This is a genomic window from Bacillus sp. AFS088145 (assembly GCF_002564465.1).
Taxonomy (GTDB): Bacteria; Bacillota; Bacilli; order Bacillales; family Bacillaceae_G; genus Gottfriedia.
On the sequence record NZ_NUUX01000009.1, the window covers coordinates 79,286 to 136,956 of the forward strand.

General features: G+C 32.6%; 42 protein-coding genes and 3 riboswitches. Of the genes, 27 read left to right on the forward strand and 15 right to left on the reverse strand.

What is annotated here, in order from left to right; genetic code table 11:
- Positions 1-585: 585 nt before the first annotated feature.
- The 4 genes from COI44_RS06470 (at position 586) to COI44_RS06485 (ending at position 4,540) form a co-directional block, all read left to right on the forward strand.
- Positions 586-1,263, forward strand: a complete 678-nt coding sequence (locus COI44_RS06470; RefSeq protein WP_098427184.1) for a response regulator transcription factor — start codon at positions 586-588, stop codon at positions 1,261-1,263.
- Positions 1,260-2,648 (forward strand): sensor histidine kinase, encoded by a 1,389-nt coding sequence (locus COI44_RS06475; RefSeq protein ID WP_098427185.1) that lies wholly within the window; start codon positions 1,260-1,262, stop codon positions 2,646-2,648. Before COI44_RS06470 ends, COI44_RS06475 begins: the two co-directional genes overlap by 4 nt.
- A gap of 123 nt (positions 2,649-2,771) precedes the next feature.
- A complete protein-coding gene (locus COI44_RS06480; protein ID WP_098427186.1) occupies positions 2,772-3,857 on the forward strand; it encodes an ABC transporter permease in 1,086 nt (361 codons plus the stop codon).
- Positions 3,857-4,540: an ABC transporter ATP-binding protein gene (locus tag COI44_RS06485; RefSeq protein ID WP_098427187.1), complete on the forward strand. Its 684-nt coding sequence runs from the start codon at positions 3,857-3,859 to the stop codon at positions 4,538-4,540. Before COI44_RS06480 ends, COI44_RS06485 begins: the two co-directional genes overlap by 1 nt.
- Before the next feature lie 155 nt (positions 4,541-4,695).
- On the opposite strand, the gene poxB is transcribed toward COI44_RS06485, so the two are convergent.
- Positions 4,696-6,432 carry a ubiquinone-dependent pyruvate dehydrogenase gene (poxB, locus tag COI44_RS06490; protein ID WP_098427188.1) on the reverse strand — a complete coding sequence of 579 codons (1,737 nt, stop codon included), beginning with the start codon at positions 6,430-6,432 and terminating at the stop codon, positions 4,696-4,698.
- 249 nt (positions 6,433-6,681) lie between these two features.
- Here poxB and COI44_RS06495 point away from each other — a divergent pair, with 249 nt between their 5' ends.
- The 3 genes from COI44_RS06495 to COI44_RS06505 all read left to right on the forward strand — a co-directional run bounded on the left by COI44_RS06495 (position 6,682) and on the right by COI44_RS06505 (position 9,385).
- Positions 6,682-7,056 carry a MerR family transcriptional regulator gene (locus COI44_RS06495; protein WP_286133973.1) on the forward strand — a complete coding sequence of 125 codons (375 nt, stop codon included), beginning with the start codon at positions 6,682-6,684 and terminating at the stop codon, positions 7,054-7,056.
- 24 nt (positions 7,057-7,080) lie between these two features.
- Positions 7,081-8,745 (forward strand): acyl-CoA dehydrogenase family protein, encoded by a 1,665-nt coding sequence (locus tag COI44_RS06500; RefSeq protein ID WP_098427189.1) that lies wholly within the window; start codon positions 7,081-7,083, stop codon positions 8,743-8,745.
- Positions 8,746-8,944: 199 nt separating this feature from the next.
- Positions 8,945-9,385, forward strand: coding sequence for a YybH family protein (locus COI44_RS06505; protein ID WP_098427190.1), 441 nt, complete (start codon positions 8,945-8,947; stop codon positions 9,383-9,385).
- A gap of 309 nt (positions 9,386-9,694) precedes the next feature.
- Here COI44_RS06505 and COI44_RS06510 read toward each other — a convergent pair whose 3' ends face one another.
- Positions 9,695-10,246: a hypothetical protein gene (locus COI44_RS06510; RefSeq protein ID WP_098427191.1), complete on the reverse strand. Its 552-nt coding sequence runs from the start codon at positions 10,244-10,246 to the stop codon at positions 9,695-9,697.
- A 116-nt stretch (positions 10,247-10,362) separates the two neighbouring features.
- Here COI44_RS06510 and COI44_RS06515 point away from each other — a divergent pair, with 116 nt between their 5' ends.
- From COI44_RS06515 to COI44_RS06530, 4 genes are all read left to right on the forward strand, one after another.
- Positions 10,363-10,662 carry a metal-sensitive transcriptional regulator gene (locus COI44_RS06515; RefSeq protein WP_098427192.1) on the forward strand — a complete coding sequence of 100 codons (300 nt, stop codon included), beginning with the start codon at positions 10,363-10,365 and terminating at the stop codon, positions 10,660-10,662.
- 14 nt (positions 10,663-10,676) lie between these two features.
- Positions 10,677-13,070 (forward strand): heavy metal translocating P-type ATPase, encoded by a 2,394-nt coding sequence (locus tag COI44_RS06520; protein ID WP_098427193.1) that lies wholly within the window; start codon positions 10,677-10,679, stop codon positions 13,068-13,070.
- 12 nt (positions 13,071-13,082) lie between these two features.
- Positions 13,083-13,283 carry a cation transporter gene (locus COI44_RS06525; protein ID WP_088014159.1) on the forward strand — a complete coding sequence of 67 codons (201 nt, stop codon included), beginning with the start codon at positions 13,083-13,085 and terminating at the stop codon, positions 13,281-13,283.
- A 267-nt stretch (positions 13,284-13,550) separates the two neighbouring features.
- Positions 13,551-14,357 carry a hypothetical protein gene (locus COI44_RS06530; protein ID WP_098427194.1) on the forward strand — a complete coding sequence of 269 codons (807 nt, stop codon included), beginning with the start codon at positions 13,551-13,553 and terminating at the stop codon, positions 14,355-14,357.
- A gap of 129 nt (positions 14,358-14,486) precedes the next feature.
- Here the strand turns inward: COI44_RS06530 and COI44_RS06535 are convergent, their stop codons facing one another.
- From COI44_RS06535 to COI44_RS06555, 5 genes are read right to left on the reverse strand one after another with little or no spacing between them, the layout of a single operon-like run.
- On the reverse strand, positions 14,487-15,494 hold the full coding sequence (locus COI44_RS06535) for a ThiF family adenylyltransferase (RefSeq protein WP_098427195.1): 1,008 nt from the start codon (positions 15,492-15,494) through the stop codon (positions 14,487-14,489).
- Complete coding sequence (locus tag COI44_RS06540) at positions 15,491-16,258, reverse strand: thiazole synthase (protein ID WP_098427196.1); 768 nt, start codon at positions 16,256-16,258, stop codon at positions 15,491-15,493. Before COI44_RS06540 ends, COI44_RS06535 begins: the two co-directional genes overlap by 4 nt.
- 2 nt (positions 16,259-16,260) lie before the next feature.
- Entirely contained in the window at positions 16,261-16,464 is a 204-nt protein-coding gene (thiS, locus tag COI44_RS06545) for a sulfur carrier protein ThiS (RefSeq protein ID WP_098427197.1), read from the reverse strand.
- A 20-nt stretch (positions 16,465-16,484) separates the two neighbouring features.
- Complete coding sequence (thiO, locus tag COI44_RS06550) at positions 16,485-17,582, reverse strand: glycine oxidase ThiO (RefSeq protein WP_098427198.1); 1,098 nt, start codon at positions 17,580-17,582, stop codon at positions 16,485-16,487.
- On the reverse strand, positions 17,566-18,180 hold the full coding sequence (locus tag COI44_RS06555; RefSeq protein WP_098427199.1) for a thiamine phosphate synthase: 615 nt from the start codon (positions 18,178-18,180) through the stop codon (positions 17,566-17,568). Before COI44_RS06555 ends, thiO begins: the two co-directional genes overlap by 17 nt.
- A gap of 88 nt (positions 18,181-18,268) precedes the next feature.
- Positions 18,269-18,378: riboswitch (TPP riboswitch) on the reverse strand.
- A gap of 236 nt (positions 18,379-18,614) precedes the next feature.
- Positions 18,615-18,729: riboswitch (TPP riboswitch) on the forward strand.
- Positions 18,730-18,866: 137 nt separating this feature from the next.
- On the opposite strand from COI44_RS06555, the gene thiC reads away from it, so the two are divergent.
- Entirely contained in the window at positions 18,867-20,645 is a 1,779-nt protein-coding gene (gene thiC, locus COI44_RS06560; RefSeq protein WP_098427200.1) for a phosphomethylpyrimidine synthase ThiC, read from the forward strand.
- A gap of 245 nt (positions 20,646-20,890) precedes the next feature.
- Here the strand turns inward: thiC and COI44_RS06565 are convergent, their stop codons facing one another.
- The 5 genes from COI44_RS06565 to COI44_RS06585 form a co-directional block, all read right to left on the reverse strand.
- Positions 20,891-21,070 carry a small acid-soluble spore protein H gene (locus COI44_RS06565; protein ID WP_098427201.1) on the reverse strand — a complete coding sequence of 60 codons (180 nt, stop codon included), beginning with the start codon at positions 21,068-21,070 and terminating at the stop codon, positions 20,891-20,893.
- A gap of 142 nt (positions 21,071-21,212) precedes the next feature.
- Positions 21,213-21,344, reverse strand: coding sequence for a YjcZ family sporulation protein (locus COI44_RS06570; protein WP_097976661.1), 132 nt, complete (start codon positions 21,342-21,344; stop codon positions 21,213-21,215).
- Positions 21,345-21,517: 173 nt separating this feature from the next.
- Complete coding sequence (locus COI44_RS06575; RefSeq protein ID WP_056467548.1) at positions 21,518-21,778, reverse strand: hypothetical protein; 261 nt, start codon at positions 21,776-21,778, stop codon at positions 21,518-21,520.
- A 165-nt stretch (positions 21,779-21,943) separates the two neighbouring features.
- Positions 21,944-23,350, reverse strand: coding sequence for a branched-chain amino acid transporter BcaP (gene bcaP, locus COI44_RS06580; RefSeq protein WP_098427202.1), 1,407 nt, complete (start codon positions 23,348-23,350; stop codon positions 21,944-21,946).
- A gap of 424 nt (positions 23,351-23,774) precedes the next feature.
- Positions 23,775-23,954, reverse strand: a complete 180-nt coding sequence (locus COI44_RS06585) for an H-type small acid-soluble spore protein (protein ID WP_056471502.1) — start codon at positions 23,952-23,954, stop codon at positions 23,775-23,777.
- A 337-nt stretch (positions 23,955-24,291) separates the two neighbouring features.
- Here COI44_RS06585 and COI44_RS06590 point away from each other — a divergent pair, with 337 nt between their 5' ends.
- Positions 24,292-25,251 (forward strand): LacI family DNA-binding transcriptional regulator, encoded by a 960-nt coding sequence (locus COI44_RS06590; RefSeq protein ID WP_098427203.1) that lies wholly within the window; start codon positions 24,292-24,294, stop codon positions 25,249-25,251.
- Between the two features lie 370 nt (positions 25,252-25,621).
- Here the strand turns inward: COI44_RS06590 and COI44_RS06595 are convergent, their stop codons facing one another.
- Positions 25,622-26,521, reverse strand: a complete 900-nt coding sequence (locus COI44_RS06595) for a LysR family transcriptional regulator (RefSeq protein ID WP_098427204.1) — start codon at positions 26,519-26,521, stop codon at positions 25,622-25,624.
- Between the two features lie 132 nt (positions 26,522-26,653).
- Here COI44_RS06595 and COI44_RS06600 point away from each other — a divergent pair, with 132 nt between their 5' ends.
- The 10 genes from COI44_RS06600 to COI44_RS06645 all read left to right on the forward strand — a co-directional run bounded on the left by COI44_RS06600 (position 26,654) and on the right by COI44_RS06645 (position 42,848).
- Positions 26,654-27,919 carry an APC family permease gene (locus COI44_RS06600; RefSeq protein WP_098427205.1) on the forward strand — a complete coding sequence of 422 codons (1,266 nt, stop codon included), beginning with the start codon at positions 26,654-26,656 and terminating at the stop codon, positions 27,917-27,919.
- 735 nt (positions 27,920-28,654) lie between these two features.
- Positions 28,655-28,802, forward strand: a riboswitch (FMN riboswitch).
- A gap of 330 nt (positions 28,803-29,132) precedes the next feature.
- Positions 29,133-29,780: a riboflavin synthase gene (gene ribE / locus COI44_RS06605; protein WP_098427206.1), complete on the forward strand. Its 648-nt coding sequence runs from the start codon at positions 29,133-29,135 to the stop codon at positions 29,778-29,780.
- Between the two features lie 12 nt (positions 29,781-29,792).
- Positions 29,793-30,986: a bifunctional 3,4-dihydroxy-2-butanone-4-phosphate synthase/GTP cyclohydrolase II gene (locus COI44_RS06610; protein ID WP_098427207.1), complete on the forward strand. Its 1,194-nt coding sequence runs from the start codon at positions 29,793-29,795 to the stop codon at positions 30,984-30,986.
- An 18-nt stretch (positions 30,987-31,004) separates the two neighbouring features.
- Positions 31,005-31,466 (forward strand): 6,7-dimethyl-8-ribityllumazine synthase, encoded by a 462-nt coding sequence (gene ribH / locus COI44_RS06615; RefSeq protein WP_097976649.1) that lies wholly within the window; start codon positions 31,005-31,007, stop codon positions 31,464-31,466.
- Positions 31,467-31,611: 145 nt separating this feature from the next.
- Positions 31,612-32,898 (forward strand): class I SAM-dependent methyltransferase, encoded by a 1,287-nt coding sequence (locus COI44_RS06620; protein ID WP_098427208.1) that lies wholly within the window; start codon positions 31,612-31,614, stop codon positions 32,896-32,898.
- Positions 32,895-35,480: a metallophosphoesterase gene (locus tag COI44_RS06625; RefSeq protein WP_098427209.1), complete on the forward strand. Its 2,586-nt coding sequence runs from the start codon at positions 32,895-32,897 to the stop codon at positions 35,478-35,480. Before COI44_RS06620 ends, COI44_RS06625 begins: the two co-directional genes overlap by 4 nt.
- A gap of 227 nt (positions 35,481-35,707) precedes the next feature.
- Positions 35,708-36,706 (forward strand): MBL fold metallo-hydrolase, encoded by a 999-nt coding sequence (locus tag COI44_RS06630; RefSeq protein WP_483295469.1) that lies wholly within the window; start codon positions 35,708-35,710, stop codon positions 36,704-36,706.
- An 81-nt stretch (positions 36,707-36,787) separates the two neighbouring features.
- Positions 36,788-37,264 carry a YbaK/EbsC family protein gene (locus tag COI44_RS06635; protein WP_098427211.1) on the forward strand — a complete coding sequence of 159 codons (477 nt, stop codon included), beginning with the start codon at positions 36,788-36,790 and terminating at the stop codon, positions 37,262-37,264.
- Between the two features lie 153 nt (positions 37,265-37,417).
- Positions 37,418-38,239, forward strand: a complete 822-nt coding sequence (locus tag COI44_RS06640; RefSeq protein WP_098427212.1) for an MBL fold metallo-hydrolase — start codon at positions 37,418-37,420, stop codon at positions 38,237-38,239.
- A 436-nt stretch (positions 38,240-38,675) separates the two neighbouring features.
- Positions 38,676-42,848, forward strand: a complete 4,173-nt coding sequence (locus COI44_RS06645; RefSeq protein ID WP_098427213.1) for a S8 family serine peptidase — start codon at positions 38,676-38,678, stop codon at positions 42,846-42,848.
- Positions 42,849-42,900: 52 nt separating this feature from the next.
- Here the strand turns inward: COI44_RS06645 and COI44_RS06650 are convergent, their stop codons facing one another.
- Positions 42,901-44,091 (reverse strand): YhgE/Pip domain-containing protein, encoded by a 1,191-nt coding sequence (locus COI44_RS06650; protein ID WP_098427214.1) that lies wholly within the window; start codon positions 44,089-44,091, stop codon positions 42,901-42,903.
- 182 nt (positions 44,092-44,273) lie between these two features.
- On the opposite strand from COI44_RS06650, the gene COI44_RS06655 reads away from it, so the two are divergent.
- Positions 44,274-44,882 (forward strand): TetR/AcrR family transcriptional regulator, encoded by a 609-nt coding sequence (locus COI44_RS06655; RefSeq protein ID WP_098427215.1) that lies wholly within the window; start codon positions 44,274-44,276, stop codon positions 44,880-44,882.
- 60 nt (positions 44,883-44,942) lie between these two features.
- On the opposite strand, the gene COI44_RS06660 is transcribed toward COI44_RS06655, so the two are convergent.
- A complete protein-coding gene (locus tag COI44_RS06660) occupies positions 44,943-45,791 on the reverse strand; it encodes a MurR/RpiR family transcriptional regulator (RefSeq protein WP_025672344.1) in 849 nt (282 codons plus the stop codon).
- A 555-nt stretch (positions 45,792-46,346) separates the two neighbouring features.
- On the opposite strand from COI44_RS06660, the gene COI44_RS06665 reads away from it, so the two are divergent.
- The 3 genes from COI44_RS06665 (at position 46,347) to COI44_RS06680 (ending at position 57,539) form a co-directional block, all read left to right on the forward strand.
- A complete protein-coding gene (locus COI44_RS06665; protein WP_098427216.1) occupies positions 46,347-47,606 on the forward strand; it encodes a helix-turn-helix domain-containing protein in 1,260 nt (419 codons plus the stop codon).
- A 775-nt stretch (positions 47,607-48,381) separates the two neighbouring features.
- Complete coding sequence (locus COI44_RS06670; RefSeq protein WP_098427217.1) at positions 48,382-52,530, forward strand: S8 family serine peptidase; 4,149 nt, start codon at positions 48,382-48,384, stop codon at positions 52,528-52,530.
- Between the two features lie 836 nt (positions 52,531-53,366).
- Positions 53,367-57,539, forward strand: a complete 4,173-nt coding sequence (locus tag COI44_RS06680; protein ID WP_098427219.1) for a S8 family serine peptidase — start codon at positions 53,367-53,369, stop codon at positions 57,537-57,539.
- The last annotated feature ends 132 nt before the right edge of the window (positions 57,540-57,671 follow it).

The window sequence follows — 57,671 nt, forward strand, 5'->3', positions numbered from 1 at the left end:
CATGGAAAGCGAGCACCCCGTAGTGGAAATCAGCATCACTCTACTCCTTATACGAAAATTTGGTAATTAATTGGCAAGGTTGTTTTTCAACAACGTGAAAAAAGTTCCATAAAGGAACTTTTTTTAATGTTATTATGTTGAAATAATAATATCGAATGTGGGGGGAAATCTTACTATTTCTAACATAATTCTTTTATGATTGACTCTTTTCGAAATGGTTGTTGTTTGTAAACCGATCATTTTTAAAACACACAGTAATTAAAGAAGCTGATTGGAAACAAGGTGTGGGATTTCTGTAGGAGTATCAGAAAAAGTGAAAATTTGAGATGTCTCCCGAGTAATTCAACTAGACATCTCTTTAAAAGGCAACAAGATTTACGAAAAAAGTCATTATATACTACATATTAATTCTATGTTTAAAATGACAGAAATGTATGGGGGACAAACTATATTACAAAAATTTTTTTAAACATGTAATAATACATCCGCATTTCTGCCCATGAAAAATAGAAAAAGGATATTAAAATTAAAATATGATATGATTTTTTAAATAATTGTACTAATTTTAAAGGATGGGGATAAAGTATGATTCGAATTTTAATTGTGGATGATGATTCTCATATAAGAGAGTTATTGAAAATGTATTTACAAACTGAAGGCTATACAACATTTGAAGCAGCTAACGGAGATGAAGCTTCTATATTGCTTGAGCAACAACAAATTAATTTAGCGATTGTAGATATAATGATGCCAGGTAAAGATGGGTACCAGTTATGTGAAGAAATAAGAGAGTATTATGATTTCCCGGTAATATTGTTAACTGCAAAAAGCGAGCTTTCTGATAAAGAAAAAGGTTTTGCAGTAGGCACAGATGATTATTTGACGAAACCATTTGAACCAAAAGAAATACTATTCCGGATTAAGGCACTGTTAAGAAGATACAATATGATTAGTGCTCAAAAAATAAAACTGAACGAAACCGTTATCGATCGAAAAAGCTATGAAGTTTACTGTAATGGAAAATTACTTATGCTTCCAATGAAGGAATTTGAATTATTGTCTCAATTGGCAAGTTATCCGGATCGAATTTTTACACGTGATGAGCTGATCCAATTAATTTGGGGTGCTGATTTTGAAGGTGATGATCGAACAATAAATGTTCATATTAAACGTTTACGTGAAAGGTTTTCTAGTTTAACGAATGACTTTAGTATAAAAACCGTTCGAGGTGTTGGTTATAAATTGGAGGTCACCAGAAAGTGAAAACTTTATACATAAGAATTGTTCTTACAATCCTCGGTGTAATGATTTGTAGCAGTATATTGGCTTTCTTTCTTTCAAATGTGTATTACCACTATAATCTAAAGCCTTATAATGATAAAAAATTAACTAAAATGGCTTTAGACGTTAGTACTTTTTATGAAGAAAATAATGATATTGAATTAAGCAATTACTTAAAAAGTATTAGTAAATTGGGATATCAAATTTTATTAGTAGATCAACAAGGAAATCAATCCTATTATGGAGGTTCTTTTAGAGAAAAGAAATTAGATCGTAAAGTGATTGATTCCGTTTTAAATGGGAAGGTCTATCATGGTATTGCGGAATTTCCAACATCATTATTTGTGACTGGTTTTTTTGATAATACATTGAGCAATACAGTTGGTGTTCCTTTAAAATCGAGTACTAATCATTTAGCGCTTTTTATGCGACCAAATGTACAGCTTCAATTTGGTGAATTGCGTATACTCTTTTCTATTCTTCTCTTACTGACAATTGTATTAAGTATCGTATTCGTTCTAGTTAGTACAAGATATATTGTAAAACCGATTATTAAATTAACTGAAGCAACTAAAAAAATTGCAGAAGGAAAATATAATGTACAATTGCAAATTAAACGCCAAGATGAAATAGGAAAACTTGCTAATCACTTTTCGCACATGTCACAAAAATTAGGACAAATTGAAGCGATGCGTCAGGAGTTTGTTTCGAATGTATCTCATGAAATTCAATCACCACTTGCATCAATACAAGGGTTTTCGCAGTCACTACAAACTGAAAAATTAACCGAAGAGCAAAAGAATCATTACTTATCGATTATAGAGGAAGAAAGTAAAAGAATGTCCTTATTAAGTAAACAATTATTAACGTTAGCTGCATTAGATAAGGAAGAAAGTATTCTGCAAAAAACAACTTTTGATGTTGCCGAACAAATTAAACAAGTAGTTTTTACAACTGAATGGAGTTGGAGAAACAAAGAGTTGGCCATTGATTTGGAATTACCACAAACTTATGTGTGTGCTGACAAGAATCTACTACATCAAGTTTGGACAAATTTAATGACGAATTGTATTAAATTTAATTATGAAGGTGGATCAATCTCAATAAAACTGAGTAGTAATGAAGAGAATGTTCAAATTGAATTTCAAGATACTGGAATTGGTATTTCCGAAAATGATTTACAACAAATATTTAATCGATTTTTTATTGCTGATAAAGCAAGAAATCGAAAGGAATCCAGTAGTGGCTTAGGTTTAGCGATAGTCAAACAAATCATTGAATTACATAATGGGCATATAGAAGTAAGCAGTAAAGTAGGCGAAGGAACCAAATTTCATCTAACCATACCTAATATTAAAGAGTTCTGATTTATAATTGTAATCGACTGTTCACCTGCTGTTCATCTAACATTCCTATACTTTAAATTACAAAGAGTGATGCTTCTTTTTACACTCTTTAAAATTTAGTATGTTAAAGGAGATGAATGACAGGTGTTTCTAGCATTAAGGGAATTTAAACACGCAAAATTACGTTTTTTATTAATTAGTCTAATCATGATCCTTATATCATTCCTAGTATTATTTGTTTCAGGATTAGCGAAAGGATTATCTTTTGATAATGCTTCTTCTATTGATAGCATGTCCTCAAATTATTTTGTATTACAAAAAGAGTCGGGTAAACAAATTAATCATTCAATGTTAACGGAAAATCAAATAAATGAAGTTCAGAACTTGGTAGATGAGAAAAATTCCACTACTTTAGGAGTTCAAATGACTACGTTTCTAAAGGGTGGAACATCTAAAAAAATTGATGCTACCTTATTTGGAATTGATGTGAATGGTTTAGCGGCTCCAAAGGTAATTGAAGGCGAAATGATTAATAATTCAACAAAGAATGAAGTTGTAGGAGATATTTCTTTAAAAGAGAAAGGAATCAAGCTTGGGGATAATATTTCTGATCAAATCTCGGGCAAAGAATTTAAAATTGTTGGTTTTACGGAGAATCAATCATATAGTCACGCACCGGTTATTCATATGAATTACAAAGAGTGGTCGATGGTGAATAGTAAAAATTCATTTAATGCAATTGCGTTAAAAACAAACGAAAGTACTGCAAAAAAAGTAAGTGAAAAAGTCTCAGGAGTAGAAGTAATTAATAAAAACCAAGCATTAAAGGGCATACCTGGTTATAAAGAAGAACAAGGTTCTTTATTAATGATGATTGTATTTCTATTCTTTATCGGAGCATTTGTGTTAGCAGTCTTTTTCTATATCATTACAATTCAAAAAATCAATCAATTTGGCGTGCTAAAAGCAATTGGTTCAAAAACTAGTTATTTAGCTAAGAATATTATTTTTCAAGTTTTAACACTTACACTATTAAGTCTAATGATCAGTATTTCAATCACATTTGGATTATCTAAAGTATTACCAGCTAGCTTACCTTTTGTATTTGATGCTCAGTTAATCATCGGAAGTTCATTATTATTCCTATTTGTAGCAGTAGTCGGCTCGTTAATATCTTTATTAAAAGTAGTAAAAATTGATGCGATTGAAGCAATAGGGAGGGCTTTTTAATGAGTAATAAACTAGTACTAGATAATATTAGCAAAACATACAATGACGGAGATTCTTTAGCAACAACCGTATTAGATCAAGTTTCTATTCAAGTAAAAGCCGGTGAACTAGTAGCAGTTGTAGGTCCATCAGGCTCAGGTAAAAGTACCTTCCTTTCAATAGCAGGAGCATTATTATCTCCGACTAGTGGGAGAATTTTAATAGATGATATTGAAATAAGTAATCTTCCAGCAAATAAACTGAATGAATTTAGATTATCTAAAATCGGATTTATTTTTCAAATGTCTAATTTAATCCCGTATTTAACAGTTAAAGATCAGCTTCTATTAATTGCCGAATTAGCAGGAATAAAAAACAAAATTGCAGAGAAGAAGGCGAATGAACTGCTCGAACAATTAGGGTTATCAAAGAGGATGAGAAACTATCCGGAAAATTTATCAGGTGGAGAGAGACAACGAGTAGCCATTGCAAGGGCTCTAATGAATGATCCAGAAGTAATCTTTGCGGATGAACCTACAGCTAGTCTCGATTCTGAAAGAGGAAGATCAGTAGTCGAAATGCTATCTAAAGAAGTAAAGCAAAGACAAAAAGCTGCGATAATGGTTACTCATGATAAAAGGATGCTAGATTTATGTGACCGTGTTGTTTATATAGAAAATGGAAAACTTACTGAACAAATTTAAGGAGGAACCCGTTTTAATTGACGGGTTTTTTTCATATTGTTTATGAGTAAGTAATTTAGAACATCAAGCTATTTTAGTTATTCATGAACCCGTTATGAGTAACTAATTTAGAAAAATTAACAAAAGAACCCGTTCAATTCGAACGGGTTCATTAATTATAGATGGAATCGATCTAAAAGATTCGTTTTAGCAAGATCAATTACATCATTTGCATGACCATTTAATACAGCCTTTAATGTCCATAATGTAAATCCATGCGCTTGCTCAATACTCACTTTAGGAGGCATTGCTAGTTCTTGACGGTTTACTAAAACATCGATTAATGCCGGGCCGTTGTGCTCAAACGCACGTTGTACAGCGGATTCTAAGTCAGCAGGATCCTCTACACGAATTCCTTCGATCCCCATCGATTGAGCTAATGATGCAAAGTTAGGGTTTTCTAAAGTTGTGCCGGTTTCTAAGTAACCAGCAGCTTTCATTTCTAATTCTACAAAACTTAGTGCACTATTGTTAAATACAACCATTTTTACAGGTAATTTATGCTGATGGATTGTTAATAAATCACCCAATAACATTGATAATCCACCATCTCCGCATAATGCGACTACTTGACGTCCAGGTTGAGAAACTTGAGCACCAATTGCTTGAGGCATGGCATTAGCCATCGTTCCGTGATTAAATGATCCAAGTAATCTTCTTTTTCCATTCATTTGTAAATATCTTGCAGACCATAATGTTGGCGTGCCGACATCGCATGTAAAGATCGTATCTTCATTTGCAAGATCACTTACAATCTTAGTTAAATACTGAGGGTGGATCGGTGTGCGTCCTGGTTTTCCAACTGCAAATTTATCTAAATCTTCACGTACATTTTTGTATGCTGAAACATACTTCTCTAAATGGCTTGAATCTTTTACATCTGTTAAGAGAGGTAATAACTGACTAATTGTCTCTTTTACATCTCCACAAAGTCCATAAGTAAGTGCAGCCCGTCGTCCTAGATGCTCAGCTCGTACATCAACTTGTAAAATAACTGCATCGTCCGGATAAAATTGTCGATAAGGGAAATCTGTTCCAAGCATTAATAAGACATCGCAGTCCATGATAGCGTGATATCCTGATGAGTAGCCAATTAGTCCGGTCAACCCTGCATTATATGGATTATCGTATTCAAGGAATTCTTTTCCTCTAAGCGCAATAACCATTGGAGATTTTAACTTTTCGCAAAGAAGCATTAAATGAGAATGTGCACCTTCACAGCCTGCTCCGCAAAGTAAAGTAACCTTCTTACCATCATTTAGGAACCCAGCGAGTTTTTCTAATTCAGGTTTCGATGGACTAATCAGTGGATTCGTTACATGAATAACTTGTTCTGGAACAGTTTGTCGATCTTCTAAAGCAGCAATGTCTCCAGGTAAAACAAGTACAGATACACCTTTTCTTGCAATTGCATGCTGCATTGCAATCGTTGCTAGACGAGGCATTTGTTCTGCTCTATACACCGTTTCACAGAAGTGACTGCAATCTTTAAATAATTGCTCAGGACGAGTTTGTTGAAAATATTCACTTCCAATTTCGATGCTTGGAATTTGAGCCGCAATCGCAAGCACTGGAATACGGCTTCGATGACAATCGTATAATCCGTTAATTAGGTGGAGGTTACCTGGACCACTACTTCCCGCACAAACTGCGATACTTCCACTCATTAGAGCATCTGAACCTGCAGCAAAAGCTGCAACCTCTTCATGGCGAACGCCGATCCATTCAATTCTTTTTGAGCTTTTAATTGAATCCAAAACAGCATTTAATGAATCTCCAACAATACCATAAATTCTAGTAACTCCTGCCTGAATCAATGAATCAATCAGTAAATCTGCAATTGTTTTCCTCATTGTAATCTCCTTCTAGTTCACTGTTAGTAGGAACTAATTGAATTTAATAAGCCTTAGGCTACAGATAAATTTATGTTTTGCAGAACTTCAAAACGTTATACCAAAAAAAGGCAGGAAAAGTAGGAGGCATTAAGAATAAATACATTAAAAAGTCTTTTATCCTCGAATTTTTTGTCGAAGGAATCCATCTTGAAACTTACGTTTACGTAAGATTTATAATAAAACTATAGCTAGAAGGAGGAGGGCATTTTGAAGTTATATTCGATTCGAGAGATGACGAATGAATTTAATACGACTCATAGAACCCTTAGATATTATGAGGAAATCGGATTATTAATGCCTACCTATACTGAAAGTGGAAGAAGAAGGTACTCTCAAAAAGATTGTACACGTCTATATTTAATTCAGAGAGGTAAGCATTTAGGCTTTAATTTACAAGAAATAAAAGAAATGATTGATTTATTTACGATTGATCGAACAGGTGAAAAACAATTACAAAAAACAATTGAATATGGAAATCAGAGGATTATAGAGTTAGATAAAAAAATAAACGATTTAATCCAATTAAAAGAAGAAATTATTAAAATGAAGGGTAAACTTGAGCGGAAATTATTAGAGATTTAGTAAAAATATTGGGAGGGAGAGTATATGAATTTTTATAATGAAGATCTTAATTTACAAATGATTTTAAGAAAATATTTTAAAGAAGATTTTTTTACATGGGCTAACAGAGAATTAGAAGAATTTGGAGAGCTTTGTGCGAATGAAATCGATCAACGTGCAGTTCACACAGATCGTGAAGGGCAACCTCGTTTAATTAAATATGATGCATATGGTAATGATATTTCACATGTTTGGGTTAATGAAGGTTATAAACAAACTGTAAAAGATACTTATAAAAGAGGGATTGTTAGCTATATTCATAAGCCAATTCCAGAACTTGGTATAAAGGGGAATTATATTTATTCCTATGCGCAAGGGTATTTATTATCACAGACTGAAGCTGGTTTTTATTGTCCAGTAACATTATCAATGGCTGCTACGTTTTTAGTTGAAAGATATGCAGATGAAGCATTAAAAGAAAAATATCTTCCCCATTTATTATCGACTGGGGAAACAGAATTATATGAAGGTGCAACTTTTTTAACTGAAAGACAGGGTGGTTCAGATGTTGGATCCAATGTAGTGAAAGCGGTTAAAGAAGGAGATTACTATCGTATTTACGGAGAAAAATATTTTGCTAGTAATGCAGGTCAGTGTGGTATTACAACGATTTTAGCAAGGATTGAGGGAGCAGCTTCTGGGAGTAAGGGGTTAAGTTTATTTTTAGTGCCTTGGAAGAATGACGACGGTACAAATAATGGATTCACGATTCGTCGCTTAAAAGATAAGTTAGGTGTAAGAGCGGTTCCATCAGGAGAAGTTGAGTTTAATGGAGCGAAAGCATTTCTAATCGGAGATCCTTCTAGAGGAATTAACTATATGATGGAAGCATTGAATTTATCAAGAATATGTAATGCAGTAGCATCAGTTGGAATTATGAGAAGAGCCTATGTAGAAGCGAAGAAATATGCAGAAAATAGGCTAGCATTTGGACAATTACTAACAAATTTCCCAATGATCAAAGAAACATTAGCAAAACTTGCAACCATTCAGGAAGTACAAACAAGTGCAGTATTTAATTTAGTGGCCTTATATGATCGAGTGGTTGGAAATGAAAATGGAACAACCGAGGAGCAAACATTAGTAAGACTTTTAATCGCTTTATTAAAAATGCGTACAGCTGAAGAAGCAATTCATTTCTCCCACGAAGCGATTGAAATGCATGGAGGAAATGGTTATATTGAAGATTTTGTTACACCTCGACTTTTAAGAGATGCTCAAGTACTTACAGTCTGGGAAGGAACAGCTAATATTTTAGGTTTAGAGATTTTGAGACTGTTTAACAAAATGAATGGATATCAAGTCTTTAAATCATTTATTGAAGAAAAATTAGTAGATACACCTCAAACATTAATAGTTGAAAGTGAAATCATAAAGAAAAAGCTAGAAGAGTTAAATGGAATTATTCATTATACATCTACTTTAGATGCTAATACCCAATCATATAATGCTAAGAAAATAGCAAATAAAATGGCAGATTTAGTTGAAGCAGTTACTGCTCTTGAAGATGCAAAAGATCATATTCGAAAAGAGTACATTGCAAAAGTATTGATCAATGAACGATATTTTAAAGATGAAATTAATAAGAAACAAATTCATTTAAAGTATTTTGATGAAATTGTTGGCTATAAAGTTTCGATAAATAAATGATTATCAATACATCTCTTTACATTTAAAACATTTTAATAATAGGAGTAAAGATAGTAAGGATGTTTGGTGGGGTCTCGATAAATATGAGTGGTTTCAACTATTTGGCATTTTTCTGGAAGAAGGGAAAACTGTTTGAATATAGAATGTATCTATAGTTCATATACTTATATTTCTGAAATTAGTAAAGGGGTTGCACTTAATGTCAGATGGTTGTTTCAAAGTTCATGACGTTCTTGAAAATTATAAAACAGCGATTTACGAAAAAGATATTGAAAGATTTCTATCCTTGTATGCTCCTGAAATACATATTTATGATTGCTGGGGGAACTGGGAGTGCAAGGGTATTTCTTCATGGAAGGAAAATGTAGTAGAGTGGTTTAATGGATTGAGTGAGGATGGTGTTTTACTTAAAGTTGAATTTAATGATCTAGTAGTTGAAGAAAATTCAAATCTGGCATTTGTACATTGTGCTGTTACTTTTGCTGCTCACCAAGAAGAATCTGGTGAGAAACTTCGTCAAATGACAAATCGGTTCACATTCGGTTTAAAAAAGGTGAATAAGACTTGGGTCATTGTTCATGAACATTCATCATTACCTATAAATATGGAGACTGGTAAGGGAATTTTTAACTTGAAGTAAACAATAAATTATTTTGATTGGTGATAAAGGAAATTATATGTAAAAAATCTAAAGAATAATGATGTATGATTAATTTTTAAAAATCCAGTGGAATAAAATTAAGCTTTTTTTAAGGTTTATGTGATATCTTTTTACTGATAATTTTTCTTTCTTTTATTAGGCGACTTCTTTTTTGAAGTCGCTTTTTTTAATAATATTGGATGTTGCACATGCCGACATAAATAATATTTATTAAAGCAACATAAAAAAGCCTTTATCTACGTTGTAATTTAGATAAAGGCTTTTAATTTCGACGTTTAATTATTGGTTCTACTTTTTCAACACATTAATTTTATAACTCTGGGAAACAGTAGTAGTTTCAAAATGAGTAAAAGAATAAAACACAGTTAAGATGAGCAGCAGGCTAGAAATAATAATTACTGGAAAGAATGATGATAGTAGTTTTGGGAATCGCTGACTTAAAAACATAGTAGAACAAAATATGGCTGAACAAGTTAATAATAATAAACAAATTAATAATAAAGCATGTGCTTCTGATATTGAAATCATCACGACAATCATGCTCCCCATCATACCGGCCATCATTCCAGTAAAGATCCCCTCAAGTAGTGCAAGGAAATGTAATCGAAAACCAATAAATAATCCAATGAGTGCAGATACGCCCATCGAAATGAGTAAGGAATGGAAAAATTGTTGGTGATTTGAAAGTGTAATGAGCACACCTATTGTTAAACCAGTAGTCATACTGATCATCATCATATACATCATTTGATGCATCTGGTCATTTTTTGTTGGTTTGAGGTGGATCGAAATGATTGTTATAAAGAGCATTATGCTAATACATACCCAACTGGTGAACATATATGATACCCCCTAACTATTCGCTTTTTATTATCATATGGACAACTTAAAATAAATAGAATAAAAAATTGACACCTATACCCCCTATGAGTATATAATAATGGTGAGGTGATAAAATGGAAAATTGCCATGATGATCAAATGGTTCCAAGAAGTGAAGACGAAATTAATGATTTAATGAAGCGTCTTCGTAGAATAGAAGGGCAAGTAAGAGGAATTCAAAAAATGGTCGAAGAGGACCGATATTGTATAGATATTTTGACGCAAATTATGGCAGTTGAAGCTGCTATGAAAAAGGTAAGTTTCTCATTAATTGAAAGACATGCGAATCATTGTATGGTTAAAGCTGTTAAAGAAAACAATGGTGGAGCATCAGTTACTGAATTAATGGAGGTTATTAAGCGTTACGTAAAATAAGGGGGTTGATTAATATGAATGATGCAAAGCAGTTAACCCTTGGTATAGAGGGGATGACCTGCGCCGCATGTGCAACCCGAATCGAAAAAAGCTTAAATCGAATGGATGGCTTGGAAGCGAATGTGAATCTGGCATTAGAAAAAGCTACTATAATCTATGATAAAGGACAATATCAAACTTCTGATTTAATAGAAAAAATCCATACGATTGGTTATGAGGTTGCAGTTGAAAAAGTTACATTAAATATTGAAGGAATGACATGTGCTGCATGTTCAGCTCGAATCGAAAAAGTAATAGGAAAAATGGATGGAGTTGTTCAAATCAATGTTAATCTAGCAATGAATATAGCAACGATTTCTTATTTACCTGAAGTACGCTCGGTCCAATCCATAATAGATAAAATTAGTCATATCGGTTATGCAGCAGCTATAAAAGAAGAAAATGCAGTTAAAGAACAAGACACAACAAAAAACAAACAGATCCAATTGATTGTTTCAATCTTACTTTCACTTCCACTATTGTATTCGATGGTATCTCATCTGCCATTTAGTACAAATATATGGATGCCACATTTATTAATGAACCCATGGTTTCAACTATTATTTGCAACTCCAGTTCAGTTTATTATAGGTTGGCATTTTTATGTAGGAGCTTTTAAAGCAATACGAAATTATAGTGCGAATATGGATGTGCTCGTCGTACTCGGAACTTCAGCAGCTTATTTTTATAGCTTAGTTGAGTCGATTAAGACAATCAATAATAGTATGTATATGCCGCATCTATATTTTGAGACAAGTGCAGTTTTAATTACATTAGTTTTGCTTGGAAAATATTTTGAGCATATTGCTAAAGGGAAAACGACTGAAGCAATTTCAAAACTAATGGAATTACAAGCTAAGGAAGCAATTGTATTAGAAAATGGAAATGAAGTTTATGTACCATTGGAAGCTGTAAAAGTTGGAGATCTACTACTTGTTAAACCAGGTGAGAAAATTCCAGTGGATGGTGTCATTGTATCAGGAGTATCTACAGTTGATGAATCAATGATTACAGGTGAGTCCTTACCAGTTGATAAAAAAACTGATGATAAAGTTGTTGGTGCAACAGTCAATGGAAATGGTATTTTAACAATACGAGCTGAAAAGGTTGGTAAGGATACGGCATTAGCAAATATTGTGAAAATAGTTGAAGAGGCACAAGGTTCAAAAGCTCCAATTCAAAGATTAGCAGATCGAATTTCGAATATATTTGTTCCAATTGTAATCGGTATAGCCATATTAACATTTATCATTTGGTTTTTTGTAGTCGATCCACAAAATTTGCCTAAGTCAATTGAAGTAGCAATAGCTGTTTTAGTCATAGCATGTCCTTGTGCTTTAGGACTTGCTACACCAACTTCGATTATGGTTGGAAGTGGAAAAGGTGCGGAAAACGGGATTTTATACAAAGGCGGAGAATTTTTAGAGACTACCCAAAAAATTAATACAATCATTCTTGATAAAACAGGAACTGTTACAAAAGGAAAGCCTGAAGTAACAGATATTATTAATTTAAATCATCGAGAGGATTTATTGAAGCTCGTTGCAAGTGTAGAGAAAATGTCAGAGCATCCTTTAGCACAAGCAATTGTTCAATACGCTGTTAAACAGGAATTGCAACTAACTGATATTACAGAGTTTATTGCTATACCTGGACATGGAGTAGAAGCCTTGATTGAAAATAAAAAGGTATATATCGGTACTAGAAAGTTAATGAATGAAAAGAATATCGATTTTTCTCCAGTTGAAGAACAATTAATTGTATTTGAATCTGCCGGGAAAACAGGAATGTTAGTAGCAATTGATGAGAAACTTGAAGGAATTATTGCTGTAGCCGATACGATTAAAGAATCTTCAAGAAATGCGATAAAAGCTTTAAAGGATTTAAAAATAGAAGTTTTTATGGTAACCGGTGATAATAAACACACAGCAAAGGCGATTGCGGATCAAGTTGGGATTGAAAATGTATTTGCTGAAGTTCTACCAGAGAAAAAAGCAGATATAGTAGCTGAACTACAAAAACAAGGGAAAATTGTTGCAATGGTTGGAGATGGGATTAATGATGCTCCGGCTCTTGCAAAAGCAGATATTGGTATGGCGATCGGTACTGGTGCAGATGTAGCGATTGAAACAGCGGATGTTACGCTAGTAGGTGGCGACTTGTCACATATTCCGAAAGCTATTAGCTTAAGTAAGAAAACAATGAATAATATTCGCCAAAATTTATTTTGGGCGTTATTTTATAACAGTTTAGGTATACCGATTGCAGCTTTAGGGTTATTGCAGCCTTGGATTGCAGGTGCTGCAATGGCATTTAGCTCTGTTTCGGTTGTCTTAAACGCATTACGATTAAAACGCATAAAAATTTAGGAGGATTTAGTAATGGAAACAATATTAAAAGTAGAAGGTATGACATGTGGACACTGCAAAGCTGCAGTTATGAAAGCGGTAGAAGGAGTGTCTGGTACAAATAATATAATTGTAAGTTTAGAAAATAAAGAAGTAACATTCAATACTTCAAACGCTGAAACAATTGAGAAAGTGAAAGAGGCTATTGAAGATCAAGGTTACGATATCGTTTAATCGAAGTGTTATCGAACAATTAAAAAAGCGAACTAAAGGTTCGCTTCAGACTGTTGACAAACGCTCGCTTTCTTCGTTGCTTCGCCTGTCTCCGGTGCTCATTACCGTCTAGGGTAACTCCGCGCTCCTCGCCAGGCTTCGCGCCTCGAAAGACAAGCGCTTGCAATCAGTCTGAAAATCAATTTTTTGGGACTTTGTCTACACACCGAGGCGAGCTATAAGTTCGCTTTTTATTTGGGAAAAAAAATATACTGGGGAGAGAATTAGATGAAATACTTATTGTTGATACTTAGTTTTTTTACTGTTTTAGGTTTAAGCGGTTGTGAAAGTAAGACACACACAGGATCAACTCATGAAAATATGAATCATGAAACAAAAGAAGAGATGAATTCTACTCAAGTAAAATTTTCATTTAATGGTATTCCAGAGAGTGGTAATAAAGTAGATTTAAACTTACAGGTTAATAGTTTAGAAGGAAAACCAGTTGATCAGTTTGAACTTGAACATGAAAAATTAATGCACTTGATCATTGTAAGTAAAGATTTATCTTTTTTTGACCATTTGCATCCACAATATAAGGGTAAAGGATTATTTACAGTAATACCGAACTTTCCAAATGGCGGTGAGTATAAGTTATTTACGGATTTTATACCTAAGGGCTCTGATAAAAATGTAAAATCCAAATTAGTAAAGGTATCGGGGCAACCAGCCAAACCAGTTTCACTAATACCAGATAAAGTATTAACAAAAGTAATTGATGGAAAAGAAGTTACTTTAAAATTTGATAAATTAACGACAGATAATGAAGTTAAAATGACATATACGATCAAAGATGCTAAAACAAAAAAAGATATTAAAGATTTACAGCCTTATTTAGGTGCAGTTGGTCATGTTGTTGCGATTAGTGGTGACACTAATACATATTTACATGTGCATCCTATGAATGAAAAATCAAGCGGACCTGTTGCTGAATTCATGACGAGTTTTCCAAAAAAGGGATTATATAAAATATGGGGACAGTTTAAGCAAAATGGAAATGTATTTATCGTACCATTTATAGTAGACGTACCATAATTTAAATAGAAAAAGCAGGAAACTTTATAAGATTCCTGCTTTTTCATACTTTTGAATTATAAAAATATAGTATATTCGCGGATTACTAGTTTTATTGAATACTCGGTTTAATATCTGCTGCTTTTTCTATTATATTAAAATTTTGCGATAGAGTTCCTTAGCAACAGATGGTTCCTTTGTACCGTGAATAATCGCTCGACCGTCTTTAAATAAAACAATGCGATGATCTTCATAAGTACATGACAATAAATAAGGATTTACAATCAAATCGTTTACTAACCCTTGTAATCTTTCAGAAAGGTTAGTTAGTGTTGGGATTTTAGGAGATGATACTCTTAATTGGACTGCATCTCTTCCACATAAAACATATGACTTCATGTGGTCATCATCTTTTAAAAATGGATAACTTCTTTTAGTGCCACATGTTGGACAATTTTTATTTTTTAATTTTTCGATGTTTATATCAGACTTTTCATGCTTCCAAACATCAATCGATTGTAAGATTGGTAAAAGTTCATAGTTAGTAAGATATTGCATGGCATAAGTTACTTGGTAGGCAGCAATCATTTGCACAATTGGACTGATTACTCCAACTGTATCGCAAGTCATATTTAAAGTTGGTATATGATTTAATAAACAGTTAAGGCATGGAGTTTTTCCTGGGATAATAGGAAACGAAAGGCCATAGCTTCCAACACACGCACCAAAAATAAAAGGAATCTCATGCTTAATTGCTGCATCATTCACAACCATTCTAGTTTCAAAATTATCTGTTGCATCTAGTATGATTGTTTGCCCTTTAATCAACTCTTCAATATTAAGACTAGTAATATCTTTTATTAAACTAGTAATCGACACTTCACTATTAATTTGTTGAAGTCGATTTTTAGCTGCAATTACTTTAGGTAGTTTATTTCTAGCATCTTCTTCAGTATAAAGAGACTGCCTTTGTAAATTAGTCCATTCAACATAATCACGGTCAACAATTGTTATATTTCCAATGCCTGCTCTTACAAGCATTTCTGCTATTGATGAACCTAGTGCACCAACACCAATAATAATGGCACTGGCTTTTTGTAAGCTTGATTGACGATCTCTTCCTAAAAATAATTCTTGCTTTGCATAACGGTTTGTCAAGAATTCACCAACCCTGTGATTGGGCTACTAGCTTCACCATAATTTTTTTCTTCAATTCTACCTGCCTCATAACCAAGCCTTCCTGCTTCAATAGCAAGCTTCATCGCAACTGCCATTTTTACAGGATCTTTTGCGTTAGAAACCGCAGTATTTAAAAGGACTCCATCAGCACCAAGCTCCATTGCAAAAGCTGCATCTTTTGGTGACCCGATTCCAGCATCTACAATAACAGGTACATTCGATTGCTCAATAATAAATTTAAGATTTAATGGGTTAATAATTCCTTTTCCGGAACCGATTGGAGATGCACCTGGCATAATCGCATGTACACCAAGTTCTTCTAGTCTTCTTGCAAGCACAACATCATCGGAAGTATAAGGTAATACGATAAATCCTTCGTTTAATAACATTTCTGATGCCTTCAATGTTTCGATTGGATCAGGTAATAATGATTTATCACAACCAATTACTTCTACCTTAATCATATCGCACAAGCCTGACGCTTTTGCCAATCTTGCAATTCTAACTGCCTCTTCAGCAGTTTTTGCACCAGCCGTATTAGGCAATAATTTATATTTCGATAGATCTAATTGTTCAAGAAAATTTGGTTGAGATTCCTCAAAAATATTCATTCTTCTAACAGCAAAAGTTAATATCTCGGCTTCCGATACTTCAACAGCTTCTTTCTGGACTTCAAATGAAGGGTATTTTCCTGTTCCTAATAATAATCTTGAATGAAATGTATGATTTCCTACTTTTAACATGATTAGCCACCACCTACAAAATGTATTAATTCTACAGAATCTCCATTAGAGAGACGAGTTAACGAATACTGTTCCTTATAAATAATTTCTTTATTAACCTCGACAATAACAATTCGGTTTTCTAATTGATATTCATTAAGCAGATCCTGAATTGTACAGGTTTTGCTCGAAATATCGATATTCTTTCCGTTTAATCTTATTTCCAAATGCCTACACCTCCAAAGAGTTAAAATGAACGATTGATTTTAAATGCTTCGATCCAGTTACGATCTACTTTCCGCTTAAGGATCAAATCTCGAATTAATTTTCCAGTTGCTGGTGCAAGCAATATTCCATTACGAAAATGGCCGGTCGCAAATAAGATTTGATCTTCTTCCGGGTGAGTTCCAATAAAGGGATTATAGTCGAGAGTACGCGGTCGTAATCCTGCCCAAAATGAATCAATTTTCATGTCTTCAATTTCAGGAAGCATTTTTTTAGCGCTTTGTATTAATGACTCAATCCCCCCTAAGCTAGGGTTCTCATTCCATTCGTTATCGACCATCGTAGCTCCAATGACAAGGCGGCCGTCATTCCTTGGAACAATATAATTTTGTTCATGGAAGAGAGTATGCTTTAATGCAACTTTTTCACTTTTGACCGAGATGCATTCACCTTTAACGGGAATAATTTCGTGATGTAATCCAAGCTGTCCAAACAATGAATTACTCCAAACGCCACTTGCAACCACAATGGTTTTTGCTTCAAAATTACCATTTGTTGTTTTAATTAAATAATATGAATCATTTTTTTGAATTTGAAATACATGTGTATATTCAAAAATAGATGCACCTAAAAGTTGAGCACCTTTGCAAAATGCGTTACAGACAGAAACAGGTAATACATTCACGTCGTCTTCAATATAAGCTGCTCCAATTATGTTTGGATGGACGCCAGTTATCTGTTTTTTTAACTCCTCCTGGTTATACCAAAGTGCTGAAGTTTGAGTGAGTAGGGGAGTTAATTGTTTTTTTTCTAAATCTGTATAAGCTAGTTTGAAAATACCACCTTTTTTAAGTTCAATATCAATTCCACATAATTCTTTTAATTCTTCTTGAAGCTGAAAATAAGTTAATTGACTGTTTCTTGCAAAAGTAAAAAATGACTCGGAGTGATCCCACTCGGAATGGGCACCAAGCATTCCAGCAGCTGCCTTAGTTGTTTTCTGTCCAACCTGCTGTCCTTCAAGAACTGCGACATTAATGTTTTCTTTCGCTAGATAATAAGCAATGGAACAACCTATTATTCCACCACCAATTACTACAACATCAAATTTCTTGTTCATAAGCAAATTTGCACCTTTCAAAATATTGCAGCGCAGCTTCTAGAGGATTTCGGGCAGAAAATATGCCAGACATTACAGCTATACCATCAATGTGATTCTCTTTTAGAACTTGGATATGTTCAGGTAATATTCCGCCGACTGCATAGATTGGTATAGTTAACGTATTTTTCATTTCTGGAATTAGTTCAATCCCATTAGGTGTTAATCCATTTTTACACGCTGTTTCAAAACAATGACCGTACATAATATAATCAGCTCTATCATTTTCTGCCTGTATTGCTTCAGTAAGTGTGTGAACTGATTTTCCTACTCGTAAATTAGGAAAATATTCTTTTACATCAACAAGTGGAAGACCATGTCCTGGCAAGTGAATATTTGATAAGTTAGAGAAAATAGCAATATCTAAACGATCATTTAAAACAATTTTTTTCATATCTACTTTGTTCATTTTTAGTAGATTTAAGAGTGATATTAGCTCGATTGCCTTTTTCGATTTTTCGCGAATATGTACATAGTCGACTGCATCGATTATTTGAATTATTTTTGTAGCAAGTACTTCGACTGAGTGCTGATCATCTGTAATTGCAATAAGTTCCATGGCCCAGCCTCTTTCATTTGCAAAATTTTTTCAAACAAAAAAACCACTTTCCTAAAAAAAGAAAGTGGTTACATTGCACGCGAAAAAAGTATAAAATGCGCCACTTTCCTACGCAGGTACTAGCCTGTTCAGGTTTTGAGGGTTTAAAAGTAACTACCTTATTCTCAGCCCTTATCAAGGGATCCCCTAGTGATGAATATGTATGAAAATTAATCTTAGCATAGCATATAAAAAATAATATTCAATACTAAATTTTATTTTACTAGTCCAATTTTATTACCAGAAATTGGGCTTGAAGTATAGTGAAATCAAGTGTTTTTAGGAGTGTAAAAAAACCAAAAATTTTTTTTGTTTGGAGTTTCTGTAAAAATTTAGGGAAATAAAAACATTTACATTTTAAATTTATGGGTTTATATTTAGTTTGAACAATTTAATCGATTGACTAGGGGTGTCCAATTAATTGGGCTGAGAGAGGAACGCTATTAAGTTTCTTAACCCTCAGGACCTGATCTGGTTCATACCAGCGTGGGGAAGTTAGAAATTTTTCATTAATGATTACATAATTATTAATGTAGTTTTGCTAACACTTAGCCGGGTCTTAAAAATATGATTCCGGCTTTTTTTCATGCTTTAAATGGATTGGATTTCGTCCTTTTTAAACTAATTAAAAAGGGGAATGAAATCAAATGAACAATTCTGTAAATGAAATGAATTTTTCCATCATGTCTAGTTTTTCAGGGAGTAAGAAGGTATATGTTGAAGGATCTAGACCTGACATTAAGGTGCCAATGCGTGAGATTCAATTAAGTCCAACAACTGGCACTTTTGGCGAAGAAGAAAATGCTCCAGTTAGAGTATACGACACTAGTGGACCTTACACAGACTCAACTAGCTCAGTTGATATTCGAATGGGACTTAAGGCGATTAGACAAAACTGGGTAATCGAACGAAATGATGTTGAAGAGTATGAAGGGCGTGAAATAAAGCCTGAAGATAATGGATATAGAAAAGAGTCAGATCAACATAATGTTGAGGTATTTAAAGGGTTAAAGAGAAAACCGTTACGTGCAAAAGATAATGGAAATATTACTCAAATGCATTATGCTCGTAAAGGGATTATTACACCTGAAATGGAATTTATTGCGATTCGAGAGAATGTTTCAGCCGAATTTGTTCGTGATGAGGTTGCAAAAGGAAGGGCTGTCATTCCATCGAATATTAATCACCCTGAAAGTGAGCCAATGATCATCGGTCGTAATTTTCATGTGAAAATAAACGCCAATATAGGTAATTCAGCGGTTACGTCTTCAATCGAAGAAGAAGTAGAAAAAATGACATGGGCTACTCGTTGGGGAGCGGATACGATGATGGACCTTTCTACTGGGAAGAATATTCATACAACACGTGAATGGATTGTCCGAAACTCGCCGGTACCAGTAGGGACAGTTCCGATTTATCAGGCGCTTGAAAAGGTTAATGGAATCGCTGAAGATTTAACCTGGGAAGTGTTTAGAGATACTCTAATCGAACAAGCGGAACAAGGGGTAGACTATTTTACGATTCATGCGGGAGTATTATTACGCTATATCCCATTAACTGCAAAACGAGTGACAGGAATTGTATCTCGTGGCGGGTCTATTTTGGCTCAATGGTGTTTAGCTCACCATAAAGAGAATTTTTTATATACTCATTTTGAAGAAATTTGTGAAATTATGAAGCGTTATGACGTAACCTTCTCTTTAGGAGATGGACTGAGACCAGGCTCAATCGCAGATGCAAATGATGAAGCACAATTCGCTGAGTTAGAAACACTAGGTGAGTTAACGAAAATTGCTTGGAAACACGATGTTCAAGTTATGATTGAAGGACCAGGACATGTACCAATGCACTTAATTAAAGAGAATATGGATAAACAATTAGAAATTTGTCAAGAAGCGCCATTTTATACATTAGGACCGTTAACGACTGATATTGCGCCTGGCTACGATCATATTACATCAGCAATTGGTGCAGCAATGATTGGTTGGTTTGGTACTGCAATGCTTTGTTATGTAACTCCGAAAGAGCATTTAGGTCTTCCAAATAAAGAAGATGTAAGAGTAGGTGTTATTACATACAAAATAGCAGCGCATGCAGCTGACTTAGCAAAAGGACACCCTGGTGCACAAAAAAGAGATGATGCACTTTCAAAAGCAAGATTTGAATTTAGATGGCGTGATCAGTTTAATCTTTCCCTTGATCCTGAAAGAGCAATTGAATATCACGATGAAACATTACCTGCTGAAGGAGCTAAAACAGCGCATTTTTGTTCAATGTGTGGTCCAAAATTCTGTAGTATGAGAATCTCACAAGATATTCGAGATAAAGTAAAACAAGAAGAACTTCAGAATGATTCAATCATTGAAGAAGGAATGAAAGAAAAAGCGCTCGAATTTAGAAAACAAGGCGGAGAAATCTATCAATAAGGGTGTGAGCCTTATATGAATAGGGTAGAAGAAATTATAAAAGAAATAAAAAATTTGGAAAAAAATATGAGTCAATTAAAAATTGAACTGAATGCAATTCAAAAAAATTGTATACACGATTTCCAAAAAAAAGATACGATACAAGAATGCCTTAAATGCAGTTTAATCGAAAGCTTATCTTGGTAATATAATGAATAAATAAAGAAACAAACCTCAAAACAAGAGGTTTGTTTTTTTCTCCGGAATTAATGTTCTGACAAATTATTGATTGAAACTTCTTCCTCTCGATCTGGTTGACCTAGCGGATAGATTCTAGCAGTTTCATTAGTTTCATCAACGTGTTGAATGTAAATTGGCACTCCATTGTATGTAACATTAGCCATTTCAGGTGAAGAAGCAATTTCTTGAGCTCGTTGTTTATTCATAAGGAACCTCCTCTAATTAAAAATAGAAACCTAACATATTATTAACAGAGGTAAACTTGAGTATTCATAATCAAGTACAAACTTTATATAAATAAAAAAAACTCCTGTTAAAATTTAACAGGAGTTTTATAGTTTTTAAAGATTACCAGTGATGTCCATATCCATATCCGTCATGTCCAGACCAGCAAGCTGCTCCAACAATGATTAATAAGATAAATAGAACAACGATTAAAGCAAAACCGTTAAGATGGTGTCCGTGATGTCCAGTACTCATACATTTGACCTCCTTCATACGATATTTAAGGGATAACTCCCTTAGGGTCATGTAACTAATTGAAAATTACAATTAGGAGAGGTGGATAATGTATCGTATGTTTTTTTGCCAACTATGAAACTAGTCTATAATGTAATTAGGCTTATACCTAGACGTAAGTTTTAATAAATGAATTATTTTTCCTTAGGAAGTGAAATTGCTGTTTCAACTACATAACCATTTTGAAACTTCACTGCAATTGTTCCTAAATAAGTGTCAGTAGGCTGAAGTGTTTCAGTACAAGTAAAATAACGAATATGTACAACTTCCTTCGTATCTTTACTAATCTTTTGACAAGCAAGTAAATTACTTAGTCGTTTTAATGCAATCTCTCTTTTCACTCCAATAAGATCTTTTTTAATAAATGATTCATAATAATTTTTTAATGGGAACATTTTAACAGCTCCTGTTCATTCGAAAATAAAATTTCTTAAGTCGTATCATATCATAAAGTAAATCTGTTTTTGCTGTAGATATCTATAATTATTCTAGATTGTTAAGGGAAATATGTAACGAACAAAAAAATCCCACTATAGGTTACTATAGTGGGATTTCATTACTTATGCAGTTTGATTTGAATCCTTATCAATCTTATTTTTATTGTTTAGTTTAGAATTTTTATATCCGTAAGTTATATAAATTACTAAACCGATTACTAACCAAACTACGAAACCTTTCCAAGTAAATGATGAAAGTTGTAGCATTAAATATACACAGAATACAACAGCTAATACTGGTACTACAGGTACCCAAGGAGTTTTGAATCCGCGCTTTAAGTCTGGGCGAGTTTTTCTTAATACTAGAATACCAAGAGAAACAGCAGAGAAAGCGAATAGAGTACCGATATTTGTTAATTCAGCTAATTTGTTTAATGGAATTAAGCCAGCGAATAAAGCAACTAGTCCGCCAGTTACCCATGTACTAGTTACAGGAACTTGAGTTTTCTTGTTAACATTTGATAATTTTCCTGGTAATAAACCGTCTTTACTGATTGCATAGAATAGACGAGATTGTCCAAACATCATTACGATTAATACAGTTGTAATACCGATGATTGCGCCAAGTGAGATGAAACCAGCAGCCCAATCTTGATGAATAAATGCTAGTGCAAAAGCAACAGGGTCTTTAACACCTAATTGATCAAACGGAACGATACCAGTAAGAATTAATGAAACGACAATATATAAGATTGTACAAATCGTTAAAGCTGTGATAATACCGATTGGTAAGTTACGTTGAGGATTTTTAACTTCCTCAGCTGCAGTTGATACTGCATCAAATCCAAAGTAAGCAAATACTACTACTGCAGCACCAGCTGTTACACCATGGAATCCCATTGGCATAAATGGAGTCCAGTTATGCGGTTGAACGTACCAAACACCTACTACAATGAAAAGTGCTACTACTGCTAATTTTACAATTACCATGATCGTGTTAAGTTTTGCTGATTCTTTAACACCTCTAGTAAGAATGAACGTAACAATTAAAACAATGATTACTGCCGGTAAATCAATATAAGTATGTTTAGATGGATCAAATGCACTTGTTAAAGCTGTTGGAAGGTTTACTCCAAAACCATGTAATAAACTTTGGAAATAGCCAGACCATCCACTTGCTACTGCTGAAGATGCAAGTCCATACTCTAGTACCATATCCCAACCTAATATCCAAGCAATCACTTCACCAAAAGCAACATAACTATAAGTGTAAGCACTACCAGCCTCTGGAATCATAGATGCAAATTCAGAGTAACAAAGTGCAGCGAATGTACAAGCTAAGCCTGCGATTATAAATGAAAGAATAAGTGCTGGACCAGCGTAATCAGCTGCTGCTACACCAGTTAAAACGAATATACCTGTACCGATGATGGCACCGATACCTAACATTGTAAGATCAAACGCCCCTAGAACTTGCTTAAGTGAACTAGGCGAACTGCTTGTAACTGATTTTTTTCGAAATAAATTCATATGAGCCTCCTCTAATCCTATATTTAGTAGTTTTTTAATTTTCTATTTAGAAAGTTTATTATTTTCTAATTTTACCTTAAAAAATAGAAAATTCTGACAATTAGCTTCGAAGTAATGTAATATATTGTCGTTCTTAAGTGATTTTTATGATAACACACTTATAAAAATTTTCAAACAATTTTTCGACTTTTTTTTCAATTTTTTTTAAAGTTAGTAGTAAATTCGACTTATTACCCAATACCTAGTTGGTTGGTAAAAATAAACTAGTTAATCCTTATGCCATAAGTAATACTGCACTCAATAAACTTCATATTCCTAAAGATTTCAGTTAAAACCAGACTAAATAATTATATTATTAGGCTTTTTTTCTAAAAATGAAATAAACCTCTTTAATAGAGGTTTATTTTTGGGACTTTTTTATCATTTAATGTTCTTTTAAGTGACTTAATGATACTTCTTTATCATTTTGTGGTTGATCCAGAGGATAAATTCTAGCTGTACCCTCATTTTTATTAACATGCTGAATATAAACTGGTACTCCATCGCAAGTTACATTAATCATACCAGGTGCAGCTACGATTTCTAAAGCTCTTTCAGTATCCATCATAATACCTCCTTTAATAACTAACCTATTTTATTATTTACATAGCAAAGTTAGAGTATTCACGGAAAATAGGAGCTTTTTTAAAGGATTATGTAATATAGGACAGCGAGGAAAATTGTTGGAGCAATTGTTTTAAGTTTTGCCTGCATTACTTAACTCGTTTCTTTTCTTGTTGTATGATAGCAAAGAAAGCGAAAAATAAAATTGAACTACACATAAATAGTAAACATAGTAAACCAAATAATATTTGCATATTCGTACCTCCTTTTTATAATGAATACAGAATAAAGTATGGAACTAGTTTCAGAGCAAGAAAAAGTTTAGAAAAGGTGAGAAAATGTCTAATATTAAAGAAATTGCGAGGATTGCCGGCGTTTCGGTTACAACAGTCTCACGAGTTTTAAATGATGAACCATATGTTAGTGAGGAAAAAAGAAAAGCAGTCTTAAATGCAATTGAGTTAACGAATTATCAACGAAATCAAAATGCAGTCAATTTAAGCAAAGGAAAAACGAATCTAATTGGAGTGGTTATACCGTTCTCGCAACACCCTTACTTTGGATTGCTAATTGATGGAATCGCGAATGAGGCGATAAAAAGTAATTATAAGCTCGTACTATTTCAATCAAATTATGAGGAGAAGAGAGAAATTGAGGCTTTAAAGATGCTGCAGCATAAACAAATAGACTCACTTATTATTTGTTCTAGAATTTGTTCTAATGAAATGATCGAGAATTATAAGCAATATGGACAAATAGTATTATTTGAAGATACGAGAAATACAGGGATTTCCTCAACATTTATCGATCAATACAATTGTTTCATGATTGCATTAGAATATTTATATCAAAAAGGACATCGGAATATCGGTTATAGTATTGGTCGTAGAACAGGCAAGAATAGTAAACAAAGAGAATCTGCCTATATTGATTTTCATAAGAAATATAATGAATCACTAAATAAAGATTTTGTATTCGATAATTGTTACTATTTTGAAGATGGTGAAAGAATTGTCAAATCTTTGTTAAATTTAAAAGAGAGACCAACAGCATTGTTAGTAACAAGTGACCAAGTGGCAGCGGGGGTTCAAACTTGCTGTAATGATCATGGTATAGCTATTCCAAAAGATTTAGCGATAATTGGATTTGATAATCAACCAATTGCGAAAGTAATGAAGTTAACAACAGTTGAAATTCGATTACGAGAAATAGGGAAGAAACTGTTTATACAAGCGATTAATTCTGCAATTAATCAAGAGGAGATAGCGATTAAATTAATTGAGCGGCAGACGGTATAATAAAAAAGCTAGTCAGGAACTAGCTTTTTTTCATTGCTTTGAATGGTGAACTGCAAATAAAAAAGCACAATCTGCAAATAAATTTGGCAAATCTACAAATAAAAATGTGGTATCTGCAATAAAAAACAGCATAACTGCAAATAAAGTCTCAAAACATGATGATATAGAGTAAATGCATCAAAAAAATAACAAAAAAATGGACTAAAGAAACAACTAAACTAAACAAAATCCACTAAAATCATATAAATACACAAAAAATTTTCAAGGATGAGTCCGAACGCTTTATCAAAAAGCCTTAATCAATAAAGTTAAACTATGTGTCCGGACTTTTCCCAAAGCTTATAACTCTAAAGTAAAAACTAATTATAAACTAGCTTTTGATAGACTGATTCCATAAAGGTGTCTGTTCTCTAACAACTTCCATAAATTTTCTAGCAGCACGGGATTGCCATCTGTTTTTATGCCAAGACATAATCGTAGATACACTTCCTAAATTTGTATCCCAATGTATGACTTTTAGTTTTTGTTGTTGCATTTCATTTTGAACTGCAACGAGTGGGAGTATGGATATACCAAGTCCACACATAACACATTGTTTAATTGCCTCAACACTCCAAAATTCCATTCCAGTCTCAGTTGCGATTCCTTTACTTCTTAAAAATGCTTCAAAATAATCACGATAACTGCCTTGTTCTGTTAGAATTATATTTTCATTCGTATTTAGTGTAAACGATGAAAGTGTTCTAGTGTCAGAAGTTGGTGGTAGCAAAATGACAAGTGGTTCTTCAATTAGTGTTTCCGTATACAAATCCGAATCCGTTAATGGAGCCTGTAGGAAGAAGCCAATATCCAAATCACCTCGACGTAATTCATCTTGTAATTCCCAACATGAACCAGATTTCATCATAATATTTACTTTCGGATTTTGTGATCGAAAGGCTTGGATAATTTGTGGAAGACGATAGATCGTTAAAGATTCAGGTGCGCCAATTTTTAACGTGGATACCTCTTCATTTTCCATTTGGAATACATCTTTTGCTTTTGTATAGAGCTGAATCATTTCGATTGCGTGAACTAAAAAGTTCTCACCGACCTCAGTCAGATGAACCTTTTTACCTATACGGTCAAATAAAGGTACTCCTAATTCTTGCTCAAGTGCTTGTATATGTGCAGTAATTGTAGATTGTGCATATCCGAGATGGACCGCAGCTCTAGAGAACCCGCCCATATCCACAATTGACTTAAACGTAATTAAATGACGGATTTCCATAATAGCCTCCTAAGTATCGGATTTTCCGATGGTTTATATCATAACTATTCATTTTACCGATGTTGGGTCAATTCATATAATTAAAGTATACGAGATTACAATTTATTTCAATAACCATTGGAGGGATATTAATTGAGGAATCGAAAAATTGGTTTTCTTTTGCTCAGCGGGTTAATGATTGGACCTATTTTAGGTTCGGGAATTATCATTTTACCGCCTGCAGTGTATGAAACTGCTGGTAATTATGCTATTTTTGCTTGGATACTTATGCTTGGTTTAAGTTTAATTTTTGCACTAATGTTTGGTAAGCTAAGTTTGTTGATTCCAGGAGATTCTGGAGTACCATTGGCAGTTGAACGTGCATTTGGTACACAAATAAAAAACCTTTCAGCTATTTTCTTTTTACTTGCAGTTTGTTTTGGACCAATTGCAGTTACAGGTACGGCAGGGCATTACCTACAACTACTGACAAATCAAAGTTTCTTCAATGAAAAGTGGCTAGCTTTAGGAATCCTATGTTTTGTTTATATCATTTTAACTAGAAGTATTGCCGATGTTGGAAAATTTGCCTTTTTTATGTCAAGTTTCATTGTCGTGACGCTTATAGTTGGCAGTATTCATACATTATTTACAGTTGATGGGAGCTTTACTTTATCGAATCCAATAACTGTTTCTGATTTTGGAGAAAGTTTACTTTTATTATTTTGGGCTTTAATCGGGTGGGAGGTCATTGGTAGCTACTCTTTAGAAGTAAAAAATCCAGAACGAACAATTCCTAGAGCAGTAGTCTTAAGTTTCTCGATTATAGCAATAGTAAGTTTAACAGTTGCATTTGCTTTCCAGTGGATTCATTCTCAAAATGGAAATATGATGGATCAATCATTAGCACCCTTACTTCAGAGTTTATTTGGAAGTTGGTCAACTCCTATTATTTCATCTATTACAATTGCTCTTTGTATTAGTACGGTTCTTCTAGTAATAGGAGCAGTATCACGGCTAATCGCCGATCAAGCCAAAAACGGTTTTTTACCTTCATGGCTCTCTTTTAAAAATAAAAATAATGTGTCAACTCGATCACTATTTAGTTTGTTTTGCATTCACATAATTGTATTTATTCTTTATTTTAATGATTTCCTAAGCATTCAAACGCTTGTAGCAATTGCAAATGCATTCTTCTTATGCAACGCTTTACTAGGAGTATTGGCATGTTTGCGATTATTTGATTCCATATTTTTTAAAATCGGTTCATTTATTCTAGCAATTTGCTTTTTAGGAATACTCTTATTTTCTTCACCGGTCATTCTAATATTGATCATACTCGTTTCAGTGTACTTTATTTTGCTACAAAAAAGAGATTCAAAACAACATGAAAAAATTCTACAAGTTGGAAATGAATAATGGAAACTTCTACTAAAAGAAGTTTCTTTTTTTTGAAACTAGATTTTTATAATAATTCCTCGTAATGAATATTTATTATTATTTTCAAAAGGATATTTACTAAAATTTAACACCTTATTTCAGTCTGATATTTGATAAAGCTATCTATTTCTATTTATATATTGCCTTTTTTTTGTGCGTATGAAGGACCTTTTGTTTATTTTTGAATTAAATATTGTTTTGTAGTTATCTGGTTTATCTATTTCTATTTCTAATATAAAGGAAGACGCATTAATAACTGAAAATGTTAGTATTCTAGGAGCACTGTTAAGAGGAGTGTATTAACTCTTTAGTGTAAAAAAACAATATAAGATAAAATGAAAAAATCTGATTTTATACAATTCAAAAAACGAAGTCAATAGTATTATTAATTAATCTAAATTAATGTAATTCTGGATTTTGTAAGCCTTAATGTCTATATTAATTGCAGGGACTAATATTTTCTGTAATTAAATTGATATTAATATTTATACAACTTTATATTAGTTGCAAAATTAATATATATAGCATGAGGATTAAATTTATAAGAATAAAAATAATAAATTTTTTAACTAAATAGATTGTGAAATTTTTCCATATTTTATAAGGGTTTTTTTAAAGTTTTGTTTTCTATCAGTTCGTTTGAAAAGAAAATAGAATCTTAAAGTCTTTACAATCAAATAATTGCTAGTTATAATGAAACCAAATTTGATAATTAGTGTCCTTCGGGGTCGGGTGAAATTCCCAACCGGCGGTGTTGTATATTTTTATACTAAGCCCGTGAGCTTCATATAGATTTTTTATATGTTGCTGATCTAGTTAGAATCTAGAGCCGACAGTATAGTCTGGATGGGAGAAGGATGGAGTGCATATACGGTATGGCTATTTGTTTTTTCAAATATACTATCCGTATAGGCTTAGTTCGTTGTACATATTTTATTTGTACAACAATAGACGTGCTACAATATTGTCTTTTATTAGTTCATATTGTACTAGCGTTTATTTAAGTATGCTTCCTTTCTTAAACATCTATTGCCCCTTGGAGTTTTCTAAGGGGCTTTTCACTTTTTCAAATTAATTTGAATTAGAAGGTGTGATAAGGTGGATCAACTATTTATGAAATTAGAGATGGATCTTATAAAGTCATTTAAAGGGCTTGAGTGTATTGTGCTTTTTCGAAATGAGGTGAAAAAACTTGTTTACTGGAATCGTTGAGGAAATAGGAACGGTAAAAAATATCGTTAAAAAAGGTAAAACTTTATTGCTAACAATTGACGCATCAATCATTTTAGAGGATGTTCATTTAGGAGATAGTATCTCTGTAAATGGGGTTTGTTTAACCGTTACGGATTTTACTAAAAATGAATTTTCTGTTGATGTCATGCCTGAAACATTTCAAGCATCCAATCTAAGTACGTTGGTTTCAAGCCAAAAAGTAAATTTAGAGAGAGCAATGGTTGCAAATGGACGTTTTGGTGGTCATATTGTGTCGGGGCATATTGATGGCACAGGTAAAATTGTATCTGTAAAAGCAATGGAAAACGCTATAATGTATAAAATTAATATTCCAAGTCAGTTTGCTAAATATTGCCTTCAAAAGGGCAGTATAACGATTGATGGTACAAGTTTAACAATATTTGAAGTTGAAACTGATATTGTAACAATCTCTTTAATTCCTCATACCCGATCACATACGATCTTAGGCAGTAAAAAAGTTGGAGACGTTGTTAATATTGAGTTTGATTTATTAGGTAAGTATGTTGAAAAAATGCTTGGTATGAATGAGACGAAAAAGAGTTCCGCAATAACAACTTCATTTTTATCTCAAAATGGCTATATATAAAGGAGTAAGATCATGTTCTCTAAAATAGAAGAAGCAATTGAAGACTTAAAAAATGGAAAAATTATTATTGTTTGTGATGATGAAGATCGAGAGAATGAAGGAGATTTTGTTGTTATCGGAGAATTTGCAACTCCTGAAAATATCAATTTTATGGCCACTCATGGTCGCGGATTAATTTGTGCGCCAGTTTCTGAAGAAATAGCCAAAAAATTAGATTTATATGAAATGGTAGAAAAAAATACAGATTCTCATGGTACTGCCTTTACTGTAAGTATTGATCATATCGATTCTACTACTGGTATCTCAGCATATGAACGTTCCCATACTGTTTTACAAATGTTAAATGATGAATCAACTGGAGCAGATTTTAGAAGACCTGGACATATGTTTCCTCTAGTCGCTAAAAACGGAGGAGTGATTGAGAGACCAGGTCACACTGAAGCTGCAGTAGATTTAGCTCGAATGGCTGGATCGAAAGAAGTTGGTGTCATTTGTGAGATTATGAATGACGATGGAACGATGGCAAGAGTTCCGGATTTAATTCAAATCGCAAATAAATTTAATTTAAAAATGATTACAATTAAAGATTTAATTCATTATAGACAAGAAACTGAACAACTTGTAAAAAGAGAAGTTGAAATTAAATTACCAACAGATTTTGGTGATTTTAAGATGATTGGTTATACAAATCAGATTGATGGTAAAGAGCATATTGCGATTGTAAAAGGTAATGTTGACGTTGGTGAACCAGTACTTGTACGTATTCATTCGGAATGTTTAACAGGTGATGTATTTGGCTCATGTCGTTGTGATTGTGGGCCTCAGTTGCAATCAACATTATCGATGATTGAAGAAGCAGGCAAAGGCGTAATTGTTTATATGCGACAAGAAGGCAGAGGGATTGGCTTACTTAATAAGTTAAGAGCATATAAGTTACAGGAAGAAGGCTTTGATACTGTTGAAGCAAATTTAAACTTAGGATTTGATTCAGATTTAAGAGATTATGCGATAAGTGCTCAAATTATTAAAGATTTAGGTATTGTGAGTATAGATTTAGTAACTAATAATCCAGTTAAAATAGATGCGCTAAAATCTCACGGAATACAGATAAATAATCGAGTGCCAATTCAAACTGAAATGAAAATAGAAAACGAAAAATATTTAAATACTAAAATTGAAAAAATGGGACATTTATTACACTATTAAAAAATGGGAGAGATTAAGATGAAATTTGAAGGAAATTTAGTAGGATCTGGACTTAAGGTTGCAGTAATCGTAGGACGTTTTAATGAATTTATTACTTCAAAACTACTTGGTGGTGCAGAAGATGCTCTATATCGTCATGGAGTAGAAGAATCAGACGTTGATGTTATTTGGGTACCTGGAGCATTTGAAATTCCATTAGTTGCAAAAAAACTAGCAGATTCAAAAAAATACGATGCTATCATTACGTTAGGAACAGTTATTCGTGGGGCAACTACTCATTACGATTACGTATGTAACGAAGTAGCAAAAGGTGTTGCTGCAATTACTCTACAAACTGGTATCCCTGTTATTTTTGGTGTATTAACGACAGAAAATATTGAACAAGCGATTGAAAGAGCGGGCACGAAAGCTGGTAATAAAGGCTGGGATTCTGGAATTTCGGCAATTGAGATGGCTAATTTATTAAGAACTTTAAACTAAGTGTATATATAATAGAAGAAACTGATTAAGGAGAGGTGAATTTTACCTCTCTTTTTTTATTAAATTTCCAATAATCCCTTAGAAATTACATGTTAAAATAAGATTAATAATTTGATAATTCAAAAAGAAGGGATGATTCACTCAAGTGGCTATTTTTCAGTTAAAATCAAATAACCCTGATTTTTCCTATATAATTGCAAAGAACCCAAGCTCCGGGATGAGTATTAAGACAATTAGGAAGGGAAACGCGTTTGCGTGGTATTCTACAGAAGATACATACAATGTTTATTTTAAAGATGCTGATAATGAAATTTCGTATAAAGAACAAGCAGAGGAAATGTTTGAATACTTAAATACAACAAGATATTGTTCAACCCTATTCCCTTTAAATGCAATCAACACATTCTTTTCTTCAGCATTCAAAAAGTTACATGAAAAAGATCAGAATGAATATGAAAATAGCGTATTAATTAATGCTATTCATGTGAAAAACGTTAGTTACTTAAACTTCTTTCAGAGGCATTTAAATGAATTTGATCTAACCTTTGAAGAGATAGCTAGTAAAACCTATCAACTACGTATTCATACAACAAATACCATTCATGAGCTAATTCACTATACGACAGTGCTATGCGTTTTCTTGAGCATCGTTTCAGATGAGTATATCGATTTTACAGACGATGTCATACGAAAATATATTACTAGTATGCAAGTCATTGATGCACCTTACTATATACGTTATTTATTTAATAGAAATGTGTTAAATAGTCGTAAGAAATTTCTTGCATTTAAAAATGAACTTCAGAAAACAAATCATTATGAAATTGATTTTAAATTTGGAAATACTGCAAGACAGCGCCAGGAGTGGATTTCAGAACAGTTAAAATTTGAGCGTTCTATTCTTGATATTGGTTGTGGTGAAGGAGCGTATGCAATTCCTTATAGTCAAAAAATCAGTGAGTATGATTATTTCGCAATTGATATTGATGCCGAAATAAGAGAGCGATTGAAATATAAAATAAATAACAAAGTGATTGAAAATATTGCAATCTATGAGTCTTTATCTCACTTTCTAGAGTTTTACGACAACGATTTGAATGTTGATGTATTGCTAACTGAAGTTGTTGAACATATGAGTGTTAAGGATGCTACAAAATTAGTAAAGAGCGTACTATCTTATGTTAATTTTGAGAATTTCATCATAACGACACCAAATGCAGAGTTTAATCATCTATACCAATTAGATGGATTTAGGCATGATGATCATAAATGGGAAATGACAAAAGAAGAGTTTATTTTATGGATTGATTCAATCTTAAGTAACACGACATATACGTATACATTCTCGGATGTAGGAGATCGTGTAGACGGAATATCACTTTCTCAGTCAGTTGTTATAACGAAGCAAAAAGTAAAGGAGCATCAGGAATGAAAATCTCAACAAATGTTCATACGATTTTTCTTTTAGTAGGCTCTAGTGAATGTGGAAAATCGACTTTTGCAAAAAATATTTTAATTCCATCTCTATCTTATAGAGACGATTCGAGAAATTATAAAACGAATATACAGTATATATCATCTGATGATATTAGACGAGAAATATTAGGGGAAGATTTTGATAAACATAGTACGATTATGCTTGAGGCGAGTGAACAGGCATTTGAATTACTATTTACTAAATTAAAAATGGTTACAACGTTCCCAATTAATGCAGAATTTGTAATTGTCGATACAACTGGACTATCAGAATCATTCCGTGATCAAGTTGTAGAGATCGCAAATGAAAATTCATATAATGTTGATTTAGTATTATTTGACTATAAAAATATTCGTGAGTACTATTCTTCAGACCGATCAAAGAAATTAATAGATAATCATGTAAGACGTCTTCGAACAGAAGTAATTCCAAATATAAAAAGAAATAATTATCGAAATATACATCGTATTCGTGGGAAGAATTTTCTTAATCCGACTAATTTTGAGATTAAAGTGGATAATATGGAGGAGTATATTTCTCGTAAGTTACCTACTAAATACAAATATACAATTGTAGGGGATGTTCATGAACAAGTTCTCACATTTCAGAAGCTATTATCAAAAGCTGGTTTCACGGTGCAAAATAATCAAATAATAGAATCAGAGAAAAGTAGTAATCACCGCATACTATTGGTAGGAGATTGGATTGATAAAGGGAGCAAAGTTAAAGAGATAATCGAGTTTATTTATTCAAACCGGACATGGTTTTATTTTATAAAAGGTAATCATGAAAATTTTGTTAGTAAGTATTTATTAGGTCAATTAAAGGATTCTTCGATTGATCAGAGTTTAGTAGAAACATACTTTACATCTATTAAAACGCTGGAAAAAGATGAAAAGCTTCAAGGTAAGTTTTTAGAGCTGGTTAATGAAAGTAAGGAGTTTTATCACTATATAGGTGAAGACTTTCCTTCATATTATATTACTCATGCTCCATGTAAAAAGAAATATATTGGAAAGATGGATAATCATTCATCACGCCATCAACGCTCATTCCGAATTGATCGTAATCAACCGATTCAGGAGCAATTACAATTTTTAGCCGAGGAAGCCGTTTCAAATCATCCTTATCATGTATTTGGCCATGTTGCGAGTAAGAAATTAATTCGTATTAAGAATAAATTTGGAATTGATACTGGTGCTGCTAGTGGGAATCAACTGACTAGTATTAGAATTTATACAAATAACCCATATTTGTATAGTGTTGCTTCAGTTGATGAAGATGTCGTGAATAAAGAAGAATTACCAGAATTATTTAAAGGAAGAGAAAAAAGTATCAATCTAAATGAATTGGATCAAAGAGATAAACGACGTCTCAATTATGTATTAAAAAATTCAATTAATTATATTTCTGGTACGATGAGTCCGGCTGATAAGGATACAAATGCGAATGATTTAGAATCTTTAAAGCAAGGACTACAATACTTTAAAGATAAAAAGGTTCAAGAAGTTGTACTCCAACCGAAGTATATGGGTTCAAGATGCAATATCTATTTATCTAAAACAATTGAGGATTGCTATGCAGTTAGTCGGAATGGGTATCGTGTAAAAAATGTTGATCTTTCGGACGTGTATTCTAAGCTATTAGAACGATTTAGTAGTTTTATGGAAAAAGAAAATATTAAAACTTTAATTCTAGATGGAGAGTTACTACCTTGGAGTGTATTAGGAACAGGATTAATAGAGGGGAAATTTAATGTCTTATTAAAATCATTGAGATCTGAATTAAGCATATTAAAAGAGACTGGATTTGATGAGCATTTTAACAAACTAATCTCTAGGTATGAGCAAACGGATTTTCATGATGAAGTAAATCATACTACGAAACAAATATTAACGAATAAATATGGCCAAAATGATTACTCAACATTTAGTGCAGTAAGAGAAACGTTTAAGTCGTATGTACCGATTAAAAAGCATGAAGAGTTATTAGATATTTATGATGAGCAACTGAGAATATATGGAGCGGAATCAGAAATAGAGTATAAGCCATTTAATCTCTTAAAAATGATTTATGAAAATGGTGAGGAAAAATTACCTTTATTAAGTACTGCTGAAATTTTCTCACTCGTATCAGATGACGATTATTTAGTTCTTTCATTGGACGATGAACATTACTTTGAAAAAGCTAATCGTTATTATGAAACGCTAACGACAACTAGAAAAATGGAAGGGGTAGTCATAAAACCTAACCATAAATCTTTTAATAGTGCTCCATTCTTGAAGGTTAGAAACGCTGATTATTTAACGCTTGTTTATGGATATGATTATAAATTAGAACATAAATATCAGAAGTTAATTAAACAAAAGCGGATTAATAAGAAGATAAATGCTTCAATTAAAGATTATATTTTAGGACATAAGATGTTAGAATACCCACTATCTTCAATCTCAAATGATAATGAACAATATAAACAATTAATTGCAAATAAATTATTCGAAGAACAGCAGGCAAAAGAAATCGATCCTAGATTGTAAAATGAAACACCTTTTATGAATAAACATAAAAGGTGTTTTTTCATTAAAAAAGCAATCTGAATATTTGTTTAATCTTCTAAATTTGTGGTAGTGTAAAATTTAGTAAAAGTTAATTTGGAGGTAGAAATTAAATGTTATTTTTACTAATTCTAGTGTTGCTAGTTATCATTATAATAATGTTTTTAAATACATATCCTCATTTTGGGAAGAAATATTCAAAGGATAAAATGGAGTCATTTTATGCTTTAGATCATTATAAAAATGGTAAGTTTATAAACCAAATCCCTACGAGTATGAGTATGGATTTTAAAACAAATATTTCTATGATTAGAGACTTTGTTAAGAAAAATCCGAATCGTGTTCCTAGAGCTGGAATTCCAATGGAGAGAATTGATGTTTCCAGGTTTCATTCAGAAAGTAAAGATTCGAAAATTACTTGGTTTGGACATTCAGCTCTATTAATTGAAATTGAAGGCAAAAACATTTTAGTTGATCCAATGTTTGGGAACGCACCAACCCCGTTTCCGCAATTTGGTGGTAAAAGATATAGTGGAGGTTTACCAATTGAGATCAATGAATTACCAAAAATAGATGCTGTCATTTTATCGCATGATCATTATGACCATTTAGATTACGGTACAATAAAAAAAATCAAACAAAAAGTTGATCGATTTATTGTTCCTCTTGGTGTAGGGAGTCACTTGGTAAGCTGGGGAGTACCGAAAGAGAGTATTTCTGAACATAACTGGTGGGATGAATTTAAATTTGATCAATTAACATTAGCTTGTACTCCAGCAAGACATTTTTCAGGGAGAAACTTAACTGATCGCAACAGTACATTATGGTGTTCGTGGGTCATCATTAGTGAGAAAACGAAAATTTACTTTAGTGGAGATAGTGGTTATGCACCTCATTTTAAGGAAATAGGGGAAAAATATGGACCGTTTGATCTAGCGTTAATGGAATGTGGTCAATACGATAAACGATGGTCTGCAATCCATATGCTACCAGAAGAAACAGTTCAGGCTTTTATTGATGTAAAAGGTAAAGTTCTTGTTCCAATTCATTTTGGCGCTTTTACATTAGCATTTCATGACTGGAATGACCCAATTGAACGTGTTGTGAAGGCTGCTATAGAAAATGGGGTAAAGTATTCAACACCTAAAATTGGTGAATTAATTAATATAAGTACAGGTGATTATCCTAATTCAATGTGGTGGAAATAGTTTATTTATTTTAAAAACAGCAGGATTGTACCTTTTATTATTGAATAATTAAAAAATCAATTTTTTAGGGAAGTGATATTAGTGGAAGCATTAAAAGAAAGTGCACAAAACGTACAAGATTTAATTTTGGAGTTAGGTTATTCAAATAATGTGATTGAATTACCAAATAGCGCAAGAACTGCTAAGGAAGCAGCAGATGCATTAAATTGTGAAGTGGCTCAAATAGCAAAGTCTATTATTTTTAAAATAGAAAGCTCAAATAGCGCTGTACTAGTAGTAGCAAGTGGAATAAACCGTGTAAATGAGGAGAAAATCGAGAAAATACTAAATGATAAACTAGGTAAAGCAGATGCTGATTTCGTACGTGAACAAACTGGATTCGTCATTGGAGGAGTATCACCAATCGGTCATAAAAACCAAATAATGACGTTTATTGATGAGGATCTATTACAGTATAAAGAAGTATGGGCTGCTGCGGGTCATCCAAAAGCAATTTTTCAGTTAACTCCTAATGAATTGATTGAAATGACAAAAGGTAAAGTAATAAAAATTAAATAATGGAACATAAATCATTTCGGCACATTCAAGTGTAATAAATCAGTTTTTGATTTACTATACTTAAATGTGTCTATTTGTATTGGAAATTTTTACCTTGAAATCCATAAGAAATACGTCAGTATAAATTAAAGGGAAAGTGAGATGAATAAGTAAATGTTCAAATTTATTTGTACGACTTGTGGCGTTCAGTATAACAAGTCTATTGATCCTCCTGAGTACTGCATAATTTGTTCTGAAGAAAGACAATACATCAATCCAAATGGTCAAAGTTGGACAACATTACAATCATTGAAAGAACAGAACTATCAAAATATGATTCGCTTTGAAGAAGAAAATCTATATAGTATTGTAACGAGCCCTAAGTTTGGGATTGGTCAAACTGCATATCTCATTAAGGATGAAGGGTTTAATGTTTTATGGGATTGTGTCACTTATCTAGATGAGAAGACGATTGAAGAAATTATGAGGTTAGGAGGAATCAATGCGATTGCTCTATCACATCCACACTATTACTCTAGTCAAATTGAATGGGCTGAAAGATTTGATGTACCTGTATATATACATAAAGATGATCAAGAGTGGGTTACGAGAAAAAGTGATAAAATTATATTTTGGTCTGGCGAATCGTTAGAGCTTAACAAAGGAATTCAAATTCACCGATTGGGCGGGCACTTTAAAGGTGGGGCAGTATTAGAATGGAAAGCTGGAAATGAGCAAAAAGGAATACTGTTAACAGGAGATATTATTCAAGTAGTTGCAGATCAAAATTGGGTAAGTTTTATGTATAGTTATCCTAATTTAATTCCATTACCAGCAAAAAAAGTAAAAGAAATATCATTAGCCGTAGAGAAGTTAACATTTGATCGAATTTATAATGCATTTCATGGAATTGTAAAAGAAAATGCAAAGCTTGTTGTCTATAATTCTGCTAAAAGATATATTGAAGCATTGGATGGTATATTATTTGATACTTAAAAGACAGTTAATCTAAGAAAAAAGGACCAACTCTGTTTGGTTCTTTTTTTGTTTTAGAAACTTTCTTTGGGACATTCCATCGTTTAAATTAGCTTGTAAATAAAGATATATAAATATCTTTATTTATATTTTAATTTTTAATTAGTTTATTGAATTATAAAACGAATCCCTAAAATAGTTAAAAATCACGTTAATTTCATTGAGAAAAATGTAGAATTTCGTCGTATTTTTTTGCGAGTGGAATAAATGCTGATAAATCAAGGACTGTAATAACCCATTTGATTAAAAACAGAATATTCACGATAATTTAAGTAAGATAAATGAACGAAAATTAATCATTTTAAATGATTAATTACAGTGAAATTTGTCATTATAAGATAATTTTTGTAATTAATTGTATTAGCTATTTTGTTGAAAACGAACTGGAGGAAGAAAGATGGGGGAAATTAGAGAGAAGGGTAAAGTTCTTAAAGGTTTTACAGTATTAGCTTTAACATCTAGTTTTATTTTAGGTTCTCTTGGACAAGTATCAAATGTATCAAATGCAGCAAGTCCAAGTAAAGCAGAAGAAATTCTTGCTAACTTAACTGCACAGCAAAGAGCGGCTCTTAAAGAGCTTTCAACGAATGAAGAATCAGGGCTTCAAATTTCTTCTGATATTAATTTGGACTCTACAGAGCAAACAAGTGTCATTGTTGAATTTGTAAATCAACCTGTTAAAGTAGCACAAATTGAAGCGGGTGTAGAAGGTAAAACTTTAACAAAATCAGATGCTGAAGCGCTAATTGATCAAGTCCATGATACTTTTACAAAAGATGTTGCTCAAGTATTGAAAAATGAAAATGAAAAAAGTAAAAAAGTAGATTATAAAATTAATCGTTCTTATAAACATGCATTTAAGGGTGTTTCTATGACATTACCAGCAAACCAAATTAAGAATCTACTAACATCCAAAGCAGTTAAAAAAGTTTGGAGTAACGAAACGTTTTCAATTGATCCACCAATAGAAAATGATCAACTAAAAGCAGATGAAGCAAATGTTGCAAACTATACGCCATATGATGCTTTAGATCGTTTACATAAAGAAGGATTTACAGGTAAAGGTATTAAAGTTGGAATTTTAGATACAGGAATGGATTATAATCACCCAGACTTGAAGGATGCTTATAAGGGTGGATATGATTTCGTTGATAACGATAATGATCCAATGGAAACAACTTACGCCGATTGGAAAAAGTCTGGTAAACCTGAAGTTAGTAATTCAGAAGCATATTACACTGAACATGGTACTCATGTCGCAGGTATTATTGGTGGTCGTGGCAAAGCAAACAGTGAGTATAAAACGTTAGGAGCAGCACCAGAGTCTGATCTATATGCTTACCGTGTACTTGGACCATATGGAAGTGGAACAGCGGATGACATTCTTGCAGGAATCGATCGTGCAGTTCAAGACGGTATGGACGTCATTAATATGTCACTTGGAGCAATAATTAATGATCCAACGTATGTTACTTCAATCGCAGTTAACAATGCAGTTTTAAGTGGTGTGACAACAGTAGTTGCAGCGGGGAATACTGGTAATCAAATGTATACGCTTGGTTCACCTGGAGCTGCGGCTTTAGCATTAACAGTAGGTGCATCATCAATTGCTTTAGATGTTTACCAATACGCAGGAGTGAATAATGGTAAGAACTATTCAGTAAGACAATTAGCACAAAATTATTCAGATAATTTGACATCTTTAAAAGGAAAAACATATCAGTTAGTTGATGTAGGTATAGGAAATCCTGCTGATTTTACTGGTAAAGATGTAAATGGAAAAATTGCATTCATTAAACGTGGAACGATTGCACTAAATGATAAAATCAAAAATGCAAAAGCAAAAGGTGCAATTGGCGTGTTAATGTATAACGATGAAGCAAATAAAGCAGAAGGTGCAATCCAATCATATCTTGGTGAATCAATGGATGCAGTTCCAGCATTCTCTGTTTCTAATGAAGATGGTTTAGCTATTTCTGCAGCAATCAAAGCTGGTGCATCAGATTTTACATTTGGAGACTTTAGTAAAGTACAAACTGCATCAGATGAATTAGCAACATTTAGTTCTAGAGGTCCATCTCGCAGGAACTATGATATTAAACCAGAAGTAACGGCTCCAGGTGTAGCCATTCTTTCAACTGTACCATTCTATGAAAATAATATGACAGCTGATGGATTAAAACCTGAAGATTATAATTATGCTTATGCACGTTTATCCGGAACTTCAATGGCAACACCTTATGTAGCGGGGGTTTCAGCATTATTACTTCAATCAAATAAAGATTTAAAACCAGAGGATATTAAATCAATCTTAATGAACACTGCTGATCCATTGTCAAAAGCGTATAGCGTTTTTGAAGTAGGTAGTGGACGAGTAGATGCATATGAAGCAATTCATTCTAATGTAGAATTAGAAGTGGTGGATAAAACTTCTGCTACTATTGATGGAAAAGAAAAATCAATGAAAGAATTAACTGGTAGCATTAGTTTCGGATCTTATGGATTCGATGATCAAGATGTTATAGATTCTCGTAAGATTACATTAAAAAATCGTAGTGAAAATGTAAAAACATTTAATGTAGATGTAAATTTCCAAACTGGATTAAGAGGATCTAAAGATGCAGCTAAAAATAATGTAACATTAACGGGTCCGACTTCTGTAAAGGTAGATGGAAATAGCCAAGAAAATATTAAGTTTAACTTAAACATTCCAAAAACTGCAGAAAAAGGAACATACGAAGGGTATATTACTTTTACAAATACAACTGATTCAACAGAAACATATCAAATACCATTTGGTGGACGTTTTGTTGATGAAGGAATTGATACTTTTAAGATCAACAATCCAATGTTTGGCAATAATATAGACTGGCCTGAAAATGCGTATCCTTATATAAGTTTTAGTTACTCATTAAAATCATATATGAAAACATTAGATGTAGTGTTACAAGATGCAGAAACTGGTGAGGAGTTAGGTTTAGTAGGTTCATTTGTACCAATCACATTGAACGAAAATCAAAATTATACGAATTCAAGAGGATTTAATTCGATCTACTATCCATTTACTGGAGATGCGAAAAATCCGATCAGTGGCGAACCGAATAATGCAACAGCGGGTAAATATCGATTAAAAATGATTGGAACAAATGAAGAAGGTAAGGTATTCACTAAAACAGCTGATTTCTTTTTTGACGCTGGCACACCAACTATGACAACTAGTTTTGATAATTTAGATCAAAAAGTTATTGAATATAAAGATAGTCAATTCGATTCAAACGGCCAATTTTTATATGACTTTAACATTAATTTAAATGATCCTGAAACTGCCGAAGCAAATGGCTTAGGTATTCCGGTTGATCAATCAAGCAATGCAGTTGTATCGTTTTACGATAGTCCATTCCCAGCAAAGCCAAAGTATACAGATAAAAATGGAAACTATACGGATAAGATTAAAGTTAAAAAGCGTTCTACTCCATTGCAAGTTTCATTTTATGGATTTGATGCAGCACGAAACTTTACTGGAAATGCGTCGAATGATTTAAGAATCATATTTGTCGATGAAAATTTTCCATACTATTATTTAAAACCAAATAAACAAACCGTTACAACAGGTGATACTGTAAATTACAGTGTTCGTTCAAATAACGTGAAAAACTTAAAAACAACAAAAATCAATTTAAAAGTTGATCCAAATCTTGCAACTATTCAAAATGTCGATGTAAGTGATGAAGTAAAACAATTTGGGGATGCTCAAGTTTCTGTGTCATCAGTACCTACTGCAACGGGTACACTTCTTTATACATTTACATTTACTTATAATGGAACGAAAGGTTTGACAGAAGATTTAAAATTATTTAATTTCGACATAAAAACAGCTGAGAAATGGACTAAAGGTGTGCCATTTGATTGGTATACAATGACGTCATCAACGATTGATCAATCAAATGTAGAAACAAGTAACGTGTATACTTATATGGAAACTTATAAAATCAAGGAAGCTCAATCAAGGGTAGATGGAGCCATATTATCTGAAGGATCAATTGATCCGACTACAGGTCAAATGAATTATGCAATTGATCAAAGTAAAATTGGTGCAAAAGTAACAGTTACTTCTTATGATGGAAAAACGACTGTAGAAGCACCAATTTCTAACAAAAATGGTCAATACATTGCTGAAGGCATAAAAGCTGATAATAAACCTTATACTGTGAAAGTCGATATACCTGGTCATTTTACAATGTATCGAAAAATGAATTTAGCAGATAACGTACGTGGTGAATTAATAGGGAAGAGAATGAATTGGAATTTAACTAGGGCAGCAGCTGGTGATGTGAATAAAGATAACGTTATCGACATTTTAGATGCAACAGCTGTCCAAACATATTGGGGTACAAATAAAAATACTACCGATTTTAACTTTGATAAAGTAGTAGATGCAAAGGATATTGCTTATATTGTGAAGAACTTTGGATTACAAAATTCTACAGTTGATAATGCGCCAAAACCAAAAACAACCTATAAAGGAAAGACTTTAGAAAGTATTTTAAAGGATTTAGGATTAAATCAGTAATAAGAAAAGGGAAACCTATATACGGTTTCCCTTTTTGGTTCTATTTCTAAATTTATTTCATAACTACTGTTTGATTTAGTTCTTCTTTTTTGGGCTTAAACGCAGATAATGATAAAAGGACAACGGAAATTACACCAATCCAAATAATAATACTCAATGGATGACTCATCGATAATTCTTTATTAAAATAGAAAATTTCTCTTAATCCTTCAGCACCAAATCGCATTGGGACCCATGAGTAAATCCAGTCTTTTGAAAAGGTTGGTAAAAGCTCTTTTGGCATTCCGATTAAAGAACCCGAGAAGAAAAAGATTAGGGCAAAGATCCCTACTCCACCAAAGCCAATCCAAGACATGACAGCAGAAATTAGGATATGGAAACAGAAATAAGTAATCGTTAAATATAACGCAACGTCCAAAAAGTTTGGAAGAGTAAAGCCGATCCACTTTGCCATTAAAGTTACACCAAAACCGATTAGGAAGGATAGGACTACTCCTAATAGTAATTGTTCAAAAATAACTTTTAATTTACTAATTGAATTTGATGTTTCTGTTTTCTTTTTCGCTAAAAAGACGATTACGGCACCAATTAAACTAGACATCCAAAGTGGTGTGATTAAACTTACTGGTGCATTTCCATTTGCTGTATGTGTTCCAATTGCATTTACATTGTCAACCTTCGTTATGATTGGATTTGCTAATACTTCAGCTTGATTAACTGAAATTGAGCTCACGTTTTTCTTTAACTCATTGAAAATTTCAGTATGAATAGTTAAGTTAAGATTTTCTACTAAATGAGTCAGCATTTGACTAGCCATTGTAGATCCATTTGCATTTTTACCTTGATTAACTAAAATTTTAATTGTAATAGGTGATGGATTTACTGTTTTTAATGAAGCCTGATTTTTACTTAAATCATTTGGAAGAATAAGAGCAGCATAGTATTTTTGGTCATTTAATCCTTGGCGCACTTTTTCTTCACTTGATACTTGAATCCACTTAATAGCTGGTTTTTCACCATTTTTCGTTTTAGATAGCGCATTTATTTTTGTGACCATCATATCACCTATATTAACATTCCCTTTTGAAGGAACCTGGATTCCTTGATCTCCGTTTACAATTGCAATCGGAATATTTTTAGGTGTTGGGTTAACGGACGATGCCAATGTTAGACTGAAAATAATTGCAACAAGTAACACTAGTATAGGAGCTAATATAGCTTGTTTTTGTTTAAATAAGTTCATTTCAATAACCTCCTAATTCTTTTAATAAAATCACTGAACAACGTGTTGACTATTATTATGTGAAGATATTACAATGAGTTTTAATAAATCACAATAAGCAAATCATATAAATGTGTTCATTGCTAAACACATTTAATAAATTTGTTTAGTAAGAACTTAAATTCAAAAGGGATGGTTTTAAAGTGACTCAATCATTGAGAGAATTAAAAGTTGCAAAAACTAAGAAATTAATAAAAGAGACGTTATTAGATTTAATAGAAGAAAAAGGATTCGAAGCTATTTCAGTTAGAGATATTACGTTAAAAGCAGGATTAAATCGAGGTACATTTTATCTACACTACAGAGATAAATATGATTTAATGGAAAAAAGTCAAAATGAAATATTGGAAGGATTACAGGATCGACTTATATTTATAAGGCCTAAAGAAATGAATGAGTTTTATTCAAATGATATAGTCTATCCACCTATTCTTAATGTATATCATTATTTAAAAGAAAATCAAAGATTTATAAAAATTTTAATCAGTACAAAAGGTGATCCAGCTTTTCCAAAGAAAATGAAGGAACATATTAAAGAGACGATTTATGAAAAACTAGTGGATTTATTAGAAGAAGAATACATGATTGAAATTCCACATGAATACACAACTGCATTTATTTCATCGGCATTCTTTGGTCTTTTGGATCAATGGCTAGAAAAAGAAGAACCGATTACCCCTGAAGAAATGGCAATCATGCATATGAAGCTTTTGAAGTTTATGAAGAAATTTGTTAGTCAAATTGCTAAATAATATATACCAGTAAAAAAGATGTCTAAGATTTGGTTTGAGACATCTTTTTACCTAATAATATTAAGATCTTGTTTCTGATATTGCAGTTCTTACCTTTTCAAATGATGTTTTAGCTTTGTGAGAGTTTAAAATCATTAAGTTTACGTATAATGCATCAATAATACTTAATTGCGCAATTCTTGAAGCAAGTGCTTCTGGTCGATATTCTGTTTCTTCAGAAGAGGTATAAAGCGAGACATCCACATTTTGACTTAAAGGTGATTTTGGAAAACCTGTAATTCCAATTGTTTTGGTACCGTTTTCATTTAATACTTGCAAGATACGAAGGATGTCTTTATTTGAGCCTGAGTGTGAGATAACGATTGCCACATCTTCCTTTGTCAATTGAGAAGCTGACATCAATTGAAAGTGAGAGTCTGTGTAAGAGTTCGCTTTTATTCCTGTACGAATAAATTTATGGAAGGCATCCATCGCAATAACAGATGAGCCACCTACACCATATAATTCAACTTTATTTGCTTTTAATATAAGATTTACTGCTTTTTTAATTGATGCACCATCTAAAATTTGGGCAGTATTTTCAAGTGTTCGAATATTAGATTGAAATATTTTATTTGCTATTGTTATTTCATCATCTTTTTCGTTAATTTCCTCGTGGATTTGCTGAATCGGCGTCATAATTTCAGTTGCTAATGCAATTTTAAGCGCTTGGTATCCTTTAAATCCAATCCTTTTACAAAATCTAAAAACAGTTGCATCAGCAACGTTTAAGTCTTCAGCTACTTCTGTAATCGTACTGTGAATAATATGTTTTGGGTTTTGTAATATATAATCAGCGATTTTTTTTTCTTTATCACTTAATCGCGCATAATAAGAACGAATTTTACCTAAGCTGTTCGTTTGTTCCATATTCTTTACACCTTTCCTCAGGAAATTGATTTTTAGAATAAATAAATTTTTAATATAGTATTAAATTGAAATTATTTGTATTTTAAAGATTTAGAAAAGCATTATTATTTGCTTAATATTATTATATAGGAAAAAAGAGTTTTTTTTAATAATAATATGAAAACCCTTTCTTGTGAAAATTATTTCGTATATTATCATTTTTGTCAAAAAAATTTTTTTCACACATGTTTAGTATAGCAAATTTTCAAAATAAGTGGGTTAAGTGATGAAAAAGAGTCAATAAAGGAATTTTATTTATGGTTTAATTAAAGAAGCTGAAAATTAACATAGTAGATTGAATAGGTCTTTGGAAATGAATAAAAAATAATAAATTAGTCTTTAAGATAGGATTTGATTTTCGAATCCTATCTTTTTTTTAGTTAAATTGTATTGAGTTTGAAAGGGGATTTCCTAGTATTAGGTAAAAATCATTAATTGTTTTTTCCTTAAAAGGATATTAAAATTTAGTAAAGAATAGTTAGATAAATATGTTTATAGAGATAGAGGAGGGTGCATATGATTGAGGGGGAAATCATAAAGTTTTATCGTGAAAAAATGGGGTTAACTCAAGCTATGCTTGGAGAAGGTATATGTACAACTACTCATGTAAGTAAAATTGAAAGAGGTAAGACGGCTTACTCACCTGATATTATTGCTTTATTTTCAGATCGTTTAGGAATCAATATTAATCAAGAAGTGCAATCTTTTTATAATTTAGAGAAAAAATTACATCTATGGCATGATGCATTAATCATGAAAAAAGAAGCTCAAATAGAAGAATGTAAAGCAGAACTTGAACAAATGCCCTTTATTGACTATTCACAATATGCAGCCCACTATAATTTATTAAGAGCAAGGTATTATTTTCATTATCAAAATTTAGATATGGTTAAGCAAATACTTACATATGTGAAAAAAGAATTTAGTGATTTATCTCCTTACGAGAAAAATTTATTCTATCATCTTCAAGGTATGTACTATATATCGAACTATACTAGCCTAAGTAATGAAGACCATCAAAAGGCAATTAAAGTATTAAAGATGATTAATATTGATGAGTATCGAAATGAAGAATATTATCACCATCTAGCAATTGCCTATCATTTTGGAAGTTCAAAAATCTTAGCGTATAAATATGCCGAAATGGCACTTAAGTTCTTTCAGAAGACTAACAACTATTTATTCGCAATTAGTTCCGAAAGCCTTATGCTATTGCAGTACGGTAGTGAATTAGAAATGAATTTTAGTGAAGTTGTAGAGCGCTATAAAGATTTGATTCATAACTGTGAAGTATTAGGAGATCGCGAACGAAAGGCCATTTTATTGAATAATCTCGGAGTGAAATACTTTAAGCGGGAAGAGTATGAAACTGCATTGTATTATTTTGAGGAAAGTATTAATGAAACCGAAAATAAAAAATCAATCAATTATTTAAGACGTTTGTGCAATTATTTAGAGACATGTACGGAAGGCACACTACTCGAAAAAGAGATACTTCTTAGTGTGATGAAAAGAGCATTAGCATTAGCAAAAATGTTAAAAAGCCCAGTACATATTACATTGATTAAACTATTTAAGCTTAAGGCTGAGGGGGCCCGTGAAAAATTTTATCAATATCTATCGGATGAGGCACTCCCATTCTTTTATTCTACTAATAATAAATTTTATATCGAACAGTTTGGTAAGAAATTATATAAATACTATATAGAAATCAAAGAGTATCAAAAAGCTGCCGAGTTATATGAGTCAATTGAACATACATTTGTAAGCATGTAAAAAACATGAGGGTGTCCCAAAACTCTAACTTTATATGGGTACCCTTTTTTTGGTGAACTGCAAATAAAATCTGAGAATCGCAATTAAAATTAGTAAAACTGCAATTAAAATTAGAGAATCGTAATTAAAATTGCCAAAACTGCAATTAAAACCAAGAAAATCGCAAATAAAGTTAATAATTACCCATACAGGATGGGGTATTAAGAACCCGATGATGTATAATAGTAGATCATTTTTAAATGGAAAAATAGCTAATGTAACCTAATTCTTACTGTATCGAATAAACTCTTCTTAAAAGAGAGAGGTATCTCAATTACAAATGAAAATTACTGCCAGAGATACCCCACTACTTTGATTAACATGGCTAAGAACTTTAAAAATAATTGTTCCAGAAGCGTTTAGGAGGCATCCCGTGTCAGTAAGCTGACATTTGAGATGGCTCCATTTTTTTGTCTTTTTAGAAATTTATTTCATTGTAATTGGCCAATAAATTAATAGATTGAATTGAAATTGCATGAAATTGGTTTATTCAGAAGGGGAATTATGTTGTAATTTGTCGATTTACTTAAAGAGTTTTTGGTAAACGTTGATAAATCAAGGTTTGTTATAACCCAATTGCTTAAATATAGAAAATTCTCAATAATATAATTAATAGAAAAAAACGACAAATGTCATTCTATTTTGTTGATAACTAGAAGAAGTTGTCAAAAAAACTTAATTCTAGTAATTAACGTAAAAGGCAAACTAAGAAGAAAAATGAACTGGAGGAAGAAAAATGGGGGAAAAGAGAGAAAAAAGTAAAGTTCTAAAAAGTTTTACTGTTTTAGCTTTATCATCTAGTTTTATTTTAGGTTCTCTTGGACAAGTAACAAATGTATCAAATGCAGCAAGTCCAAGTAAGGTAGAAGATATTTTGGCAAATTTAAGTTCAGAACAAAGAGCAGCTCTTAAGCAGCTTTCTACTAGTGAAGAATCTGGGCTACAAGTTTCCTCAGATATTAATTTGGACTCTACTGAACAAACGAATGTCATTGTAGAGTTTGCCAATAAACCAGTTAAGGTCGCTCAAATTGAGGCGAGTGTTGAAGGGAAAACAATAACAACAACTGATGCACAAAAATTAATTGATCAAGACCATGCTACTTTTACAAAAGATATAGGGGAAGTTTTAACAAATACAAAAAGTAAAAAGGTAGATTATAAAATTAATCGTTCATTTAAACATGCATTCAATGGTGTTTCGATAACACTACCAGCAAATCAAATTAAGAATCTATTAAAATCAAAAGCAGTAAAAACAGTTTGGAGTAATGAGAAATTCTCAATTGATCCGCCCGCAAAAAATCAAGAAAACGAACAATTAAAAGCAGACGAGTTTAATGTTGCAAACTATTCACCTTATGATCAGCTAGATCGTCTACATGCAGAAGGCTATACAGGTAAAGGAATTAAAATTGGTATTTTAGATACAGGTATGGATTATAACCATCCAGATTTAAAAAACGCATATAAAGGCGGATATGATTTTGTCGATAATGATAATGATCCGATGGAAACAACATATGAGGATTGGAAGAAATCAGGACAACCGGAAGTAAACGGTTCTACTTATTATACTGAACATGGTACACATGTTGCAGGAATTATCGGTGGGCGTGGAGTAGCTGATAGTGAGTATTCATCTGTTGGTGCTGCACCAGAAGCAGATCTTTATTCTTATCGTGTATTAGGTCCATATGGTAGCGGAACAAGTGAAGGAATTATTGCAGGAATTGATAGAGCAGTGAAAGATGGCATGGATGTTATTAACATGTCACTTGGAGCATCATTAAATGATCCACTTTATGCTACTTCTATCGCTGTAAACAACGCAGTATTAAGTGGGGTAACGACAGTTGTTGCAGCTGGCAATGATGGAGACAAAATGTATACATTAGGTTCGCCAGGATCAGCTGCATTAGCTTTAACAGTTGGTGCCTCATCTGTTGCAATTGATATATATCAATATGCCGGAGTACTCAATGGTAAAAATTACAATCTAAGACAATTAACGAAAAACTATAAAGATGATTTATCAGCTTTAAAAGAGAAATCGGTTCAACTAGTCGATGTAGGACTTGGAGATCCAGCTGGTTATAAAAATAAAGATGTAAAAGGAAAATTTGTATTCATGAACCGAGGAGTTTATACATTAGACTCTAAAGTTGCATATGCCAAAGCTCAAGGTGCTGTGGGTGTTATCATGGCTAACGATGAAGCAAACAAGGCAGAGGGAGCAATTCAGACATTCCTTGGTGAATCAATGAATGCGATCCCTTCATTCTCAGTTTCATTTGAAGAGGGTTCAGTAATTTCTGCAGCATTAAAAGATGGAAAATCAGAGTTCACATTTGGTGATTTCAAGAAAATCCAAACAGTATCTGATGAATTAGCAGGGTTTAGTTCAAGAGGTCCTTCACGAATCAATTATGATATCAAACCGGAAGTCACAGCACCAGGAGTATCAATACTAGCAACCGTTCCATTTTATGTAAATGATAAAAACGTTGACGGCTCAAAACCTGAAGATTATAAATATGCTTATGCACGACTATCAGGTACTTCAATGGCTACTCCTTATGTTGCTGGTGTATCAGCATTATTACTTCAATCAAATAAAGATCTCGAGCCAGCAGATGTAAAATCTATTTTAATGAATACAGCTGATCCATTAGCAAAGGATTATAGTGTATTTGAGATAGGAAGCGGTCGAGTTGATGCATATGAAGCAATCCATTCAAATGTAGAATTCCAAGTAGTAGATCAAACACCGACAATCATTAATGGAAAACAAAAAACAATCAAAGAATTAACCGGTGGATTTAGTTTTGGTTCAATTGGATTTGATAACAAAGATATTACAGAATCTCGCAATGTTACATTGAAAAATAGAAGTGAAAAAGCGAAAACATTTAATGTAAATGTAAAATTCCAAACGGGCACTAGAGGGTCTTTAGATGCGGCTAAAAATAATGTAACATTAACTGGTCCTACTTCAGTAAAGTTAAATGGAGTTAGTTCTAAATCAATCAAGTTTAGCCTAAACATTCCAAAAACAGCTGAAAAAGGCACATATGAAGGGTATATTGTATTTACAAATAATGCAGATCCTACTGAAGAATACCAAATTCCATTTGGTGGACGTGTTGTTAATGAAGGAATCGATTTCTTTAAAGCTGACCCATTGTTTTCAACTGATACAAGCTGGCCAGCAAATTCATTTCCATTTCTTGGGTTTGAATTCTCATTAAAATCTCACATGAAGACATTGGATGTTCTTTTATCTGATCCAAAGACAGGTGAAGATCTAGGTTTAGTTGGATCATTTACACCAATCACTTTAAATGATAATCAGTCGTATTTTATTGGAAGAGGATTTAATTCGATTTACTATCCATTTACAGGAGATTCGAAAAATCCAATTAGCAATGAACCAAGCTTTGCGCAACCAGGTCATTATCAATTAAAGATGGTTGGAACAAATGAAAATGGAAAAACGTTCACAAAAGTTTCTGATTTCATTTACGATTTAGCCCCACCAACTATGACGTCTAATTTTGACTCTTTAGACCAAAAGGTAATTGAATATAATGATAAACAGTTTGATTCAAATGGAGAATTTTTATACGACTTTAATATTAATCTAAATGACCCTGAAACAGATCAAGCAAATAAATTAGGTTTAGATGTAGATCAATCAAGCAACTCAGTTGTTTCGTTTTATAATAGTCCATTTCCTGCAAATCCAATTAAAACAGATAAAAATGGAAACTATAGTGACCAAATTCTAGTGAGAAAACAATCTGCACCATTGGAAGTTTCGTTCTATGGTATTGATGCAGCAAAAAACTTTACTGCTAACGCAACTAATAAGTTAAGCGTCGCATTTGTGGATCGAAATTTACCGTACTACTATTTAAAAGCAGATAAAAACCTTCTTAAGACTGGTGAAGCTGTAAATTACACTGTTCGTTCGAACAATGTGAAAAATTTAAAGACAACTAAAATTACAATGAGAAATTATAATTATGCTTCAATTGAGAATGTAGTTGTAAATGATGCAGTTAAAAAGTATGGTGAAGCAGAGGTTAGTGTAAATACTACACCAACGAGTCATACATTTACATTTACATATTTTGGAGATAAAGCATTACCGGAAGATTTACCATTATTTAATTTTGACCTTAAAACAGATAACAAGTATCTTAATGAAAGTCCTTACTGGTTTGATATGAATGCAACAACAATAGATCAAGCAAATGTTGAGACAAAAGATATCTACACTTATATGGAAAGATATAAAATAAAGCCAACTGTTTCGAGAATAAGAGGTGTATTACAAGTTGAAGGTGGCTTAGATCCGGTTACAGGTGGAACGAATTATGCAATTGATCTAAGTAAAGCCAATGCAAAAGTAACAGTTGCTTCGTACGATGGAAAAACAGTTACTCAAGCACCAATTACAGACAAATATGGTTCATATGATGTTGATGGGATAAAAGCTGATAAAAATGCCTATACATTAACAGTGGATGTACCTGGGCACTTTACGATGAACCAACGAGTTGTTTTATCATATGAAATTCGTGGAGAAACTGTGGGTAAATTGTATAAATATAGTTTAGCAACTGCTGCAGCTGGAGATGTTAATAAAGATGATGTAATCGATGTTTTAGATGCATTAGCTGTACAAACTTATTGGGGTACTAATAAAGCTACAGCAGACTTTAACTTTGATAAAGTAGTAGATAAAAAGGATATGGACTTTGTTGTTCGAAACTTTGGATTACAAAATCCTACTGTTGATAATGCGCCAAAACCAAAAACTACTTATAAAGGTGCAACTTTAGATAGTATTTTAAAAGAGTTAGGTTTAGACAAATAATAAAAGATTTAGATTAGGGAAGCCAGTTATTCTGGCTTCCCTTTTTAAGGTTGTAGAAAGAAGTTGTGAAGTGCAAATAAAATAGTCAAAACTTCAATTAAAAAAGCGAAATCTGCAATTAAAATAATCAAATCTGCAAATAAAATCGGTGGAACTGCAATAAAGCCATTCATATTAAATAAATTGAGTGAAATAGCATGGATCAGTAAAAAGATAAATTGCCCATAAACAGAAGTAAAGTCCAAAGAAACAATCGAAAAGCACAAACTGAGAAGTCAAAATAGCCTCGCGTAGACTGCCCCTAAAACGTTCACTTTCTTCTTTGCTCATTACCTTTTAAAGCAAACTCCCCCATCACTCTGTAGTTACTTTTCATCAAAAAAATGTGTTGATTATTGACTATTTTAATGAAAAGCAGACTTAATAAATGATGAATTAAAAATATTCTAAAATAGTTTTATCGTGTTCAATAAGTAAAAAAAGCTATCATTTCGGGGTTTATTTAGAACTATTAAAGTTTAATTAAAAATAGTAAGCGTTTTCAAAGGGCTGGCTAATTCTTTTAAAATGATAGAAAAATTGGGTTATTTCGATTGTTTTTCACGGGTGAATTCAGAGGAATTTTGTCGAATGTAGAGAGGAAGAATTTAAAACTTTGGTAAATTAGGGGAGGGATAACCCAATTGACCGAAAATTGGAAAAAAATGATAATAAATGTAGAAAGTAAATTTGATGTAAAGAGGTATGTATGAAGATAAAAAGTAGCTTACTATTTTATAAATCATAGAACTTCATTGAATTTTACTTTAGATAAATAAAAGCCAGGAGGAAGAAGAATGGGGAAAAGAGTAAAGAAAAGTAAGTTTGTATCAGGCTTTACCGTATTAGCTCTATCATCTAGTGTTGTTGTTGCACCGATTGCACATGTAACAAATGTTTCAAAGGCAGCAGGGAAAACGAAGACAGAAACAATACTTGCAAATTTAACTTCCCAGCAACGAGCTGCTTTAAAACAAATTTCAACGAATGAATCGACAGGGCTTCAAATCTCATCAGACATAGATCAAACAACTACAAAACAAACCTCAGTTATTGTAGAGTTTGCAAATAAACCTGCTAAGGTGGCTAAAATTGAGGCGCAAGTTGAAGGTAAATCATTAACAGAGACACAAGCAGGGAAATTAGTTGATCAAGATCATGCTACTTTTACTGCAGATGTGGGACAAGTTCTTAAAGATGAAAATAATAAAAAGGTAGATTATAAAATTAAACATTCATATAAAAATGCCTTTAATGGTGTTTCAATGAGTCTACCGGCAAATCAAATTAAAAATCTATTAAAATCAAAAGCAGTTAAAACTGTTTGGAGTAACGAGAAGTTCTCTATTGACCCTCCAAAGGAATCAGATAAGAACAGCGAGTTAAAAGCAGACGAGTCTAAAGTAGCAAACTATACGCCATATGACGGCTTGGATAAGCTACATGCTGAAGGCTATACTGGAAAGGGCATTAAAGTTGGTATTCTTGATACAGGTATCGATTACAACCACCCAGATTTAAAAGACGCTTTCAAAGGTGGATATGATTTTGTAGATAATGATAATGATCCAATGGAGACTACATATGCTGATTGGGTAAAAGCTGGTAAACCAGGATCTGCAAATGGAGCTGATTATTATACTGAGCATGGTACTCACGTAGCAGGTATCATTGGTGGACGTGGTGCTTCAGATAGTGAATACAAACAGGTGGGTGCAGCACCAGAAGCTGATATTTATTCATATCGTGTACTTGGACCTGGTGGGGTTGGAACAAGCGAAGCTATTATCGCTGGTCTTGATAAAGCAGTAAAAGATGGCATGGATGTTATTAATATGTCATTAGGTGCGTCGTTAAATGATCCACTTTATGCAACTTCTATCGCGGTTAACAATGCTGTATTAAGTGGTGTAACGACTGTCGTAGCTGCAGGAAATGATGGAGACAAAATGGACACATTAGGTTCACCGGGAGCGGCTGCATTAGCATTAACTGTCGGAGCTTCATCTGTTGCAATTGATCTTTATCAATTTAACGGAACACAGGATGGAAACAAATACAACTTTAGACAATTAGCTCAAAACTACTCCGATAATTTAACGACATTAAAAGGTAAAACCTATCAACTTGTTGATGTAGGTTTAGCAAATCCATCTGATTTTACAGGAAAAGATTTAAAAGGCAAGATTGCTTACATTCAACGTGGAACGATTGCTTTAATTGATAAAATTAAAAATGCAAAAGCAGCTGGCGCTGTAGGTGTATTAATGGCTAATAATATTGATAACCAAAGTGAAGGAGCAATCCAAGCATTTTTAGGTGAGTCGGTCGATGCTATTCCTTCATTCTCAGTATCATATGAAGAGGGATTAAAAATCACAGCAGCGGTTAAAGCAGGTAGAAATGAAGTTTCTTTTGGTGATTATACTAAGCTACAAACAGCTTCAGATGAATTAGCGACGTTTAGTTCAAGGGGACCATCACGTGTAAACTATGATATCAAGCCAGAAGTGACTGCTCCGGGTGTTTCGATTCTTTCAAGTGTACCATTTTATGTAAATAATAAAACAGGCGATGGATCAAAGCCTGAAGATTATAAGTATGCATATGAGCGTATGTCTGGAACATCAATGGCAACACCATATGTAGCAGGTGTATCTGCCCTATTACTTCAATCAAATAAAGACTTACAACCAGAAGATATAAAATCAATCTTAATGAATACTGCTGATCCATTATCAAAAGCTTATAGTGTATTTGAAGTAGGTAGTGGACGTGTAGATGCATATGAAGCAATTCATTCAAATGTAGAATTAGAAGTGGTTGATAAAACACCAACGATCGTAAACGGCAAAGAAAAATTAATTAATGAGTTAACCGGTGGGATGAGCTTTGGTTCATACAGATTTGATAATAATGATATTGCAGATTCTCGTAGTGTTACTTTAAAGAATCGTAGTGAAAAAACAAAAACATTTAGTGTTGACGTGAAATATCAAACTGGATTAAGAGGATCTAAGGATGCAGCTTCGAATAATGTTACACTTTCAGGACCTACATCAGTGAAGTTAAATGGAATTAGTTCAAAATCAATTAAGTTTAATTTAAACATTCCAAAAACTGCTGAAAGAGGAACTTATGAAGGGTATGTTACATTCACGAATACTCAGGATCCAACTGAGCAATATCAAATTCCGTTTGGTGTTCGTGTAGTTGAAGAGGGGATCCAATCATTTAATTTAATCAATCCACTTTATTCAAATAAAATTACGAATCCAACTTATGCGTACCCATTTATTGATGGAAGTGTTTCTATAAAAACACATATGAAATCATTAGATGTTGTCGTACAGGATCCAACAACTGGTCAAGATTTAGGTATTATTGGTTCATTTAATACTTCAGTAATAAAAGAAGGTGTCGTTTACAATATCGGTAGACTTGTTGGCGGATATTACTTCCCATTTACTGGAGATGCTAAAAACCCAATTAGCAGTAAATATGAATTAATTAAACCAGGACATTACAAATTAAGACTAGTTGGTGTGAGTGAAAGTGGAAAAACATTTGCTGAAGCTAGAGACTTTATGCTGGAATATGCTGTTCCTAATATGACTTCAAGCTTTGACAAGTTAGATCAAAAGGTTATCGAGTATAGTGATAGTCAACTAGACAAAAATGGACAAATGTTATATGACTTCAACATTAACGTAAATGATCCAGAAATTGAAGAAGCGAAAAAATACGGTATTAAAGCTGTTCAATCAGATAACACAATTGTTTATACTTATAATTCTTTCTTCCCATCATTACCTATTAACGTAGATAAAAATGGGGATTATACGGATCAAATTTTAGTTGATAGTAAATATTCTGTATTACCATTAACATTCTATGGAATGGATGCAGCGCTAAATCCAACTGCTCAAATTAGAATTTCTTTTGTAAAAAATACAACTCCGTATTATTACTTAAAAGCGAATAAGCAAAATATTGTACCTGGTGATACAGTAAACTACTCAGTTAAAGCAAATAATATTAGTAACTTAAAAACTACTAAATTAACGCTTCAATTGAATAATAATCAAGGAATCATTGACAATATTCTAGTAAATGATGAAGTTAAAAAATATGGGGATGCACAAGTTACAGTAAAAACATCTCCTACTACTTGGGATTATATTACGCAATATGACTTTACTTTTACTTACTCAGGTTCTGCTAAGTTACCTGAAGACACTCAATTATTTAATTTCGATATTAAAACATTAGATAAATCATTTACAACAGGTTCAGCAATCAACTTCTCAGGTAACGGTACATCTACAATTGATACATCAAATGTTGAAACGAAAAATGTCTACACTTATATTGAAGGTTACAATGTAAAACCAACAGTTTCAAAACTGTCAGGTACACTTCAAGTAGAAGGTGCAAAAAATCCTTTAACAGGTGAAACAAACTATGCGATCGATCAAAGTAAATTAGGTGCGAAAATTACATTAACATCTTATGATGGTAAAACTGTTTTACAAGCACCAATCACATCAAAACAAGGTGATTATGCATTCGATGGTGTGAAATTAGACAGTAAACCTTATACATTATCAGTTGATGTACCAGGTCACTTTACAATGAATCAAACAATGGATAATTTATTTGATAATATCCGTGGTGATTTAATCGGTAAGCAATTGCGCTATTTATTGGATGTGGCTCCTGCTGGTGATGCAAATAAAGATGATGTAATCGACGTACTCGATGCATTAGCTGTACAAACTTACTGGGGTACAAACAAAGCATCTGCTGACTTCAATTTTGATAAAGTAGTTGATGCAAAAGATATGGATTATGTAGTTAAGAACTTTGGATTACAAAATTCAACAGTTCCAAATCCTCCTCAAGCTAAAAAATCATTTAAAGGTGCTACATTAGATAGTATCTTAACAGAGTTAGGATTAAACAAGTAATAAAGAGTAAAAGATTTTATAAGAATTTTAAGCAGCCTTCTCCGGATTAGTTTATAGGAGAAGGCTTTTTATTTTAGTTCATTGGTAAATTTATACATAATAAAATTCACTTCAGGTTAATTTAAAGAAATA

Coding starts and splice junctions, on each gene's coding strand:
- COI44_RS06470 (WP_098427184.1), top strand. CDS start 586: ATGATTCGAATTTTAATTGTGGATGATGATTCTCATATAAGAGAGTTA.
- COI44_RS06485 (WP_098427187.1), top strand. CDS start 3,857: ATGAGTAATAAACTAGTACTAGATAATATTAGCAAAACATACAATGAC.
- poxB (WP_098427188.1), bottom strand. CDS start 6,432: ATGAGGAAAACAATTGCAGATTTACTGATTGATTCATTGATTCAGGCA.
- COI44_RS06500 (WP_098427189.1), top strand. CDS start 7,081: ATGAATTTTTATAATGAAGATCTTAATTTACAAATGATTTTAAGAAAA.
- COI44_RS06505 (WP_098427190.1), top strand. CDS start 8,945: ATGTCAGATGGTTGTTTCAAAGTTCATGACGTTCTTGAAAATTATAAA.
- COI44_RS06510 (WP_098427191.1), bottom strand. CDS start 10,246: ATGTTCACCAGTTGGGTATGTATTAGCATAATGCTCTTTATAACAATC.
- COI44_RS06515 (WP_098427192.1), top strand. CDS start 10,363: ATGGAAAATTGCCATGATGATCAAATGGTTCCAAGAAGTGAAGACGAA.
- COI44_RS06520 (WP_098427193.1), top strand. CDS start 10,677: ATGAATGATGCAAAGCAGTTAACCCTTGGTATAGAGGGGATGACCTGC.
- COI44_RS06525 (WP_088014159.1), top strand. CDS start 13,083: ATGGAAACAATATTAAAAGTAGAAGGTATGACATGTGGACACTGCAAA.
- COI44_RS06530 (WP_098427194.1), top strand. CDS start 13,551: ATGAAATACTTATTGTTGATACTTAGTTTTTTTACTGTTTTAGGTTTA.
- COI44_RS06540 (WP_098427196.1), bottom strand. CDS start 16,258: ATGTTAAAAGTAGGAAATCATACATTTCATTCAAGATTATTATTAGGA.
- thiO (WP_098427198.1), bottom strand. CDS start 17,582: ATGAACAAGAAATTTGATGTTGTAGTAATTGGTGGTGGAATAATAGGT.
- COI44_RS06555 (WP_098427199.1), bottom strand. CDS start 18,180: ATGGAACTTATTGCAATTACAGATGATCAGCACTCAGTCGAAGTACTT.
- thiC (WP_098427200.1), top strand. CDS start 18,867: ATGAACAATTCTGTAAATGAAATGAATTTTTCCATCATGTCTAGTTTT.
- COI44_RS06565 (WP_098427201.1), bottom strand. CDS start 21,070: ATGAATAAACAACGAGCTCAAGAAATTGCTTCTTCACCTGAAATGGCT.
- COI44_RS06570 (WP_097976661.1), bottom strand. CDS start 21,344: ATGAGTACTGGACATCACGGACACCATCTTAACGGTTTTGCTTTAATC.
- COI44_RS06575 (WP_056467548.1), bottom strand. CDS start 21,778: ATGTTCCCATTAAAAAATTATTATGAATCATTTATTAAAAAAGATCTT.
- bcaP (WP_098427202.1), bottom strand. CDS start 23,350: ATGAATTTATTTCGAAAAAAATCAGTTACAAGCAGTTCGCCTAGTTCA.
- COI44_RS06585 (WP_056471502.1), bottom strand. CDS start 23,954: ATGGATACTGAAAGAGCTTTAGAAATCGTAGCTGCACCTGGTATGATT.
- COI44_RS06590 (WP_098427203.1), top strand. CDS start 24,292: ATGTCTAATATTAAAGAAATTGCGAGGATTGCCGGCGTTTCGGTTACA.
- COI44_RS06595 (WP_098427204.1), bottom strand. CDS start 26,521: ATGGAAATCCGTCATTTAATTACGTTTAAGTCAATTGTGGATATGGGC.
- COI44_RS06610 (WP_098427207.1), top strand. CDS start 29,793: ATGTTCTCTAAAATAGAAGAAGCAATTGAAGACTTAAAAAATGGAAAA.
- ribH (WP_097976649.1), top strand. CDS start 31,005: ATGAAATTTGAAGGAAATTTAGTAGGATCTGGACTTAAGGTTGCAGTA.
- COI44_RS06625 (WP_098427209.1), top strand. CDS start 32,895: ATGAAAATCTCAACAAATGTTCATACGATTTTTCTTTTAGTAGGCTCT.
- COI44_RS06630 (WP_483295469.1), top strand. CDS start 35,708: ATGGAGTCATTTTATGCTTTAGATCATTATAAAAATGGTAAGTTTATA.
- COI44_RS06640 (WP_098427212.1), top strand. CDS start 37,418: ATGTTCAAATTTATTTGTACGACTTGTGGCGTTCAGTATAACAAGTCT.
- COI44_RS06645 (WP_098427213.1), top strand. CDS start 38,676: ATGGGGGAAATTAGAGAGAAGGGTAAAGTTCTTAAAGGTTTTACAGTA.
- COI44_RS06650 (WP_098427214.1), bottom strand. CDS start 44,091: ATGAACTTATTTAAACAAAAACAAGCTATATTAGCTCCTATACTAGTG.
- COI44_RS06660 (WP_025672344.1), bottom strand. CDS start 45,791: ATGGAACAAACGAACAGCTTAGGTAAAATTCGTTCTTATTATGCGCGA.
- COI44_RS06665 (WP_098427216.1), top strand. CDS start 46,347: ATGATTGAGGGGGAAATCATAAAGTTTTATCGTGAAAAAATGGGGTTA.
- COI44_RS06670 (WP_098427217.1), top strand. CDS start 48,382: ATGGGGGAAAAGAGAGAAAAAAGTAAAGTTCTAAAAAGTTTTACTGTT.
- COI44_RS06680 (WP_098427219.1), top strand. CDS start 53,367: ATGGGGAAAAGAGTAAAGAAAAGTAAGTTTGTATCAGGCTTTACCGTA.